The organism is Gilliamella sp. B2969 (genome assembly GCF_026536195.1).
Lineage (GTDB): Bacteria > Pseudomonadota > Gammaproteobacteria > Enterobacterales > Orbaceae > Gilliamella.
Map to the genome: position 1 here is coordinate 115,343 of NZ_JAFNOP010000003.1, position 57,671 is coordinate 173,013.

The following is a 57,671-nucleotide window of genomic DNA, read 5'->3' on the forward strand; positions in this document are numbered from 1 at the left end:
CTAAGATGCCTCCACCCCATACCATATGGGCCATTGGAATATAAGAGAAGGTAAACCATAACACCATAAAAATTAATACCGCTGAAAAACGCGTACGTTCGGCAAATGCACCTGGAATTAAACAACAAGTAATACAGGCAAAAGATCCCTGAAACGCAACCCAAATCAATTCATAAATCGATCCTGATACATCTGTAATATTAATACCAATTAATAAAAAGTGTTCAAAGTTACCAAAAAACCAGTTTCCTTCACCAAATGCCAGTGTATAACCATAAATTATCCATAATACCGCAATAAGTGAAAAGGTGACTAATATCTGCGATAACATTGATAAGACATTTTTAGCACGTAATAATCCACCATAGAACAAAGCAATGCCAGGCACCGACATAAAAAGAACTAGGGCTGTACAAATCATCATAAAACCGTTATCAGCATTATCGGCGACGGTTGCTTCTTGAGCAATTGCTGAGCTTGAAAGCGCTAAGCCCAAAGGTAAAATAAATTTTTTCAACATAATGATATCCTTTTATGATTATAATGCTGACTCATCCGTTTCACCGGTACGAATCCGAACCACATGTTCAAGTGGCGTCACAAAGATTTTGCCATCGCCTATTTTGCCGGTATAAGCCGCTTTAGTAATAGTATTAATCACTTCATCAAGCTGTTCGTCACTGATTGCTAAATCAATTTTTACTTTAGGTAAGAAGTTAACATTATATTCAGCACCACGATAAAGTTCCGCATGCCCTTTTTGACGCCCGAATCCTTTAACTTCAGTTACGGTTAATCCCGTAATGCCAATATTGGATAATGATTCTCTCACTTCTTCTAATTTGAAAGGTTTAATAACAACAGTCACTAATTTCATCAATTGCTCCTCATTAATAGGGTGGATAACCGAACTTATGCAAAACTTATGCAAAGCTTATGCCAGAAATTTCAATTTGTAGTTTTTGACTATATTTATTAATAAGAATAACGATGTAATTCATAGTGTTAATGTCAATTGATAGGAATAAAAATGTTGAAATCAAACCGAAAACAAGTTAACTCAATGAGCAAAATCAAATAATAAAGTGTCATCAATACTCACTCTCTGGCCAAAACATTAACGACACCAACTCTCATTTCAACCATTTTGTTTATTAAAGAGGGTGAGCAATATAATTAGAGGTGTTTGGATATGTTGATACTAATACTGTGATTATCGATAGCGTTTGAAAATTAATGCACTATTGTAGTGCTTATGCTTTTTTTTGGTGCTAAAACTTTGATCAATTAACTAAATTAGAATGTGACCATCAATTTACGATATTCATCGTAAGCAAAATGATCTGTCATGCCACTAATGTAATCTTGAATTAAACGACAACGGTAATAAAATTCCCAACAATCAAAAGTTGGCTGATTTTTATCAAGTTTGCTAATAACTTGTTGGTAAGCATCACAATGTTTATGGGATAGTTTATGATATAGTCGGGTTTCTATTGGGTATTTTTTGTGATTGCCTGTCGTCGATAATTTAATAAAATCCTCAACCGGCATCGCAAGTAATGGGCTATAAATATCGAGCAAACCGGTAATAATTCGATGACCTTGTAGTTCAAGATTTTCAACTGATTCATGATTGAAGACATGTTCAAAACCAACAGTTTTAAAAATATTGAGGAGTTTGTATTCAGCGTCGTGATCTTCAAGCAATGCATGATTAAATGAGCCATGATAAATGGCTTCAATATTTTCAATAAAACGTTCTGCGGCATGGGGAACAAGTTTATTGATAGTATTGACTCGCAAATACATAAAAAACTCATCGATACCAATAGCGGTAGACTCAATTTGCTTAAAATTATCAAAAGGCCGATTGATCACTTCATCAAATAAATCACCTGTTTTAACTGGTCCCCACGCTTGTTTTAAATATTGATAAAGTTGTTGTACAGTAAAGATTTTCTTTTCAACGGCATCTTCAAGATCGGCTATGCAATATGAGATATCATCAGCCGCTTCCATAATGTAGGTTAGCGGGTAACGATGAAAAGGTTTTATATCAAGTTGTTGATATAATTCATTGATAAAGGGCTCTTCCGATAAGTAAAAACCGGGTTTTTTCATTAAATAAGCAAATTCAGTCGGTACAGCATGATTCCAATAAGCGGGTTTTGAATATTTAACAATTGAGGCGATTTGAGAATAAGTTAAATTAAGACGTAAAATCGTATGAACTAAACGAATAGCTTGCGCATTCCCTTCAAAATTGGACAAATCTTGGCGGATTTTTTGTTTTAATTCAGCAAGTAACTCATCATCTTGTTTGTTTATTTCAAGAATACTGTAGCTGCAAGGTTTATCAAGACCTAGTCGTAAAGTAAACCACTGATTAATTGCCGATTCACCAAAATGACCAAAAGGGGGATTACCTATATCATGCATTAAGCACGCCATTTCAACTAAACTTTCAATCGACATAATCGATTTATCCAGACCAAACGCCTTTAATTGTCCTGCTTTTATTAAACGATTAACAATTTCTTTAACAATATAGCGCCCAACTTGTTGAACTTCCATTGAATGCGTCAAACGGCTTCTGACAACTGAATTACGTTCAAGGGGGAACACTTGAGTCTTTTGCTGTAAGCGCCTTATAGCTGCAGAATTGATAATTCGTCCACGATCACTTTCAAAACAGCGTAAAACTGAATATTCATCTGTTAAACTGTCATATTGTTTATGAGCATAACGTTGGTAATTGATTTTTTTGCTAAAGTTGACCATGGCGCTACCCTTTTCGTTCAACGAAGCTATCACGACTCAAATTGCTGTTTTGCCCAAAAAATAGCTGGATGATATTCAACAGGCAACATAGGTAACAATTTATCTAATGAATCGATCAATGTTGATATTTGAGGGTGAGTTAAATTTAAGTGACCCACTTTACGACCAGTTCTCACTTCTTTTTCGTACCAATGTAAATGGACTAAATCAATTGATAACCAATCATAATTTAACTCAGTTCCAATCAGATTAACCATGACAGAAGGCGCAAAAACATTCGGATTTGGTATTGGTAATCCCAAGATTGCCCGTAAATGAAGCTCAAATTGGCTTATTGAAGCGCCATTTTGGGTCCAGTGACCACTGTTATGGACTCTTGGTGCTAATTCATTGATTAATAGATTTTCACCGACAACAAAACACTCCATTGCCATTACACCGACATAATTGAGCTTTTGCATGATAGCAGATAACATTTTTTCAGCTTTGGCTTGTAATACAGGCATTTTATCGGGTAAAGCAATACTCATTCTTAAAATACCATCTTGATGTAAATTATGCGTCAATGGGTAAAAAACGGTTTCACCTTTCGCATTGCGAGCACCAATCAATGATAATTCGTTATCGAATGCAATTGCCTGTTCTACAATCGCTTGTTCATAGATATCTTCAGGTACGTCAATATCGTCATCAATCGCTATACGCCATTGACCTCGACCATCATAACCACCAGTACGACGTTTAACAATTAACAATTGACCTAACTGTTGAAAGAGCGTTGGCCAATCTTGTCTATTTTTCAATAAAAACCATTTAGCTGTGGGTAAATTAAGTTCATCTAATAGTTGTTTTTGACTCAAACGATCGGCAATAATCGGAAACACATCCCGATTAATAAAATGCCCATGCTGAGCTAAAATCTGAGTAAAAGGCGTATCGGGCCAACGTTCAATTTCAGCAGTAATGACTGAATTTTGATAAGGAATCGTTGCTGGATCGACATCTAAACCAACAGGAAAAACATGGATACCTAATGGCTCGCCAGCTTGCTTTAACATTCGGCCTAATTGGCCATTACCTAAAACACAAACTGATTTAGTTATCATATTATGCATCGACTCTTGGATCGGGGTTATTTAAAACTTCATCAGTTTGACTTAAACGCCAAGTTGATAATCGTTGATAGATGTCTTTATCATGTAAAGCCAGAATTTGCACAGCTAATAATGCAGCATTAGCAGCCCCAGCCTTACCAATCGCTAAGGTACCAACCGGAATACCTTTAGGCATTTGTACAATGGAATATAAGCTGTCAATACCATTTAGTGTGGCACTTTGTACGGGTACGCCTAATACGGGTACCAGTGTTTTCGCCGCTAGCATACCGGGTAAATGAGCAGCACCACCAGCACCAGCAATGATGACATCAAAACCTCGACGTTTAGCATCTTGAGCAAATTGAAACAATTTATCAGGCGTTCGATGGGCTGAAACTATTTCAACATGATAACTAACTGTAAGTGTATCGAGTATATCGGCAGCATGTTGCATTGTGCTCCAATCACTTTTCGATCCCATTACAATGGCAATTTTAGCTTGAGTATGCATAGCAAATTATATCAATAGATGAAATTTAAAGTTTTCAAAGTATACACTAAAATTTAGCAAATGGGATAATAATCAATATGTAAGATGACAAGAAAAACTCACTAGTAGTGATAATATTATTACTAAAATAAGCTAATAATATTACCATTTTAGTCTATCTAGAATAATCAAGTAATTATTCACCAACTATTATTGAGTTGTTTATTTTACAACATTAAACCTTCACTGCTGCAACGATTTTTATTTCGACTAAATACTCACTTTTCATTAATCCGGTATGGACTGTGCAGCGCACGGGAGCATCGCCGTGAGCAACCCATTCGTCCCACGCTTTATTCATAGCAGCAAAATCGCTTTTGTTTACCAAAAATAGAGTTGCATCTAAAATACGGGCTTTATCACTGTTTGCTCTAGCTAAAATTTTGTCTATTTCAGCCAAAGCACTTTTGGTTTGTTCATAGGCATTATTAACTAAATTGCTTGGCACACTCGTGTAATAAATTACATTATTGTGAATAACCGCTTCAGACCAACGGTCTTGTGGATCGAGTCGAATAATTGTCATCATGTTTTCCTTTTTTGATGAGTTTTTTAAGAGACTTTAATAAAATCAGCACGTAATTTTTTTATTTCATCACGTAATACACCAGCTTTTTCAAACTCGAGATTTTGAGCAGCTTCGTACATCATGGCTTCAAGTTCTTTCACCCTTGCTTGAACTTCTTTTATAGAAACATAATGATAAGGTTTACCCGGTTCAAATGCTTGTACTTTAGCCGTTGATTTTTTAGTACTTAATCCTGCATCTAAAATATCTTTAATCTCTTTGCGTACTGATTTTGGTGTTATACCATGAGCTTGATTGAAATCTTCCTGTTTTTTACGACGACGGGCTGTTTCATCAATGGTTTTTTGCATAGCTGGCGTGATTTTATCAGCATACAATATGGCCTTACCATTTACATTTCGGGCTGCACGTCCAACTGTCTGAATGAGTGAACTTTCTGAACGCAAAAAGCCTTCTCGGTCCGCATCCAAAATAGCAATTAACGACACCTCAGGAATATCTAATCCTTCACGTAATAAGTTTATACCAACCAATACATCAACTTTACCTAAGCGTAAATCACGAATAATTTCCATCCGTTCAACCGTATTGATATCGGAATGTAAATATTTCACATTCACATTATGCTCGGATAAATAATCTGTTAAGTTTTCAGCCATACGTTTGGTTAGTGTTGTTACTAATACCCGCTCTTCGTTTTCCATTCGAATTTTAATTTCGGATAAAAGATCATCAACTTGAGTCGCGACAGGGCGAACTTCAATAATCGGATCTAATAAACCAGTCGGTCTCACTACTTGTTCAATAATTTCACCACCTGATTTTTCAATCTCGTATTTAGCTGGCGTTGCCGAAACATAAATAGTTTGTGGCATAATGTTTTCAAATTCCGTGAATTTCAATGGACGGTTATCCAGTGCTGACGGTAAACGAAATCCATACTCAACTAAATTTAATTTACGTGAACGGTCGCCATTATACATTGCACCAATTTGGGGTATTGCAACGTGTGATTCATCAATAAACAGTAAACCATCAGCAGGTAAGTAATCAAATAAGGTTGCAGGCGGATCACCGGGTTTACGCTGAGATAAAAAGCGGGAATAGTTTTCGATACCTGAACAGTACCCAAGTTCAGTCATCATTTCAATATCAAATAGTGTTCGCTGAGTTAAGCGCTGCTCTTCTAACAGGCGATTATTCTCTAACAATACTTTTTGCCGTTCTTTAAGTTCTTGCTTAATTTCAGCAATAGCGTTTTCCATAATGTTTCTTGGTGTAACATAATGGGTTTTTGGATAAATAGTAATCCGCGAGACATCATTAACACTACTGCCTGTTAAAGGATCAAACATAGTAATGCGTTCTACTTCATCATCAAACAGTTCAACTCGTACAGCTAACTCGTCTGAATCGGCAGGAAAAATATCAATCACATCACCTCTTACTCTAAATGTACCACGACTAAAACCCATTTCATTGCGAGTATATTGTAGTTCAGCCAATCTGGTTAAGATTGAGCGTTGATCGGTAATGGTGCCTTTAGTCAGGTGCAAAATCATCGCCATATAGGTCTCGGGCGCTCCCAAACCATAAATTGCTGATACCGATGCAACAATCACAACATCGCGTCGCTCCAATAGTGATTTAGTGGCCGAAAGGCGCATCTGTTCAATATGTTCATTGATCGACGCATCCTTCTCGATAAAAGTATCGGTTGATGGCACATAAGATTCAGGCTGATAATAATCATAATAAGAGACAAAATACTCAACCGCGTTTTCAGGAAAAAACGCTTTCATTTCACCATATAATTGGGCGGCTAACGTTTTATTTGGCGCCAAAATAATTGTTGGACGATTATGCTGAGCAATAACATTTGCCATAGTAAAGGTTTTACCCGACCCCGTTACACCTAATAATGTTTGATGGGCAATACCGTCATCAAGATTTTGACTTATTCGTCTAATGGCTTCAGGTTGATCGCCAGCAGGTTTAAATTCAGAACATAATTTAAATTTTTTCATTACTTGTGACCTAATATTTTACCTATTAATAAAAATTATCCCCAAAAAGACTTGACCTTTTAAAATCTTATATTTTTTGTTCAGTTAACTTAAAAACTCACCAAACACACCTTAAAAAGATAACTTGATTTAAGATAACTAATTGATTAATAATAAAATACAAATTCATGCTTAACTTGTAACCAAACCAAGCTAAAACCTGATGGTTATTGAAGTTTGAGCGTTTTTCAATAAACTATTCACAGAGTTATCCACAGGCATCGGGGATAACTCTCTAAGTATAACCGTTATAAACTTTTTTCAATAATCAAGTAAAAATTTCATGATTAAAATACGTTTTTTTTATTGATTATTTCTATTTTTAATACTGATTTTAATAGCTATTAACTAATGATTACTTAAGTGTCTCAATTTGGTATTGATAGCTGAGATCGAAATTAGGAACAAAAGTTAAACGATGAGTGATACATTTTGGCGCATCTTCGGCATGATGCGACACAAACAATAATTGCGTGTTTCCTTCCTTGATTAATCGATCCATCCAACCTTTGACTAATTCTCGGTTAAGATGATCTAATCCTTGCAATGGTTCATCTAAAATCAGCAAGGTTGGATGTTTAACTAAAGCACGAGCTATTAGCACTAATCGTTGCTGCCCCCACGATAGAGATTGAAAAGGCTTATCAGCTTGTGTGTATAATCCTAACAATTTAAGCCATTCATCGGCTAGCTTTGCTTGTTTATCGCTTGTGGCTTGATAGACACCAATTGAGTCAAAAAAACCCGAAACGAGTACTGTTTTAACGCTGGAACTGACACGATAATCAAGGTGTAAACTACTACTAACATAGCCAATATGCTTTTTAATGTCCCAAATAGTTTCACCTGAACCTCGTTTACGACCAAATAATGTTAGATCATTACTGTATCCTTGAGGATGATCACCGGTAATTAAACTTAATAGCGTTGATTTACCTGCACCATTAGGTCCAACTATTTGCCAGTTTTCACCCGCTTTTACCCGCCAAGTTAACCCATCGATAATAGCTTTATCATCGTAATGGACATAGCCATTATTTAAAACTACACGATCGATTTTGTTGGATAATGCAGCGGGAGGCACATCTGCATCAGGTAAAGGTACATTGGGTAAGCTTTCTAGATCAGCTAGCTGTTTAACTGTTTCGTCATTTAATATTGTTGCTCTGCTACCAAATTTCAAGAGCTGACATTCAACAAGCAGACCAATATCTTCAATAAAAATGGGAATTTCATTAAAACGATTTAATACTAATACGATTGTTACCCCCTGTTTAGACAATTCACCAAGCTTTTCGGCTAAATTTTCACGCGATAAAACATCTAAACCATCAAAAGGTTCATCTAAAATTAATAAATCGGGATTTGACATTAACGCTTTGCAAATTAGCGTTTTTCGTGTTTCACCTGTTGACAAGTATTTAAATTTTCTAGTCAGCAGCTGACTAATACCAAACTGTTTAGCCAACTGTAAACATCGCTCTTCATCTGTTTTAAATTCCTGTATGATTTGCGATGTCGTTAATCCTGTATCATTTTCGCCTTCACTAAGCATATCAGTATTATTGCGCTTCCATTCTTCATCGACCAACTTTTGTAATTGTTCAAAAGAAATATACGCTATTGATTCAAACTCATTAATCACATTACCCGATAGCAACGGTTGTTCACCGGCTAATGCTTTAGCTAGAACTGATTTACCGCTGCCATTACGTCCAACAAAAGCAACACTATGCCCCTGATTGATGGTTAATGATTCGATAACAAAAACTTTATGATCATTAATTTTATAGTGTGCGTGTTCAATATGTAACATAAATACCTCAAATTAAACTAATGTAGCAACAATAATATGCTGAGGATCAATTGATATTGTCAGCTTTTTGCCTGCAACTAATGCATAATCTTTAACTGTATTCGTTAATTTACTTGCATAAAGCATCATACCTGATGCTAAACAAAAGGCAATTTCAGTCCACTCACCATCTGTTGTGACTTTCTCAACTGTTACTGATAAACAATTTTCAAGCGAATCATTTAATTCAATCAAGGGAGCTTTAATTAACAGTAGCACAGTCTTGTCCATAGTTAACTTTAACCTTTCGAGACTTTTGTGAGTTATATAAGCTTTTAATTCCGTTTGATTATCGCCAAGCAAAACCGTAATAAAACCGGCAATGTTATTGGTCTCAATCCGTTTAACACTGCCATATAATTGATTACGTGCACTGGTTTGTAATGATAATTTTGCCGTAGCTTTTAAAATATCATCCAGGGGAACGTTATCATCACTTAAAATATTAAACGCGTTATGCTGTATGTGAGTCAAAAGATCATAAAGTTGAATAAATCTGACGGCATAAGCACTGAGTTTGGTTCCCCCACCATTTTTACCTCCAGTTATCGTTATCAAAAATGGCGTAGGCGCTAAACGATTAATTTCGCTTATTGCATCCCAAGCTGTTTTGTAGCTTATGCCAATTGATTTGGCGGCTTGGCTTAAAGAACCGGTTTGGTCAATGGCTTTAAGTAATGCTATACGCCTTGGATCAGTAAATAATTGCTGATTTGAATTTATAGTTAATAAAATTTCTGGAGAAAAGCTCATGACACCACCTTGATAAACTGAAAAACATCTTATTCAGATAATTTCAATTATTGTAGACGTTTTTTCAACGACCTTCAAAAAACTTACGTCAAGTGAATTATGTTCTTTTCAACGATCTCTTAGATCAATTATATAATTAAGTTATTTTGAACAATCCAATTTACAATCATTAACTTATGATTAAATCTGGAAAAGGTTTATCAATTTATCGATATATTTTATTTTATATAACGGAAAGTTTATTATAATATGATGCATCTGATGAGTGAGCGATATGTTAGCGGTTTTAATTATCGATTTTTATGTTAAATCTCAGTTACCGCTTTACGCATCATCATCAATTTACAAAATTACATAAGTTATTTTTAGCGTGAGGGATATGATGAAAACACGTATTAACATTTTTTTAATGATAACAACCTTATTAACCACATTTTCCACTTTAGCTATTGAAAAAGTAACCCTATTTGCAGCGGCATCATTAACCAATGCGATGCAAGATATTGCAGCTGAATATAAAACAAATCACAAAAATCAGGAAATTATATTTTCGTTCGCTTCGTCATCGGTATTAGCCAAACAGATCGAACAAGGTGCGCCCGCTGATATTTTTATGTCAGCAGATCAAAAATGGATGACTTATTTAATAGAACATAATTTAGTTAAAAACAAAGAAGATTTACTTAAAAATTCTTTAGTATTAATCGCACCACAACAGTCAAAATTAGAAAAAATCGATATTAATAGTAGCACTGACTGGAATGCAATTTTACCTAAAACAGAAAGATTAGCGATTGGCGATCCTGATCATGTTCCGGCTGGATTGTATGCCAAAGAATCCTTAACTTATTTAGGTGTATTTGATAAATTAGCTCCACAATTTGCACCAGCAAGTAATGTACGTGATGCGTTAATGCTGGTTGAACGTAACGAAGCTGCATTAGGCATTGTATATAGCACAGATGCAAAAGTTAGTGATAAAGTCAAAATCATTGGTGTTTTTCCAGCTAACTCATTTGATCCTATTGAGTACCCAATAGCATTGTTAAAACCCGAAGCGAAAGAGTTTTATCAATATTTAAAATCACCTGAAGCTAAACGCATATTTGAAAAATATGGTTTTGTAACAAAATAATAAAAATCATGATATTGACCGAATATGAATGGCAAACACTGCTACTGAGCTTAAAAATCGCGGGGGCTGCAATTTTATTCAGTTTACCAATTGGTATTTTGACTGCATGGATTTTAGCTAGATGCCAATTTTTAGGTAAATCACTTTTTGATAGTATTGTGCATTTGCCTCTAGTTTTACCCCCTGTCGTTTTAGGTTATTTGCTGCTAATAACCATGGGACGACATGGCTTTATAGGGGAGTGGTTAAGTTATTATTTACAGATAAGCTTTAGTTTTAATTGGCAAGGTGCTGCATTAGCATCGGCAGTTGTGGCATTTCCATTGATGGTTCGCTCCATTCGTCTAGCAATTGAATCCATCGATTTACGTTTAGAATGTGTTGCTCGAACATTAGGCGCAAATCCATTAAAAGTATTTATAACAATTACGCTACCATTAGCATTTCCTGGCATTTTAATGGGGATTGTATTAGGTTTTGCAAGATGTTTAGGTGAATTTGGTGCAACTATTACTTTTGTTTCTAATATCCAAGGTGAAACGCGAACACTACCGCTTGCTATGTATACGCTGTTACAAATGCCTAATGGCGAACATGCTGCATTGAGGTTATGTATAATATCCATTGTGTTGTCTTTGGCGGCACTATTTTTATCCGAAATGCTCAATCGTTGGCACAAGAAGAAATTATTTGGATAATGAGTTATGTTAGAAATAGATGTAAAAAAACAACTATCTTCCTTTGCATTTGAATTTAAACACTCAATACCTTGCCAAGGAGTGACAGCAATTTTAGGCGTATCAGGCTCGGGAAAATCAACTTTAATAAATCTTATTAATGGATTGATTAAACCTGATCATGGCAATATCTCGCTTAACCAAGTGACGTTGGTTGCCACCACTCAAAATATTTTTATTCCGCCTGAAAAACGAAACATTGCGACCGTCTTTCAAGATGCTTTGTTGTTTCCTCACTATAAGGTGTTGAAAAACTTAACTTATGGTATAAAAAAACTTAGTTCGCAAAAATTAGATGAAATGATTGAAGTACTTAATATTGGTCATTTATTAAATCGTTATCCTGCCATGCTATCTGGCGGAGAAAAACAACGTGTTGCTATTGGACGAGCGTTATTAACTAACCCACAATTATTATTAATGGATGAACCATTATCAGCCCTGGATATGCCGAGAAAAAAAGAGCTGTTAAGTTATATCGACCAGTTAATTAATGAAATAAAAATACCCGTCATTTACGTCACCCATAACATAAATGAAGTTAAGCGTATCGCCAACTATGTATTAATCTTAGAACAAGGTAAATTAAGAGATTTTGGCGAAAAAGATAGCATTTTACAAACTGATTATTTAAAAGAGTGGTTATAAAGTTTTAAAATATTACTGTTCGCTTCTTGCTTAATAAAAGATATACCGTCATGCCAAGCCCCAAGGACCAGACGAGTTACTGGCTGATTGTTAATAAAAAAATGATGAGTTGCCGGTTTATGCGTATGACCATGTACCATTATGTTAGCATTATAATTGCTCATCATGTTTTCAACGGCATCTTGATTAACATCCATAATATTTTCTGACTTGATTTGATTATGTGCACTGCTTTCTTGACGCAGTTTACCTGCTATTTTTAAACGAATACGAAGTGGCAATAATAAAAAAAGGGTTTGTAACCATTTTTTATGCATTACTTTACGGAATTTTTGATATTGTGGATCATCAAGACATAACACATCACCATGCAAAAATATAATATTGCTATCTTGATTAGGTAAACAATTAATCTCTGGCAATATTGTCATATCACAGGCATTAGCATATTTTTTACCTAATAAAAAATCACGATTACCATGTACAAAATACTTTTTTATATGTCGGTTAGAAAGTTCATTTAGCGCATCGGCAATTTTACTATGTAAGATTGAATTGACATCGTCTCCAATCCAATAGTCAAAAAGATCACCTAAAATATAAAGTTCACAGTGATCGGGTAAACTGTCTAAGAAAGATAAAAAACCTGCTGTTATATCAAAATGATCGTGAGCAGGTTCATTATCAGTAAGATGAATATCTGCAATAAAATAACGAGTAGGATTATTCAACCGTTACACTCTTGATAATCACATCTTCAACAGGCACATCGGAATGCATGCCACTTCGACCTGTTTTGACTGCTTTAATTTTATCTACCACATCCATACCATCAACAACCTGCGCAAATACACAATAACCATAACCATTTACATCAGGTGATCGATAATTCAAATAATCATTATCCACTACATTAATAAAAAACTGTGCAGTCGCTGAATGAGGATCAGAGGTGCGAGCCATCGCTAAAGTACCCCGATCATTTTTCAGACCATTATCAGCTTCATTTTTAATAGGTGCTTTGGTTTTTTTCTGTTTCATACCAGGTTCAAAACCACCACCTTGAATCATAAAATTATTAATCACACGATGAAATACAGTGTTGTTGTAAAAACCCTCTTTGCAATATTCAACAAAATTTTTAACCGTTTCTGGCGCTTCATTATCGAAGGTTTTAATTTTAATATCACCTAAAGAAGTGTGAAATATAATCATAAAATGTTCCTTATTTCCATTTTTTTAATGTACATCTACCAATCCAAAATTCATCGAATCTATCAAATCAATGACTAAATTTTTCACATGCTTCAAGGGTGTTACTCATAAGCATAGCGACAGTCATAGGGCCAACACCGCCTGGAACTGGCGTTATCCATCCAGCTCGCTCAACGGCAGTTTCAAACTCTACATCACCAGCAAGCTTACCATTTGGTAATCGATTAATACCAACATCAATCACTATTGCACCTGGTTTTATCCACTCACCTTTTACATAATTAGCTATTCCAACACCGGCAACAACAATATCAGCATTGCTTACATGTTTAGCTAAATCTATAGTACGGCTATGGGTAATAGTCGTTGTACAACCTAATAATAACAGTTCTAATGCCATTGGTCGCCCAACAATACTCGACGCGCCTACAACCGTAGCATTCAGTCCAGATAAATTGACGCCTGTTGATTGTAACATTTTCACGACGCCATAAGGCGTACAAGGACGTAAAATTGGGTCTCTTTGTAGTAAATGTCCGATATTATATGGGTGAAAACCGTCAACATCTTTACTTGGATGGATCCGTTCAAGGACTTTAGTTTTATCGATATTATCAGGTAACGGAAGTTGCACTAAGATACCATGAACATCTTTACGCTCATTGAGCTCGTCAATCAGTGTTAACAAAGCTTCGGTCGTTGATTGAGGAAAATCATAAGCAAATGATGCAAAACCAACTTCATCACATGCTTTTTGTTTATTTTGCACATAAATTTTTGAAGCCGGATCCGAACCAACTTGGATAACAGCAAGTCCAGGAATAGATAATCCTTTAGCGACGCGTTCTTTTACTTTATTTGCAATGTCATTTCTAATTTGCTGAGCTAACTGTTTGCCATCAATTATACGTGCTGTCATAAATCTCTATGTCTTTCATTCTATCGTTTAAGATAGGCTATTTTCGCAAAAGTTTGTATCAATGTCTATTGACTTATTTATCAATGCTCGAGTTCGCTTAATATTTGCTGATATTGATTATTTATATCAGTAATAACTGAACAAATATGGGCATCAAAAGCCTTAAGTTTTGGCTTTTGTGCTTTCCATTCATTTTTTGAAATTTCATTGATTGTGGCATAATTTTGAAAGAAGTTAAAATTGACTAGACTCCCCCCCACAACATTATAAAAAATTCGTTGGCCTATCTCTTCGCCATCTTTTTTCAAATTATTAAAATTTTGATAGTGAAATTCTGTTCTACCATTTTCCGTAATAATCGACTGGTGTAACAATTTTACTAATCTTTTGTATAATTTATTTAATTCACTTTGTAACTTACTATCATTGCCAAGCTTATTTTTAATCGCATTTTCAAAACTAAATTTAACGCTAGACAACATAGTTAAAGCCTGCTGTTCAAGTTGTGGTAGCTGTTGCCTAATATTCTTTTGAAACATTAACGTCTGTTTTTGTTGTTGTGCATTTAGCAAAACGGGGCTTTGATTGAGCTCGACATTCCCATTAGATAAAATAGTTAGATCACTATTTTTATTGAAAATTCGCACATTTTTTTCAGTTATAGTAATATCATAGCTGGGTTTAACAGCGCATTGTTTTTGTTTAGCTACGGCGATAACTGGGAATATTAATAGAATTAACAATAATTTTTTTAACATATATACCCACTATTTAATAAGTTTACTGAATAAAAACTTTACGTTTGATACAGATTGAACACAAACGCATAAACCAGATGCCATTTTATATTAAGCTACTTGAAATATCATTTTTAATAGATAGTTTTCGCAAAATGAAACCGATCAAAACAGACAAATATTAATCTATTTTTATGTTAAAAAATCTCGCCTAAAATCAAAATGACTGTCGACTACATGAATAATTTTTAATTTTGTGGCGTTGATGTTTTATTTAAGTGCAACTTATTTCATCTAAAGTATAAAATTCACGTTAAACGCAATAACGCTCAAATTGACATATAAATAATCAATCTGATGTTAATTATTAAATTTGAGGTTCTATTTACTTTCAAAATTTATTATCAATAGATATAATCTATTTAATTAACTATGTTTAAGTGCTTTTTTTTCTATCAAAATTCAGTATAGTGAAATAAACTTAAATAAATAATTAGAGGTGAAAAATGTATACTGTAATTTTTGGCCGTCAGGGCTGTCCATATTGTTCAAGAGCTAAAGAATTAGCTGAAAAGTTATCACAAGAACGTGATGATTTTTCTTATCGTTATGTTGATATAAACGAAGAAGGCATTACTAAAGAAGATCTGTCTAAAAGCGTGGGTAAACCTGTCGAAACCGTTCCACAAATTTTCATTGATGAAAAACCAATTGGTGGTTGTACAGATTTTGAAGCTTATGCAAAAGAACATTTGGGACTTTTTAAAGAATAAAAAGTAATCTACTAAAATAAAAGCCACAGTTTGTGGCTTTTATTTTATCGACCGGGAAGCTTTTTCCAAGTGACTTCATTGCGCAAATAGGTCGGTTCAACATCCTCTACCGAGACCCATTCATTGTTTTGCCATTTTTGTTGAGCTAAAACAACCAAATCTTGAGCATGGGGTAATAGTATATCACTTTGCTTGATAGTGTTTATCATATCAGGATAGGTTTGCCAGCCGGTTCCCGCACTATAGGTATCGCTACTAAGATTTTCTACTTTGTCAAAAACACATTTAGGTGCAATTACGCATTCTGGAATCATAGCTTGCCATTGATTATGCTCATAACGGTATTGCCCTAAATACACCTCACTCATTCTAGCATCAATGGCGGCTAAAACGTGCGTTGCATGATTGGTTCGATAAGCACCTTGAGCTAAAGTCATTAACGTTGATACCCCTATCATGGGTTTATTAATGCCTAATGCTAACCCTTGAGCAACACCAATACCAATACGTACACCCGTAAAACTACCCGGTCCTTGTCCAAATGCGATTGCATCAATTTGTGACAGGGAACAGTTAGATTGTTTAAGAATATTATCAATCATCGGTAAAATTTGTTTGGTATGATCGCGGGCCGATATTTTAAAATCGTGCGTAATTTCATTACAATAGAGTAAAGCTACTGAACAAGCTTCTGTTGAGGTATCAATGGCTAAAATAGTACTCATGTTTTTTCCAATTTTTTATCCGTTAACTTTTTTTAATAAAAATTCTTTAACCTTGTTTATATCACGTGTTCTTGGTGATGGTGGTAAACTGTTAATAAATGTTGCACCATAAGGTCGCATAACTAAACGATTATCACAGATTATAATTGCACCGCGATCATTATGATGACGAATTAATCGCCCTACGCCCTGTTTTAAAGTAATCACCGCTTCAGGTAACTGCACTTCGTTGAAGGCATCACCACCTTGCATTTGACAATCTTCCATACGCGCTTTAATTAACGGATCATCAGGTGATGTAAAAGGGAGTTTGTCAATAATAACACAAGACAAAGTATCTCCCCTAACATCAATTCCTTCCCAAAAACTACTTGTTGCAATTAATAGTGCATTACCACTGTGGATAAACTGATCTAACAATTTGATTTTACTGGTTTCACCTTGTACTAAAACAGGTAGTTTTGTCAATTCTCGAAACTGTTTAGCTAAAGCATGCATCATTGCATATGAAGTGCATAAAAAGAAGCAACGCCCTTTGTTTGCTTCTATGACTGGCAATAAGATATCAACTAATTTTTCAGCATTCCCTTGTTCATTTGGCGATGGAATATAACGAGGTACACATAAAACCGTTTGATGTATATAATCAAAAGGACTTTCTAAAATAAGTGAATCGGCATCGGTTAAACCTAAACGTTTAGTAAAATAATCTAATTGATTATTGACAGAAAGCGTTGCTGAAGTAAAAATCCAACTGCCTTTACGTTCTGCTAATAGTTCTGTAAATTTATCCGCCACCGATAATGGCGTTAAAGCAAAAACAAAATAGTTATAACTACTTTCATACCAATAACTGAATCCTGTTACATCGGTTTGCTGTAATCGCTTTAATAACATGCTGTATTGACCGACTCTTTCAAAACAGTTATCTAATGTTGAAGAACGTCCAACAGCTAGTTGCAATACTTCATGACAAAAAGTTAACGCATCAATGAGATAAGATAATTCTTTTTTAACGTCTTCTTGATGAAATAAATAACGCAAATTACCTTTTGGCGATTGCTGATTAATTGCTAGACGTAAATCTTGAGTACATTTTTGTAATTTATCTGCACATTGTTGTAGTTGCGACATATCTTTTACTTCAGTGCGATAAGTGAGGTTAATTTCTTTAGCAAGATCAAAAAGTTGACGACTAGTCAATTGTTGGCCAAAATAGTGACAAGCCAGATCCGGCAATTGATGAGCTTCATCAAAAATCATAACATCGGCTTTAGGAATCAATTCGCCAAATCCCGTGTCTTTTACAACAACATCAGCCAAAAAGAGATGATGATTAACTACAACTACATCAGCATTTAACGCTCGTTTACGGGCTTTAACAACATAACAATCATTATAATGTTCACAATCACTTCCTAAGCAATTATCATTAGTGCTGGTTAATAATGGCCAAATCAGATTGTCTTCAGTTACAGTTGTACATTTGCTAATATCACCATCTTTAGTTTTAATCGACCAATTTTTAACACGGGCTAAGTCAACCCTTAACGTTTTATCAAGGTCCCCCGCGGCAGCATATTGATGATATAAACGTTCCAAACAAAGATAATTAGCTCGACCTTTAAGCAATGCTATTTTACCAGTAAAATTTAACGCCTTTTTGATAATTGGCAAATCTTTACTATATAACTGTTCTTGAAGATTTTTTGATCCAGTAGATAGAATAACTTTTTTATCACTACGAAGAGCGGGAACAAGATAAGCAAAAGTTTTACCGGTTCCTGTGCCAGCTTCAACCACAAGAGAGCGTTGTTTTTTTATTGATTCCGAGACTTTATTGGCCATATTGCGCTGCGGCTCTCTTGCCACAAAACCATCTATTGCTTTCGCCAGTAAACCATTCTCGGCAAAATCATCAACCACTTAACATGCACCTACTAATGAATAAGATAAGTTCAACACATCAATAAAATTAAGAAAAATATTTCAGGAATAACGTCAGAATAAAATGATTTCATCATCAAAATTATGATGGATTTATTGTAACTGAATTGAACAACTAACGACTAAAATAAGTTGTATACTATACCAGTAACCACCGAAAAAAGATATATCTAACCATGGTCGGTAATAGATACGCTATTTTAATATAATAAAATATATAACTATTACTCACTCATCGAATAACCATAAAAAAATCAACTTTTAAAACTGTAATCCTGATTTACCGTTAAAACCAATAAAAAAATAGCATATTATTTTTTTAATTTTGTTTTTAAATAAATAAGATAATGTTTAATTCCCGCCAAATATTTTTTTTGCTTGAACATCAACCGAGAGTATGCCCGAATTGATGAGGTCTTTTTATTGTTATAGGGGATTAAAGAGGCATTTTTCCATGGTGATTTTTCTAAATAATAATCAAATAATTTAGATCGATAAGGTTCATGCCAAGGTTTATTTTTAGTAATGTAATGAATTATTACCGTATTGTCTGGCACCATAGCATCTTCATTTCCATTAATTGATAATGCTAATAGATTATTAAATCTATTTTCTAATATCACTCTTCGTTCACCTATAGCAATATTTAATACATCTTGGTCTGGAAATTGGTATTTTTTACCACTATTTAATAATTGTAATGTTTTAGAGGTAATATTTTCCTGACACCATAACGGAATATTAATTAACATAACACCTGAATTAAAATAAGAACCAAAGGCAATATTATATTTAACGCATTGAGACTCTTGCATATAAGCGACATCGGCAACAGCAGCAATAATTGCCGAATCTAAATTAGTTTCATTGATAAATTCCAAAGACTTAAGACAAAGTGTATCACTATCAATATAAAGTAATCTGTCAGTGACATGTTTCAAAATCATAGGGGCAATTAATCGAACACATGCAGAAATTGGAAATTGCTCTGTATTTTTATGATCAACTTGAAAATGATCATTGATAACATATTCAGTTATATTAACGTTATTAGAGTTTATTGAAGCAAATTTTTTTCTATTTTCATCTGAAATACTGTGTGTAAACAAATGAAAATGAAGCTGATATTTTTTATTATTTTCGATAACTGAAATAATATTTACACCAGCAGGTAAGGCATAATTATCATCAAAACATAAAAGAATATGTAATACATCTTCATTGTTAATAAAGTTAGATAATAATTCATTTTTTGTAGTAATAAATTTATCAACATCAATCACAAAATAAACCTTTAGTGTTTTTTAAAAGCTTTATGTTTTAAATACAATAAATAATATTTGAAAGCTGAAAAATATTTATGCTCCTTAGCAAGCATTTTGGCATAACGCCTTGTTGTCGACGGTGCATTCTCATTGGCTAGTAATAGTTTATCATTTGCCCAAGGTGATAATAACAGATACTGTTGATAAAGTGGCGTTAGATACAATCGATACCAAGGTTTATTGCCGGTAACATAATGAATAATAACAGAACGTTGTCCAACTAAATCATCCTCTTTTCCACCAACAGTGAGTGCAGTGATATTATTAAATCGTCGAGGTAAAAATACTGTTTTACCTTTCATTAAAATGTTCAATACATCCTGATCAGCAAACTTATAGACTTTACCGCTATTTATCATAGTAAATGCTTTATCGGTTAAGTTGTTTTCTACCCACATATCTGTATTGATATAAATCATACCCGCATTAAAATATTCGCCATAAGTAATATTACATGCAGTGCTCTGTTTTTCTTGAGTCTTATCTACATCAGGCACCACAGCTGCATATTTATTATTTAAATCTGTATTGATTAATTCATTAAGATTATCAGTGCAAAGCACATCACAATCTAAATATAACACTCGAGAAGTCACTTTGTTCAAAATTTGAGGAACAACAAAGCGCAAACAAGTCGATGCTGACACATGTAAAACCAATGTGTCGGGATTAATTGAAAAATCATCACTAATTTCGTAATAAATGATAGAAACATTTGTTTTTTTTAATTCATTAAATTTTAGAATTTTTTCATTTGAAACATGATTACCAAATAAGTGGAAAACTAGATTTTTATCGGGGTTATTTACTATCACTGATGACATTGCAATGCCAGCCGGCATAGCATAGTTATCATCAAAACAAAAAGCGATGTGCAAAGTGGGTAAAGATTCGAGGGTATTGTTGAATAATGTTGTCATTTTACTGACAAAAAGATTTTCTTTCATCTTATACTGTTTTTTAGGTTATGGAGAAATAACTAAAAATATTGTAACATACCTTAATCTAAACTATGAATATATAATTAATTTTATAATTTAATAACTGAATGAAGTGAACTATATAAAGTAAAATCCAATATGGACAAAGAAATTATCAACATTGCTTATTGTACAGACTCCAACTATATTGAACATGTAGGTGTATCGATTACCTCTATTATTCTTAATAATCTGAATAATAACATTCAGTTTCATGTTTTTTTATATGATGTTTCTCTAGAAGAACAAACAAAGCTACAACAAATTTGCCCATCAATAACACTTTATCAGATCCCAAAAAATGAATTAAATAAATATTCAGAAAATCAAAATAAGAAAATAAAACATATCAATCAATCAATGTATATACGCTTATCTGTACCAAGATTGTTACAAGGTATAGTTGATAAGTTTATTTATTTAGATGCTGATACGTTATGTTTTACCGACATATCTAAAATATTAGATACTAATTTAAACTCTGTAGTTTGTGCCGTCACCCATGACTCCTTAAACAAACAAAACATGTTAAATCAAAATAAAAGGCTTGGGTTAACCACTGAAAACTATTTTAATTCCGGTTTTCTATATATTAATATTGATAACTGGATGAAGTTTGATACTGAAAATAAAAGCAACAAAATATTATTATCGTTTGAACAAGATAATTTAATTTATCCGGATCAAGATGCACTAAACATTGTGTTACAAAATCAAGTTACTTATATAGATCCTAAATGGAATTATTTATTTACTTGGATGAAAGATAATCAAAAAGAGACATTTTTCTACAATAAAGAATCTTTACCATACATCATTCATTTCACTGGAGCAAGGAAGATCTGGTATCAAGAACACACCGGTCTTGCGCAAAACGTTTATAATTTTTATAAACACTTTACCCCTTGGGCAAATACTCCTCTTAAAAGTTATAAGCATAAAATGCGGATTAATGATTACCGTATTTATGCTAAAAAATCTATAAAAAATAAAAAAATATTTAATGGATTAAAATATTTTTTTATTTATATATCCTTGAAAATAAAAAAACAATCTTAAGTTAATTAAATATATTTGTTTATAGTAGTTATTAATTTGTCAGACTAAATTTTATCGATACTGTTAATATAGAAAACTATTTGTTTACTGTTTTTATTATTTGAAGACCATATATCTTTATTTATTTGAAACTCAAGATTTAGACAATGCCTTTTTATATAATATTTATCTAAAAATAAATCTTGCTGCAAATATTTATAATTACTGAATTGTCTGCTATAAAAAGACTTTAAATTTTTTGAATCTACAGGCAAAGGTTCCATATAAATTGAAATACATTTAGTCGAAAAAGCCGAAGCTAAATGTACAATAGGCGTATCAACGCTGATGACTAAATCCGCTTTTTTTACTAAAGGGATAACATCCGTGATAGAATGTGATTAAAATTTAACCGACTATTTAATGGATAATTTTTTAAAATTATTACCTTGACCAATAATTATAATTTTATATTCAGGATATTTATTATCAAAAAAATAACATCATTGCTTAATTTGATTCTCTGATAAACAGCGATAAAATGATCCACCATAAGGATTGATTACGAGAAATTTACTTTTAGGTTTAACTTACTGATTGATAAAACTATTACCTTTTTTTTGTTTTTGAGAATCAATAAATACATTATAATCAAATGAATCAAAATTTATGTTAAGGTAACTAAGATAATACTTTAATTGATTAGTTACATGAGCTTTTGATTCATAGTAAGGTAAAGAAATATTAAATGATTTCATGTTACTTTTATTGTAACTGAGTAAATTAGATGTTCTTATAAAACAACAGTATAATAAATGCTTTAAATCTAACTTCCTATGAAATCTTACATCAATAGCAAAATCAAATTAATGTTTTCTAACAAGTTTAGTTGTTCTTATCAATTCAAAAAAGTTCCTATCATTATATAATAAAGTTTGAGATATATAGGGATTATTATTTATAATCTCTAAACTTGTTTTTCTTGAGGAGACAAAAACTTTGTAACCTGCTTTTGATAATGATCGAATAAATGGTGTTGTGACAATCATATCGCCAATACAATCATTTCTCATCACAAATACATTTCTGACTACCTTAAGATTTAGTTTAGATTTTCTTTCGAAAAATAAAAACATTAAAAAAGAAATAAATTTTAACTTAATAAAATACTTTAATTTTTTAAAGGAAAAATTACGTTTCCAATTAATCTGCCGAAATTTTTGTTTCGAATTTCTCAAAATCAGTCCTACTATTTAAAGCTTTATTTAACTCTAATTTTTCTAATTCTTCTTTTAATTTCTCAATAACAACGCTTGGATCAAGATTTGCAATAGGATCACCCAGCCCTGTACCAAGATTATCTGCTGTGAATATCTGCAAAGCATTGGAGTAATTAGGTCCCCATACAAAGTTATTAACAAATTTATTATCAATTATTCGATTGTTATATATACAAAGCATTTTTTTATCATATATCGATGAAACATGTACAATCGAAGTATCAACCGTAATGACCAATGTTGCAAACTTAATCAAAGCTACAGTTTCAAAAAAGGAAGTTAATGGGTTGATGATGATATTTTTTTGGGGCTCAATATGTTTTATTTTATTAGGCTCTCCAACTATTATTGTTACACAATTATTATATTGAGATAGAAAAGATAAAATAGTTTCAATTTGTTTATCTGAAAAACTTCTTGCTACATTTGAACCATAAGGATTGAAAATAATAATATTCTTACCTAATGATAAATAGGAGCTAATAAAAGCTTCTACAGAATTATGAGCCTCAATAGGTATGTTTACATAATATTTGATTAAATCAGTTTCAATATTTAAGAGTTGTAAGATCTTTTGACTTCTTATTGAAATGTGCGAAGTGTATTGATTATAAAAAATAGATGTATCATACAATTTATTTTTTTCTTGATTAAAACCAATAGAATGTACAGGATTAATGGCTAAAATTATTTGAGAACGTCTTAAACTATTATGCCCTTTATCGACAAGGTCAATAGCAACATCAATATTTAAACCATTAAGCTGTTTTCGAAATTGTTTTATACCTTTCTTTTTATCATACAATAGGACACCATCAACAGTAATAAATTTTTCAAATAGAAATGCAATTCTTTTTTCGACCACAACATATACTTTCAATCCATTTCCTCGTAAAGATTTAATCAAATAAGAGGTAACGATGGCATCACCAATACCTTGATCATTCATTAAAATTACAGCAAAATGGTATTGTTCTGGATTTAGTGCAGTCCTTTCTTTTTTTTTTCGATTCAACAATGCTAACTTAATGTATGATTTTATTCTTTTAATTAATAAGTTGCGCTGTCTATTTAGAAATTTTGCACATACTAGTAATTTTTTTATCATTCCTACTATAACCTATAATACAAAATTTAAGTTTATAAATTCATCTTAACAGAGTTTGGCACATAAGCATTTTGAATATAAAAACAAGAAAACTCAGATTAAAAAATATTTCAAAGGAAATAAAATATCAATAAATTATTTTTAATTGAACTGAATAATATCAGTTCAATTGAATATAACAAATCTAAATTTATTTTCTTGATTGTTTCCACAAATAATTAATATCTAAACCAGAAATAAAATCAGAAATTGCTCTTGGATTGTTCATTAATAAAGGATCTAATTTTAATACCCAACTAATATCTTTAGTTCGTTCTGTTTGTGCTCCAATATCAAAAATTATTGTCGGTATTTTTAATGATAAAGCTATTGATAAAGTGTAAGAAAAAGTCTCTTCCCATATACTTGGTAACAAAATTAAATCTGGAGAAATTTCCCTTAACTTATTTATACACTCATTATCATTTTCATATTTACCTGTAACCGTTACACCATTAGTTTTCATTACATGTTGATCACCAGAATTTGAAAATCCAACTAAATAATAAGATAAATTTAAATTTCTATTTTTAGCATCAATTGCTAACGTTGACAATATTTGAGACCCTTTTTCAACACTAAGAGCTCCAATAGAAGCTATTTTTATCATACCTGTATCTTTTTTCCTTTCTGCAGGTAAAATATCCCCAATAGTATTTAAATGAGGAACAACATCAATATCTAAATTAGGAAAATCTGTTAAAATTATATCCCTCGTACGATATGAAGGTGCTTCAATCTTACAACAGCTATTAAAAAATTGAGTGTAAACTTTTTTTCGCTCACAAGCATCTGTAAGATTCATAGCATAATCATCTGATATTTTGTTCACGTTAGCCCAGAGATTTCTTTTATCTAAAGAAGGAATTCCTTCATACAAATATTCAGGACTAAGTAACTTATAATCATGTGACATACAAGCATAATCGTGAATAATAAATTTATATTTTAAGCCCGATTGTGAAAAAAACGACAATAATTTCTGATGATGATACCAATCAAGCCCAGCAAAACTATTTATATGAACTAAATCAGGCTGGAGAGTGTTAAAAAACAACTTTAAAAAACTCAAATCACAAGCCAATGACAAATTTTTAATATTTGGAAGAATAAACTGACCATATTCGTTAGCATAAATAGAATAACGGTTTTTATCATGAACTTTTAATAAAATACAACAAATATCTTCACTAGAATAGTGTTTTATTACTTGCTCTAGATAAGTATTAATACCGCCATCCCATGCATGAGATAAAATAACGATACATTTTCGATTTCCTATTTTATTTTTTATCCTAGCAATATCTAAATTACGTCTCAAAATAGACATTGGATCAACATTTAAAAAGTGATGAATCAGATTAAGATAATTAGGATGTTTTAATTTTAATGCATTTTCTCCTTTCTTCATATTTTCGGCTTTGATTGCTGAAAAAGATACAGAACCAACATGAAAAACAAAGACATCTCCAATAACAATATTTTTGAATCCCGCATGTATAGCTCTCATACAAAAATCATTTTCTTCTCCATATCCAACTTTAAATTGAATATCATCTAGCGCACCAATCTTTTCAATTGCAGTACGTCTCATATAAAAACAAAAACCGACACCAGTTGGTACCTCTATATATACTCCCTTATTTATGTTAGATGCTAACTTATCTAACTCATTAGGTAAGATTTCAAGATTTTCTTTATTATCTTGACATGTAAAAGGATAACTGCATATAGTTGCATTATTAGACATTGGAGTAATTGTTGCAATTGACTCATCCTGATCTGCGTATTGAATCATACGATCAAACCATCCGTCAAAAACAAAAGCATCTGAATTGAGAAGTATTACATCTAAATTATGGGACAAATTGGCAATTGCAAAATTTATTGTTTTAACAAAACCTAAGTTTTCTTTATTAAAATGATAATCAAATAAACCTTTTTCAGATAACTCTTCAAGCTTTTTATTTAATTTTTCATCTGGTCCCGAATCATTAATAACTAACAAGCTATATTGATCACATCCTCTACTTTTTAATGCTTGATAAATAGAACATAGAGTTTCATCAAATCCTTTATAGACAGGAAGTATCACTACACAACGAGTTGTTGATGTAAAAATCGCAGAATCAACTTGATCCCAATCTTGTTCTAGTGGTGCTACGGGTGTAAACCAAAGAGAATGAAATGATTCGACAACATCCTGCTCACTTGGTATCTTATTTTCATTAACTAATGAAATAATATTTTTTTTAATAGGTAATCTTTTAGAGGAAATTCTAATACCAAATAAAGAAATAGTTTTATGTGTCTCATTTCTTTTTATAACTAGTACTTTTTTCAAAAAAGTCTGTTTGTTGGGATAGAACACCCTTTTATATATTGTAATACCTAAGAACTTCACTCTGATCGCTTTTGGAGATTGTATTCGTTTAATCATTTCCTTTAATACCATTTTTGCTTTTTTACTTATATAGTATAACCTAATATAACCTAAAATTTACATTGTTAAAATAAAAATAAATCTATGTTAAGATATGGTAATATGCAATAATTGAAATTTAAATTTTCTTACTAATGTATATTACTCAGTCTATTGATTTTATATAAAATACATCTTGGAATAAACATGAAAATACTAATCACAGGTGGTGCTGGTTTTATTGGTTCTGCAGTTGTACGCCATATAATAAAAGAAACCCAAAATGAAATACTCGTCATTGATAAATTAACTTATGCTGGTAATTTAGAATCATTAAATATGGTTTTTGATAATCCTCGTTTTCATTTTCAACAAATAGATATATGTGACAGGAATCACGTTGAAAAAACTATAAATAATTTTGAACCTAACATAATTATGCATTTAGCAGCAGAAAGCCATGTTGATCGTTCAATTGATAACCCAGATTCATTCATTAAAACGAATATAATTGGTACTTATACTATTCTAGAAGCATCTTTAAACTATTGGAAAAATCTAGATAGAATTAAAAAACAACACTTTCGTTTTCATCATATTTCAACCGATGAAGTATATGGAGATTTACAGGGAACGGAAGGTTTATTTACTGAAAATACGCCCTATTCACCAAGTAGCCCCTATTCTGCGTCCAAAGCCTCTAGCGATCATTTAGTGCGAGCATGGTACAGAACCTTTGGTCTTCCCGTTGTTATAACAAATTGTTCTAATAATTATGGTCCTTATCATTTCCCTGAAAAATTAATTCCACTCATGATACTAAATGCTCTTGAAGGAAAACTTTTGCCTGTTTATGGAAATGGTACACAAATAAGAGACTGGCTTTATGTAGAGGATCATGCTAGAGCTCTATACCTTGTAGCGACTCAAGCAAAAATTGGCGAAACATATAATATTGGCGGGCATAATGAGAAAAAAAATATTGACGTAATAAATATTATTTGTAAATTGCTTGAGGAATTAGCCCCCAATAAACCTAAAGGTGTTAAATCTTATAAAGATCTTATTTCTTACGTTCCTGATAGACCAGGACATGATCAACGTTATGCTATTGATGCATCAAAAATATATAAAGATTTAGGATGGAAACCTATTGAAACTTTTGAAAGCGGTATGAGAAAAACTGTAAACTGGTATCTTGATAATTCTCAGTGGTGCCAAAATATTAAAAATGGTTCTTATATAAGAACTCGCCAAGGTTTAATAGCTTAAAGGAATTAATTATGAAAGGTATAATACTTGCTGGTGGTTCTGGAACTCGTTTGTATCCAATAACACGAGGGATATCAAAACAATTATTACCCATATATGACAAACCAATGATTTATTATCCGCTATCTACACTTATGTTAGCAGGTATCAAAGATATATTAATTATTACAACCCCCGAAGATTTACCAAGTTTTCAAAGATTGTTAGGAAATGGTTCACGATTTGGGATTAAACTAAGTTACGCGGAACAACCAAAACCAGAAGGTTTAGCTCAAGCTTTTTTAATAGGTGAATCTTTTATTAAGCGAAAGCGCTGCGCATTGATTTTAGGTGATAACTTGTTTTTTGGTGAAAGTTTTGGTAAAAAATTAGAAAAAGCAATATGTAAGAAACAAGGAGCAACAGTTTTTGGTTATCAAGTAGTAGATCCTGAGCGATTTGGTGTTGTAGATTTTGATGAAAACTTCAAAGTATTATCTATTGAAGAAAAACCGTTAAAACCAAAATCAAATTGGGCTGTTACTGGACTTTATTTTTATGATGAAAATGTTGTTGATATGGCAAGAAAAGTTAAGCCATCAGAAAGAGGTGAATTAGAAATAACGACACTCAACCAAATGTATTTAAACGAAGGACTTTTAAATGTTGAGATCTTGGGAAGAGGTTTTGCTTGGTTAGATACAGGCACCTACGACAGTTTACTTGAAGCATCATCATTTGTGCAAATCATAGAGAAAAGGCAAGGACTAAAAGTAGCTTGTTTAGAAGAGATTGCTTATCGTAAGGGTTGGTTAAGTACGGATGAGTTAAAGAATGAAGCAGCTAATTTAAATAAAACATCTTATGGAAAATATTTAGATAAACTAATATAGTAGGTAAAAAAATGGAAGTGATTGACACAAGTATTTCTGATGTAAAAATTATTAAACCGAAAATATTTGGTGATGAAAGAGGTTTTTTCTTAGAGACATTCGAGCAAAAGCGTTACCAAGAAAGATTAGGTGAAGAATTAGTATTTGTACAAGATAATCACTCACGATCTCAAAAAGGAGTACTACGAGGACTTCATTTTCAAAATAAAAATCCTCAAGGAAAATTAGTCAGAGTAGTTAGAGGTGAAGTTTATGATGTCGCTGTAGATATTCGAAAAGAATCAATAACATATGGTAAGTGGTTTGGAACAATATTATCTGAAGAAAATAAAAAACAATTATGGATTCCACCAGGTCTAGCTCATGGTTTTGTTGTTTTATCTGATATCGCAGATTTCGAATATAAATGTACAAACTATTATGACCCGAAATCCGAAGAATGCTTATTGTGGAATGACCCAACAATTAATATTGAATGGCCAATATCAAACCCAATATTATCAAATAAAGACAAGTTAGGTAAAATGTTGACGGAGTTATAATAAAAATTTATGAAAGTATTGTTAACTGGCGCTAATGGTCAATTAGGTCATTGTTTTAGAGACATTTTTCCAGTTGATTGGCAATTAATTTCAACTGACAAAGAACAATTAAATATTACAGATAGTTTAGCTGTAGATGCTTTTATTTTTAAAAATAATCCTGATGCAATAGTGAATGCAGCAGCATATACTGCAGTGGATAACGCAGAAGATGATTATGAATTAGCTAATAAAATCAATGTGTTAGGGCCAAAAAATCTAGCCATATCAGCCAAAAAATATAATGCTAAACTTATCCATATTTCAACTGATTATGTTTTTGATGGCACAAAAAAATCACCTTATTTAGAAACAGATTCTACAAACCCTATTAATGTATATGGTAGAACAAAACGCGATGGAGAGTCTATAGTATTGCAATATGATAGTTCCTCTATAGTAATCAGAACATCATGGGTCTTTAGTGAATATGGAAAAAACTTTGTTAAGACAATGTTACAACTTTCTGGTAAAAAAGAAGAATTATCAATTGTTGAGGATCAAATTGGTAATCCTACCTATGCAGGTGATATTGCTAAAATGATAATTGCTGTACTGACCGAAAATATTAATGGTGGAATTTATCATTATTGTGGAAACAATTCTACTTCGTGGTATTTATTTGCGAACCAAATTTTTAAATCTGCCTTTAAGTTAGGAAAAATAAATCGTATTCCAAGAATTTACCCTACTAATACTGAATCTTTTCCTACTAAAGCAAAAAGACCTCTATATTCGGTATTAGATATGAAAAAATTAAAAGAATACAATTTAACAGCTTCTAATTGGAAGAAACAATTAGATTTTTGCATTTCAAAAATTGACCTTAATTAAAAGTTTGAGCTAATTTATGACTATTTTTTTTGCTGAATGGAATGCTGAATATGAAAAATATATGATCAATACATGGCAACAAAACACTGATGTTGTTCTCAACAATAAATTAATGAAACATTTTAGAGACATAAATTTAACATTATATAAAAGGCATATCCCTCGAAAATGGTTTATTAAACTGAGCAAATATATAAAATTAAGGAAATTAAAAAATGAAGATATTTTAGTTTGTAATGGTTTTAGTATTTGTGGTTTTATTGATTTAGTAAAAACGGTCCAATGTCATCGAGTGCTAATAATTCGTGATACTATAGATGTGCTGAACAATGCAATGAAAGTTAAAAAAAAATGGATGCTTCGAAATGAAGATTACATAGAAAAGATAATTCCTTATTTTGATAGAATTTATAGCTTTGATTTTGATGATTGTAAAAAATATAATTTTGTATATTTAAATCAATTTTTGCCTTTTTCATTTGCGGAGATGAAGAGATTAAGAGATTCGATAAGTGCTAATAAACATAATAAAAAGATTTGTTATTTTATTGGTGAATATTGGGATGATAGAGCTAAAATTATTGATTCAATAGCTCCCCTGCTCAACAAAAATAATTGCTTTACTGATTTTAATTTAATTAACTATAATTGTGAAGAAAAGCCTAATCTCAGTCAAAATTTACAATACTATAACATCTGTCATAAAATTAGCTATTTTGAGAATATTGAAAAAGCAAAACATTCAGATATCATTTTGGAAATTACTCAAAAAGGACAAACGGGAATAACTTTACGTGCTATTGAAGCTATTTTACTTAATAAAAAACTAATAACAAATAATAAATCTATAAAAAATTATGATTTTTATTCAAAGGATCAAGTTTTTATCTTAGATGATAATGAAAATCTCAATAATTTCCTAAAGTCTGATTTTAAGCCAGTACCAATAAACAATTTATATAAATATAGTTCTGATGCGATGTTAGAAACAATTAAAAATACTTTCATAAGTAATATATAATTTGCATCTACTCAATGTATTTTCAATTTTTTAAAATAATACTTCAAATAACAGATTATCCCTGCAATTATCTTTTTTTGGTGGAACTCATGCTTAGCACAATACCTCATTTGTGTAGAAGAACTAGCTGATAATAATGGTTCCTTATCCCATGGAGAGTGGGCTTTTACATTTAGAAAGTAGGATGAACAATTGTAATTTTTAGCCCATTTATGCCATGGTTTCGTTGGTCCAATATAGTGAATGAATATAGTATCCTCAGTGATAGGGTTATATTGTGCCGCATTTAAATGATATTTTAGTTCATAATTAATATTTACTTGTTGATTATATTTTCTATCTAAATAACTAACTTTTTCTAGCAATAAAAGATTTAACACATCTTGGTCTAAGTGAGTTAGTTTTTTTGATATTTCAGTATCATTTAATAATAATAATGCTTTATCATTAATATTGTATTCTTGCCAATTATTTAAGTTTATAAATAAAAATCCTGCATTGAAATAACCCGATACTAGCTTATTTTGATTGAGTCTTTGAGCGCATTTAGTCCACCAAATAGAATCCTTTTCAGCAACAACATAAGCAATAATTGATTCTAAATTCAAATGAAACAAATCATGTAAAGAACCTTTGCATATAATATCAGCATCAAGATACAAAATCTTGTCAATTTTAGCATAGAAAAAATCTGCTATAATAAATCTGAAATAAGTTGCTATTGTCCAATTTTTGGTTGTTGGAAGGTTGATTAAGGTACTATCATCTACTAAATAAATAGTTACATTAGTATTGTATGTGGTTACAAGTTCCTTCAATTTTTTTTGAAACTTATCATCCAAGTGATTAGTAAAAATATGAAATGAAAATGAAGATGCTGAATTCGCTAGCAAAATAGAAGTAATAGAAACAACACACCCTAAGGTAAAATTATTGTCAATACCATATGCAATATTCAAATTATCTTCTTTGATGTGATTTAAACTACCTATAATAATTTTTTCTTTTATGATGGTATTTTCATTAAAATACATTGTCAATTTTCCATAGTTTTATCAATGGTAAAAACAAATTAATATTGATTTTTTTTATAAAAAATTCAATTAATAGATAATTAATCAATCAAAATTAACTAATATTTATTTATTATATAAAAATATTCTTTCTATAAAAACAAAAATACAATATTTTTTCATATCTGTTACTAATATAGTATAATGCTCTGTACAACTAATTAAGTAATTTTATCATGTCAACTAAATATAATTCATTAAATACCATTAAGCAATTATGGCCATTTATAAGCCCATATAAAAAAGCATTGATTTTTGCAGTTATTGCTCTTTTATTAAATGCTGCAACTGATGCAACAATGATATCGTTAACAAAACCTCTTTTAGATAATGGTTTAATGGATAAAAATTATGAATTATTAATTGTTATTGCTGTTGCTATTATTGGTCTAATTGCACTGCGTGGAATATCCAATTACACTTCAACATATTGTCTTTCATGGCTTTCAGGGAAAGTAGTAGCTAAATTTAGACAATTAATTTTTGATCATTTAATTAAAACTCCTATAAGTTTTCATTCTAAAAATGCTATTGGTGAACTAGTTACCGTAATTACGTTTAATACACAATTATTATCAAAAGCTTCATCTGACGCCCTAATTATCTTAGTACGAGAAATAACTTATGCTATTGGATTATGTGTAGTGATGTTTTATGGTAACTGGAAACTTGCTTTAGTATTAATTGTCATAGTACCTTTTGTGATTTTTGTAGCACAATATATAGCAAAAAAATTTCGATATGCACTTGTTTCAATGCAAAAAGGTGTTGGTAGCATTACAACAGCTACAGATGAAATGTTAAAAGGTCATAAAGAAATCTTAATTTTAAATGCTCAAAATTATGAAAAAAATAATTTTTATGCAATTAATACCTTGTTCAGAAAAGGTATTTTAAAAATAGTATTAGTCTCTGGATTATCTACTCCTATTATACAACTTATTGCCACACTAGCATTAGGCTTCATTTTGTATCTTGTAGCTACACAAACGTTAGATATTACGCCAGGTTCATTTACAGTTGTTTTTTCAGCAATGGTTGCAGTAATGAGGCCATTAAGAGAATTAACTAGTGTTCATCTTGAATTGCAAAAAGGTGCCGTTGCATGTGAATCATTATTTAAATTATTAAGTACTCCAATAGAGGAAGATCAAGGAAAAATTGAAGCCAAGCAAATTGAAGGTTATATCGAATTTCGCCATGTAACTTTTAGTTATCCAACAATAACTACACCATCATTAATTGATATTTGTTTTAAAATAAAAAAAGGAGAAAAAATTGCTTTAGTGGGGCGTTCAGGTGCTGGAAAATCAACAATTGCGAATTTATTACCTCGATTTTATGATATTAACACAGGTGAAATATTGATTGACTCTATAAACATAAAAAATTACACACTAGATTCATTACGTAGACAAATTGGGTATGTCTCTCAACAGGTTCATTTATTTAATACGACTATTGCTGACAATATAGCTTATGGAGCAAAAAATCAATATAGCAGAGAAGATATTATTAATGCGGCAAAATTATCAAATGCAATGGAGTTTATTGAGAAACTAGAAAAAGGTTTAGATACAGAAGTAGGAGATAATGGTATTCTATTGTCTGGAGGACAGCGGCAACGCATTGCAATAGCTAGGGTTTTGCTTCGCAATAATCCAATTTTAATTTTTGATGAGGCAACATCAGCTTTAGATAATGAATCCGAACGTCTTGTACAAGAAGCAATTGAACATTTGCAGAAAAATCGTACATCAATCATTATTGCACATCGCTTATCAACAATTGAACATGCAGATCGTATTTTAGTAATTGATAATGGTAAAATAGTGGAACAAGGAACGCACCAAATCTTATTAGCCCAAAAAGGGATATACGCCCATATGTATCAACTTCAATTTAACTCTCAATAACCATATAATTATGAAGAAAAAAAACATTCAATCAGATAGCAATAACATTGATCAAGATTCATCAACTTGGAGTACTTTCTCCCAGTTATTACCATATATAGCTAAACATAAATTTATTCTTTTTTTATCTATCATACTACTTATAATTAGTGCTTTTGCGGATACATCACTTATTGCATTATTACAACCATTACTAGATAGAGGATTTGTTGAAAATGATCAACATTTTTTATTAATGGCTCCATTTTATATTTTTGGTTTAGTTTTATTACGCGGCGCTACAAATTATAGCTACTCTTTCTTTCTGTCTATAGTTTCAACTAAAATTGTTTTAAACATTAGACAACAACTTTTCAACCATTTTGTTGATGCACCCGTTAGTTATTATGATCAAAATTCTACAGGAAGATTGTTATCTCGAATTACTTATGACACAGAGCAAATTGCGTCATCATCGTCAGATGCTTTAATAACAATTGTGCGCGAATCAGCATTAATATGCGGCTTATTTTATACAATGTTCTATAACAGCTGGCAGTTATCACTATCACTTATTATTGTTACTCCAATAGTTATTGGTTTAATTACATTTGTATCAATAAAATTTCGCAAACTATCAAAAAACATACAGAATTCTATGGGTAATGTTACAATGTCCGTGGAACAAATGTTGAAAGGATATCGTGAAATTATTCTTTTTAGCGCACAAGATGAAGAATCAAAAAATTTTGATAAAGTTAATAATAAATTTAGAAGAGATACTATGAGACTTGTATCCGTATCTGCTTTATCTACCCCTATTATTCAACTAGTTATCTCATTTGCTATTGCATTCGTTTTATTGATGGCAAGTAATCCCGGTTTGAATATAACTCCCGGACAATTTACTGTGGTTTTCTCATCACTTGTAGCTCTAATGCAGCCTATAAAAAGTTTGACTAGTGTCAATGCTGATTTTCAAAAAGGTATGGCTGCTTGCCAAACTCTATTCGCTATTTTTAAACAACCAATTGAAGTAAATAATGGCAATATTAATATTGATAGAGTAAAAGGTGACATCGAATTCAAGCACGTTAGTTTTACATATGAGACTAAACAAAAAGCCGCTTTATGTGATATTTGTTTTTCGGTAAAAGCAGGAGAAACAATAGCATTAGTGGGGCGCTCCGGTTCAGGGAAAACAACTATAAGTAATTTAATTCCACGATTTTATGATATAACACAAGGTGAAATATTAATTGACAATCATAATATTAAAGATTTTACTTTACACTGCTTACGTAATCAAATAGGCTTAGTATCTCAAAACGTACATTTGTTCAACGATACTATAGCTAGCAATATAGCTTATGGGAATATTGAAAACTACTCTCAGAAACAAATAGAAGAAGCAGCCAAAAAAGCTAATGCATATGATTTCATAATTAATCTTGAAAAAGGATTCGAAACAATAGTCGGTGAAAATGGAATACTATTATCTGGTGGACAACGACAACGAATAGCAATAGCTAGAGCCTTATTAAGAGATACACCAATTCTTATACTAGATGAAGCGACGTCTGCATTGGACACAGAATCAGAAAAATTAATCCAAAAAGCTTTGGAAGATATTCAAAAAGGGAGGACTTCCCTCGTTATTGCTCACCGTTTAACTACTATCGAAAAAGCAGATAAAATTTTAGTTATTGAAGACGGAAAAATTATTGAACAAGGTAATCATAAAACATTACTCAAAGAAAACAAAGTATATGCATCATTATATTATGGAAAAATATCTCATTAAAAAAAATGATTTTTTGATAACAAACTGAGTGAGCTAAAAAAACATGGTAATTATTTTCACATCCCCCCCTAACCGGCAAAACCATAAACAATCTACTGGTAAAATACAGTATTTTTTGGCAAATATATTGAAAGACATGTTTACTTAACGATTGGAGCTAAAAATCCACTTTTTTGTTATATAAACTTTTTATCTTTCTTGCCAATCTCTTAACAAAAGTATTTTTATACTTTAAATATTTGTTTTGTAACTTATCATATGAAAAAGATAATTGATTAAAATCATTAAGAAGTTGGTCTTTATTTAATAATAAAAGATTATAGTTTTCTAAAAGTTTTATTTTTTCTGAAACTAAATCAGCATTCAGTTCTGTCAAAGTGTTATTGTTAAATAATAATTCATTGTATTTTGATGAAGTTATATTATTTTCAGATATGAGATAATTATTATGTTCAATTAGATTATTAATTTTAATAGATAAATCATTAAATCTGGCTTGAAAGTCTTTATGTTCGCTTAATAAATTATTATATCCATTATAATACTGTTTAATTGATTTAACTATTTGTGACTCACACATTATCTTTTGTTTATCTTCTGAACTAAGAGGCTTGAATATACGCTCTTGCTTTGATGCTTTTATAATATTATTTATATAAAAATCTAAACAATACTTTTTTGAAGTTTGGTTCTTAATGTTATGCACATCTTTTTCTGCCTTAGAAAAACCAGAAATAATTTCATTAACAATTTCTTGTGCTGAAATTACCCTTCTACAGCACCGTCCAGAATAATTAAACGTTTCGGCTTTACTATAATTATCTATAGAAAGCCACCCGATTCCACCAAAATGATCATAACAATAGACAGGTGTTGCTCCAGCAATTGCATATTGTACTGTTTTTCCAATTGTAACAACAGCATCAACATTTTGAATTAGCTCTGGTGTTACACGTTTAATATCACCTCTAGCACCAATATGAATTACATCTATTTCATATTCATTTTTTAATATTTCCATTGCATCTAAAATTTCTTGAGGTGGATGATTACTGACAAGTAATATTTTTTGTAGAGTAAATTGAGCTTTGAATTTATCTTTAAAAAATTCAGATGGGGCTGCATTAAATAAGATCTCACTAATATCTCTAGGTAAACCTAAATGACATAATTGATTGAACGTTTCTATGCTATTAGCAAATATCTTATCTGCAAATAGTCTTTCTGCATATAGACCAAGGCTTTCCATGTATTCATAAGGAGATAAATGAGTAAAAATAAAAAAAGTATTAGTATTAAAATTATTTATATACTCATTGACAAGAATTGGAAGAACCTGATGTTGAGACCAAACAATATCATAATTAAAAGGATCAGGTAATTCATCAGTAGTTAATAAATTAATACCGGCTTCTTTTACTGTTTCGAGAACCGGATTACCTATATAGTTTGAAACAATATCAACGATATAGTTATTTTTTTTAAAACACTCAGCAACTTCTAACGCAACGATTTCTGAACCGCCAAAATTTGCCATATGGTTAGTACATATTAATACGCTTGACATATAGAAAACATACTCCAAATGTGATAATACAATACAAATTGTATCATGTTAGAAACACAAAATAAAAAGCCGATCACAGAGAATGCAATTATTAATAGTATTTTATTCATTATATATAATAATACATAAAAAAAACTTAATTAGGTAATTTCAAAAATTATTTCATCAATGATTATATTTCAATATGTTGGTATAGTTGAGACCTTACTATAAAAAACAAATCTATAATTTCTAGAATAACTACCGCCCTATACCATAATCCCTAAGCTTATTGGCAATCGCAGTATGTGATACGCCTAATCGTTTGGCCAATTTTCTTGAGCTTGGATATTGATCATACAATTTTAATAAGATCTCTTTTTCAAATTGTTTGGTTATTTCATCGAGTGTCTTATTCTCGATATTATCGAAATTAGACAATTTTGATGAAGTTTGCATTGGTAGTTCAATATCTTTTATTGTTAATTTAGAGCACGCTAATTGAGACAATGCAGAATATAAGATATTTTTGAGTTGCCGAACATTTCCAGGCCATGAGTAACTTGATAAATAATCAAAAACTTCATTATCAATCTCAGGAGGATTGATTCCTTGCTTGTCTGCAAATTCATTGACAAAAATCTTGGTTAAAGGAGCGATATCTTCTTTACGCTCTTGCAATGAAGGTAGGTGCAATGAAAGGACATTGAGCCGGTAATACAAATCTTTTCTAAATTTACCTTGCTCAACTAAATCGGCTAAATCTACTTTTGTTGCACAAATAATACGGACATCAACATAAACTTCATTATCATCACCTACACGACGAAAATAGCCATCATTGATAAAACGTAGTAATTTAGTTTGCATTTGAAATGACATTTCATCTATGCCATCAAGCAAAACTGAGCCACCATTCGCTTGCTCAAAAAAACCTTTTTTACTTTCAATTGCGCCTGGATAAGCACCGGCTGCATGACCATACAATTCACTTTCAACCACTTCATCGGGCATCGCTGCACAGTTTAATGCAAGGAAAGTTTGATCACCTCGTGCACTATACTGGTGACAAGCGTTGGCAAGCAGGTCCTTTCCGGTACCCGTTTCACCAGAAATGAGAAGCGGTTCTCTTTGCATTGAAAAAGCTTTTGCTTGTTTAATAAGTTTTTGCATTACAACACTTTGAGTGGCAAAAATAGCAAACGCATGATGATTAACTACTTTAATTTTTGACAAGTGTTTTTTTAAGTATTCAATAGACTGAACAATAAAGACGATTTTTGATGATTCCACGACTTTTTGTAATAAAAAGTACTGAGAATTTAAAACAATAATTAAGTCGTCTTGTTGTTCTAATTCATCGAGATGTTTAAGATTAAAAATAATCTGATAATCAAATGGTTGATTTAATATTAACGACGTTGAACCAAATAGCTCTATTGCCTTGTCATTATATGCAATGAGTTGCTGGTTATGATTAATTTCAATGATGGCGGCTTGCATAATCTGCCCACTTCTCGTTTAGTCTCATTAAATTTACATGACGACGTTGCCAATCATGGCTTGTCTTCAAATCTTTATTAGTAATTTTGCTGTCAGCCAGTAACAGTTTGGCTTTACTTGTAGTTAAAGGCTGTGTTTTATTTAAAACGTCTAATTGCTCTAAAATAGACAATGTTCCTTGACGATTATTACAGGCTAAAAGTAAATCACAACCGGCCAATAATGCTGCTTGAGCACGCTGCGCATGGTTACCCAAGATGGACGCTCCTTCCATCGATAAATCATCAGAAAAAATCACACCATTAAAATGCAGTTGCTGGCGAAGGACTGTTTTGAGCCAATAAGGAGAACCACTGGCAGGTTTATCATCAAAAGCTGGATAAATTACATGTGCTGGCATAATTGCATCAAGTTTGTTATCGGCAATAAGTTTGGCAAAAATCTGCATATCTTGCTCTATTGATGATTTGTCACGGTGATCAATTGGTGTTTCTTTGTGTGAATCAGCAATCACATGACCATGCCCCGGAAAGTGCTTGCCAGTTGTTTTCATACCAGCACTGTGCATTCCATCAATCATTGCAGAAGCAATTTGATAAGCGATATTGACATCTTCATGAAATGAGCGTGTTCCAATTGCTAAGCAATCATGACCTAAATCTAATACTGGTGCATAGCTAAGGTCGATATCAAAAGCCATAAGCTCTGTAGCAAGCATCCAACCGGCATCAAATGCCAAGGATTTAGCTTGAGGTAACGCATTTAGAGCGGCAAAAGATTGCGCAGGAGGAATAATAGTAAAGCCCTGTTTAAAACGTTGAACTCGCCCACCTTCATGATCAACAGATATTAATAAACGCTCTGATGAGACAGCTCGAATCTGATTAATTAAATCACTCAATTGTGCTGGATCTTGATAATTACGGCCAAATAAGATCACTCCAGCAACTAATGGATTTTGCAGAAGTTTTTTATCATCTTCACTTAATGATATACCTTCAACATCAATTAACAACGGCCCCATTATTTAGTTTCCCCTTGGGTTGAAGAAACCGATGATGACGAATTTTGTTGTTGAGGGAAATCTTTTGATGTTACGCGAGTTAAGATTTCACCAGTTTGCGTTGACAGTAACTCCATAGAAAGATTAGCATCATTGTTGTCTGTCGGCATTTTATTAATCGTAGTAAATAACACATAACCCGCATTGATAGATTTCGCTAAGCCTATCATTTTACTACGTGAAACCAGTTTATCATCAGCAGAAATACCCAACGCTTGTTTTGCTTGGATGATAGATTGCTTATCAGCAATAACAAAAAGATTTTGTTTATTCATTAAGCTGTGCAATGTTTCATCAATCTGATTTTTTGCTAAATAATCACCACTACGATTCTGAATATCACTAATCAGCAAAACTTTATTACCATCAATTGAAGATGAGGATTGCAATATTTTATGCACAAACGGTGACAATATACTATTCCAATCAGTTGATTTCACAATTGATGGCGGCGTCTCAATCACATCAGTATTATTTACTTGCGAGTCTTCAACCGGTGGTTTTATTTCAATAGGTTTAGTTTGACTAAAAATCTGACAACCAGCTAAGATAAAACTTAATGCACCAATAATGACAACATGCTTGATCTGTTTCATATAATAATTAACCTATTAAATGACCTAAATTCTTACCACCAAGTAAATGCATATGAATATGAAACACTTCTTGACCGCCGTCTTTATTACAATTCATAATTAAGCGGTAACCACTTTCATCTATGCCTTCTTGTTTTGCTATTTTAGCAGCGACAGTCATCATATGACCTAATACTAATTCGTCTTGTTCGGTAATATCGTTAATCGTTGGGATCAATTTATTAGGTATAATTAAAATATGGGTGGGTGCTTGAGGAGAAATGTCTCGAAATGCAGTGACTTTTTCATCTTGAAAAACAATATCTGCTGGAATTTCATGCCGAATAATTTTACTAAAAATGGTTTCCTCAGCCATCGTATTTCTCCTTTTCATTTATCAATATTTATGATTTCATAACTTCATTATTGCAAGCATAGCATATTTTGAAGAGAAAAATGTATACAAATCGTTACATTTTACAGGTGTAATATCAAATTTGCCATGACACTTAAAATTATCCGTACTTTGCAAGTAAAAAATCTAATGCAACCATTTGTCAATTATATTGTGTTGATATATAATGCCCCGTCGATTTCAACCGCCTATTTTTCATGTTCCTTGCTTTCAATGGGTTGCGGTTGCCCCGACAGAAAGCTGATTAATCCGTAGGGAGCGATAATGCGTCATTACGAAATTGTATTTATGGTTCACCCAGATCAAAGTGAACAAGTACCTGGTATGATTGAACGTTATACTGGTACATTAACCACTGATGGTGGAAAAATCCATCGTTTAGAAGATTGGGGTCGTCGCCAATTAGCCTATCCTATCGAAAAACTGCATAAAGCACACTATGTGTTAATGAATGTAGAAGCTACTCAAGAAGCAGTAAATGAACTTGAAGATAACTTCCGTTTTAATGATGCAGTAATTCGCAGTTTAATTATGCGTACAAAACACGCTGTAACTGAAACTTCACCTATGTTAAAAGCTAAAGACGAGCGTCGTAACGCTGAAGAAGATTTTAGCGATGTAAACATGGATGATGATTCCGAAGAATAATCGTTTAGAGTTATCGGGTATTGTTACTAAAACACCGATACGAAGAATGAGTCCGAGTGGGATTTCGCACTGTCAGTTTTATTTAGAACACGTTTCTGAACAAATCGAAGCAGAACTCCCAAGACAAGCATGGTGTACAATACCAGTTATCGTCAGCGGGCAACAAGAGTTAAGTTACAGTATTAAAAAAGGCAGCAAAGTATTAGTAAGTGGCTTTATCAGCACACATACTAAACGAGATAAAACCAGTCAAATAGTTTTACATGCTGACCAAATTAAACTATTAGGAGAATAGCCAAATGGCACGTTATTTCCGTCGTCGCAAATTCTGCCGTTTTACTGCAGAAGGCGTTAAAGAAATTGATTATAAAGATGTTTCTTTATTAAAAAGCTATATCACAGAAAGTGGTAAAATTGTACCAAGCCGTATTACTGGTACTAGCGCAAAATATCAACGTCAATTAGCTCGCGCTATTAAACGCGCTCGTTACTTGGCATTATTACCATATACTGACAACCATCAGTAATTAGCAACAGAGGAACATATAATGCAAATTATTCTACTCGATAAAGTTGCTAATTTAGGCAGCTTAGGTGATCAAGTTAATGTTAAAGCAGGTTATGCACGTAACTTTTTGATTCCACAAGGTAAAGCCGTACCTGCAACTAAAAAGAATATTGAATTCTTTGAAGCACGTCGTGCTGAATTAGAAGCTAAACTTGCTGAAACATTAAAAGCCGCAGAACAACGCGTTGCTGAAATCAATGCTCTAGGTAAAGTTACTATCAAATCTAAAGCAGGTGATGAAGGTAGATTGTTCGGTTCAATTGGTACTCGTGATATCGCTGATGCAGTTAAAGCTCGTGGTATTAATGTATCAAAAAGCGAAGTTCGCTTACCAAATGGTGTATTGCGTACCACTGGTGAACACGAAGTATTCTTCCAAGTTCATAGTGAAGCTTTTGCTAAACTTATTGTTGATATTATTCCTGAATAATCATTCTACAATGATAAAAACCCGTCAATTATGTACGGGTTTTTTTATTTTCTTGATTACCATTACAAAGCAAATTTAACTAAATAGCAATTTATTACATTAAATCAACTATTTTAGTTAATTACGAGGGATGTTCCTCTTCCACGACTATCTGAAACAGCCTCTGGTTGTTTATCAGTTACCTTAATCGCTTGAATATCACCATTAAAATCCTGTTGCTCAAAACGATAGCCCATTTGTTCTAGTTTGTGTTTAAAATCCTCAGGGACTTTCTTTTGATAAGGTTCGGTAAAAATCACATTTTTAGGTAATAATTGATGATGATAACGTGGTGCATCCATAGCGGCTTTCAATGACATGTGATTATCAAATACATTTGTTATCACTTGGAAGATTGAAGTAAAAATCCTTGAACCACCAGGCGTACCAATGACCATAACCACATCATTATTTTTAATCAATATACTTGGCGTCATCGACGATAAGGGTCGTTTGTTAGGTTCAATAGCGTTAGCATCTTTACCCACTACACCAAATTGGTTGGCAACACCTGGCTTACTGCTAAAATCATCCATTTCATTATTTAAAATAATGCCTGTGCCTTCAATCACAACCGCTGATCCAAACCAGCCATTAAGCGTATAAGTATTAGAAGCCGCATTACCCCATTTATCTACCACTGAAAAATGGGTTGTTTGCAGTTTTTCAGGTTCACTAGTTAAACCAGGTTTAACTTGTTCGGTGATAGAAATTGCTGTTGGATTCACTTGTTTAGCTCTTTCTGCCACATATTTAGCATCAATCAATTTCGCAACGGGCACAGTGACAAAATCGGGATCACCCATATATTCAGCGCGATCGGCAAATACTCGCTTTTCTATTTCAGCTAATAAATGGATATATTGTGGAGAATTAACGGAAACATTTTCAAAATCATTTGCTAAATCTTGTTTCATTAAAAGTAATTGAATTAAGCCCACACCACCTGAACTTGGTGGAGGCGCTGTCACAATCTGCATATCATGCCAATTTGCAACAAGTGGATCTCGCCATTTAGCTTGATAATTAGCTAAATCACTTTCACTAATTAAGCCATCGTTTTGTATCATTTGCTGTGCAATTAATTTCGCTGTTTTCCCTTTATAAAAGCCATCACTTCCCTGCTCAGCAATACTTTTAAGTACTTTGCCAAGTTTAGGTTGTTTGAACACTTGACCTTCTTGCATTGAACCAAAGTATTGTTTAAAGTGACCATTAGTAGGGGCTGATGCTTCAACTTCTTGATAACGTTCAACCAACTGTTTATTGACAGTAAACCCATCATTGGCAAAACGAATTGCAGGTGCTAATACCTCTTTCCAGGTTAATTTACCAAATCGCTGATGGATTGCCCACATGCCTGCAACCGTTCCAGGTACGCCCGAAGCTTTATGAGAATACAAACTTAAGTCAGTAATAACATTCTTATTTTCATCAAGGAACATATCTTTATCGGCTTTTTGTGGGGCAGTTTCTCGATAATCAATGAAATAGGGCTTTCCTTCCATCCAAAGCGTCATAAAACCACCGCCACCAATATTACCTGCTTCAGGATAAGTCACAGCCAATGCAAAGGCGGTAGCAACAGCAGCATCAGCAGCATTACCACCTTTTGTTAACATTTCTTGCCCAGCAATCGCACCATAATAATCAGGCGACGCTATTGCGCCTGATTCAAATTTTTGTTTACCATTTTCAACCGCATATATGGGCTGACAAAACATAAAAAACAGGATAAGGTAGCAATACTTTATCAACTGGCCTTTGCAATTTAACATTTTGTACCTCCTCATCAATATTGTATTTTCGTCCTTCCCTTTTACTCAAAGTACCAACAAAACATGATTAAATCATAATACTGTTGAATAAAAGGGAATTATCAATATAGCATATAATTTTAAAAAATTGAGTAAATATTAAACAATATCAAATTAAGGTGAACCAAAATATTTGAGGCATATGTCAAATATGAGAATTTGAGAGAGAAATAAAAAGAGCGTCATCATTTTAATAAAAATTTAAACGCTCTAATAAGAATCAAAGGCAGAGTATAGGTTCTGTATTTAACTATTTGCCTTTTGTTGTTCTCCTTTAAAAAGTTTGTTGTCGTATAACTTTACAAAAGGTAAATAGATCAATAATGCCAAAATGGCCGAAAATATAGCAACAATCGCGGCTTTATAATCTCCACCTGTTCCAATAAAAGCACCTAATCCTGCTGGGGATGGCCAAGGCACTAACGCAATAATAGGATTCATAAAACCACTACTTATAGCAAAATAACCCAACGTACCGCAAGCCATTGGCGCTAATAAGAATGGTATGGCAAGATATGGGTTATAAACGATTGGCATACCAAAGATAACAGGTTCATTAATATTGAAAATGGCAGGCACAACCGAAGCCCGACCTAATATTTTTAATTGACTAGATTTAGCAAAAAAAGCAATAAAAAAGGTCATTAATAGCGTTGAGCCAGATCCGCCTAAAATGACTAATGAATTATTAAATTCACCAGCAAAAGGAATATGTGAACCAGAAGCATTTTCAGCCATATTGGCTAACATTATTGGCGTTATAAACGCACCGATAATACTAGCACCATGAATACCAACAACCCAAAGTGCATGAATTAAAAATAGAATTACCATGATACCAAGCCAACTTTTGGTTAGATTGGTCACAAAAGTAAATGGCACACCAATAATATCAAAAATATCGGTACCAAAGTAAATTAAAATGCCATTAAGAATGATGATAGTAAATGCGATGATAAATGTTGGAATTAAAGCAGTGAACGATCGTGAAACACCTAACGGAACAGTTTCGGGCATTTTGACAACCCAATTGCGTCTAACACAAACAAAATAAAGTTGAGTTGCAACTATCGCCATGACAATAGCAATAAAAATACCCGAAGTACCTAACCGAAAAATAAAAGGTTTTAAGCGTAAACCATTAAAAACCAATTCTGTTGTATCATTAAGTAAAACGACAGAGCCATTTTTCAAAACAAGCTCAGGTAAAGTCATCATAAAAGCAAATATGGAAAGCATGGCTCCATTGAGTGGACTAACTTTTAAACCCGTCTCTTCTTGTTCAATTTTAGTTAGTTCATAACCAACAACAATATTAAAATAGATCGCTAAAATCCCCATGGTTGCTGTATTAGCAATCATATAAAGATCACTTATTCGAAAAATCGTATTCTCAAATAGACTTTCTAAACCAGTAAAAGTCATCGGTAATGTATTAAAGACTAAAAACATCGATCCTACGATACAAAAAGGAATTGATGCCATACCTGCCGCCATCACTGCTCGTACAATTTTAAATTGTGATATTTTTGCCATAGGCGACATCAAGTACTTTTGTAAAAACATAAATCCAGTATTCATCTTGTTTTCCTCTTCTAATTAATGATCGCTTGGTAAGCTAGAATTCTTTGATAGTGTTTATCTTTGTTACGCTCAATCTTTTTCAATTTATAGAGCATTAACAGCGAAATAGTTAGACACCCCAACAAGAGCACAAAAATAGTAGTTAATGTTGTTGGTGCTACTTTTAAAAATGGAAAAAATAAATGAAACACAGAGCTATAAACAGTAATAGTTACCATGCAATAACTGATAAAAATGGTTTGATAAAATAACTTGGCAAACGGTAATCTATTTTGATGTTGTCGATATAATTTAATTTGTTCAAAGCTGGCTAATGTGCCCAGAATAAAAATCATAGCTGGTAAAATAGCCATAAATGACAGTGAACCAAGTAAAAATACCAACCAATAGAGATTTAAAAATAGGAATAACGCGGTGCTGTAACGAACGGCTAAAAAGCGATTGAAATAAAGGTTAGTTAAACTTGCTTTCTGATGTATTTTTAACTGTTTGTCCATGATTAGATTTAACCTCGTAATTTTTCGGTAAGCTGATGATTGAGTTCGTACAGATGGACCATTTCAATGGCAATTTCTCGCATAGTCATGGTTGTCATTAAATGATCTTGTGCGTGCACCATAATAATTTCCATGTTGATTTTGATGCCATTAGCATAACTTTGCAGTAAACCAGTTTGCGATTTGTGTGCTTGAAGAATCTGTTCATTGGCTTGTTCAAGGAGTTGTTTTGCTAAGTTAAAATCAGTTTGCCGCATAGCGTTAAATGCATCATGAATTTTGGTTTTGGCATTACCACTATGTAAAATAATGTTAAAAGCAATCAATTGAAGATCATCGGAACTCATTTCATCATTCATGGCTATACTCCTTTTCAATAAGTTGAATAAAAAGTTGTCTAAATTGATTAAAATTTTGCGTTTTGAGTAATTTTGCTTGTATATCAAAGCTATCTATTAAATTGACAATCGCTTTAGTCATCATCGCTAAGTTGGGATTTTGATAAATAGACGGTGAAATCAAAAAAACAAAATGTATTTTCGGGTGATTTTGCTGCCAAAATAGCCCTTCAGGAATAAGAGCAATGCCTATTTTTGACAGCTTGCCTACAGGTTCAGCTGGATGAGGGACGGCAATGGTATCACTAAAAAAAATATCGCCTAATAACGAACGCTTATCTATCTGTTTTAGCATTTTATTTGTATAACAGCAGGATTCATTTATCGATAATCGATCCAGTAATCGAACTAACAATTCATCTTTTGATATAGGATGTTGACAGATATAAAAATAGTCGGCACTTAAATCATCAATAACTTGCTCAATATGCGTTAATTCACCTGAAACACTGGGCATTACTTTGTTGAATGCGGTACGATTCACAGAATTAAAATGTTTTTTTGAAGCAAGATAACAACGAATTTTTTGCACATCGTCTTCAGTAAAAAATACAGAAACCTGAAAAACGGGAATTTTAAACACTTTTGATGAAAGATCGACGGAAGAGATGATAAAATCCACCTCATCTAACATCTCGGGATCAATTTCATAATATCCTCGTGTGTCGACAATTTTAATTCGTTCTTGAAATTCACGTTCAACCCGATTTTTTAATAGTTGAGCACTGCCTAAGCCTGTAGCACAGATAATTAAAACTTTCGCTTTTTGTTCATTTTTTAGTTTTTCGATTGATGCTAAAAAGTGGAGGGCTAAATAACCCCACTCATCATCTTGAATAGAATAGTTTTTTAAGTTTGGAAGTTGGCTAAAATAATGTTTAACCAATTCAAACAGTTCAGTCGAACAGGTTTTGATTTCTTTAAGTAATGGATTTTCTAAAGTTATATTTTGTTCTAAGCGTACTAACATCGGTTTTAAATGCTGTACTAATCCATTTTTTAACTGCTCATCGTTCAAAAATTGGTAACCTGTTTCATGTTGAATTTTGACTAGCAAATTGTTCAACATTAAGCTTAATTGGCTATCTAAATTCTGCTCAATAACATTGGATTTACTCATCAAATGTAAAGTTAAGTACATCTGCTCTTCTTTAGGGAAAGAAAATCCAATTACGACTTCAATTCGATTAATAATTTTTTGAGCAACTTGGTACTCCAAAGCGTGATTAGCTGAGCTTGGCAAATCAAGATTTTGAATTAATAATCCTGATTGTAAACGTTTTATACTTAACGCCAAATGCAACACAATATTTTGCATCATTACATCAGATAGTTTAATTTTTGCTTCACGACATTCATCTAAAATAATAATGGTTAAAGTATCAAAACTTATTACATCACTAAATTTATTGAGATAACTTAAACGGTGTAAAAAATTGAGTGTTTCTTCATGAAAAAAATAGCTCATAATGAAATGTCGCTTTGCTTTTTCTGCACCATCAACATAAAACAAGCTGCGATTTTTTTTTAAAGTGAGTTCAAAAGGTTGCAGTTGAAGCTTGATATCTTGCATGTCTTTGCATAATTGCGATGTACTAATAAATAACTGTTCTGATAATGTTTCAATATCTATTGTTTGGCTTTCAAGTAATAAAAGATTTAGGATATGATGTTTTCTTTGGCAAAGTTCTCGACAATTAACTTGTTCTTGATTGGGATCCAATAAGTGATGTTTAATTAAAAATTGATTAAATACTGTTCTATCTTTTACTTGTAGTTGGTACCCATAACCTTGCTTACTCACAATAATGGCACCATTTTCTTCAATGAGTGATTTGAGATCATGAAGATAAGTACGTACCGTTCTATCGGATAACGACAATGCTTTTGCGAGCATGGCACTACTTTTGAATATATTTTTAGAACAGACCATTAAAGCAATAAGGTCACGTTGTTTGTTTTTTATCATTATCATTCTTACCTGTGGCAACTAAAACCGCTATACAAAATATCGTGGTTAAATTTATCTACGCGAAAAACTCACCGACCAAGGTAATAAGGCGCTGTTATTTAAGGCATAGCAAAGACAGCGCCAACCTGTATATACAAATTCAACTTAGTTAATATTATCCTCAATCAACTTTGCTAATTGTTCAATCCCTGATTGGATAGGAATATAGGCTTGAAAAGGGATACTAACCACGGGTTTACCTACTTCATCACCTAATTTTTTGAATTTATCGAACATCATCATGGTTTGTGGACTAATTAAAAAAAGTCCGAAGTCACTGTTTTTGATCATGTTAGTGCCTTCAGTGGCTGAAACTGCATCAACGGTAATAGCTTTATCTTCTTTTGCAAAAAATTCCGTGACTTTTTTTGCCATTAACGATGATGACATACCAGCAGCACAAATAATTAATGCTTTTTTCATAGTGTCTCCTATAAACTTATCCGTTATAAATTTTCACCATTTGACTCAATGACTTTTTTATACCAAGCAAATGACTCTTTTCGACTTCGTTTTAAAGTGCCTTTACCTTTATTGTCTTTATCAACATAGATAAAGCCGTAACGTTTTTCCATTTCACCTGTTCCCGCTGATACCAAATCAATACAGCCCCAAGGGGTATATCCCATCAAATTAACGCCATCTTCTTCAACCGCTAACTTCATTTGTTTAATATGTTCTCGAAGATATTCAATACGATAGCTGTCATGAATACTACCATCAGCTTCAACTTTATCATATGCACCAAATCCATTTTCTACGATGAAAAGCGGTAAGTGATACATATCAGTTAACCAATTTAATGTGTAGCGCAAACCTTCCGGATCGATCTGCCAACCCCAATCAGATTTTTTAACGTATTGATTACCAATTAAATCGGTTTTTTCGTTATATTCATAGTTATCTGATTTTTTTCTAATCGCATTAGACATGTAATAACTAAAACCAATGTAATCAACAGTGCCGTTTACTAACACTTCGAGATCTTGACTTGTCACGTCTAATTTAAAGCCTTTGCGTTGCCAGTATTTGATAATATGGTTAGGATATTGACCATGAACATGAACATCGGTAAAGAAATACTTACGTTCCATGACTTTTTGCGCCATTAAGATATCACCAGGTTTACAGGTTTCCGGATAGATTGGTACGAATGCAATCATACAACCGATTTGGAAATCAGGATTGATAGCATGACCAATTTGAACCGCTTTTGCACTAGCAACCAACTCATAGTGTGCCGCTTGATACATAATTTGTTCGCGATTATCGCCAGCTTTATAGTAGATACCTGAATTTGTAAAAGGCGCAAAATCTTCATTAAAATTAGCTTGGTTATTGATCTCATTAAAGGTCATCCAATATTTGACTTTATTTTTGTAACGATCAAAGCAGACCTCTGCAAAGCGCACAAAGAAATCAATTAATTTACGATTACGAAAACCACCATATTCAGTAACTAAATAATAAGGTAATTCAAAATGTGAGAGGGTAACAACTGGTTCAATATTGTATTTTAAACATTCATCAAATAGGTCATCATAAAATTTTAGGCCTTCTTCATTGGGTGCCAGTTCATCACCTTTAGGAAAAATGCGAGTCCATGCAATCGAAGTTCGAAAACATTTAAACCCCATTTCAGCGAAGAGTTTAATATCATCTTTATAATGATGATAAAAGTCGATAGCTTCATGATTAGGATAATACTCACCGGGAATTATACCTTCGGTGATTTTACGATAACTTTTAGTCGATCCAACTGTCATCACATCCGCAACACTAGGCCCCTTACCACCAGCTTGCCATGCGCCTTCTAATTGATGTGCAGCAACAGCACCACCCCATAAAAAACCTTTTGGTAAACCTTTGTTATTCATGATCAAATACCTGTATTAAATGAGAGATTGAATTCAGTATAAAAGGAAAAAAGTTGAATTACTAACCAACTTTTTCCGTATTGATCAGGAAAAATAAAAAATGAGAACATGATAAGGAAAATTTATCTAACCTTTAGATAAAGCGAAGACATTGAGCCACTACGATAAAAATTTACCTAATAAAAAAATGTGTTTGTACAAATTTGTGAGATAATCTTTTACTAAATAACTCGCATTTTTTTAAAAAGATTAAGCTAATGATAAGTTAATGATTAGGTTGTATAACGACTAATTTAATACCCGTTCGACAGATCGATCCTAATTTATTAAGTGATTATTGATCACCCTGACATACTGATTTGATTAGTTATTCTCTATTTTTTCATTAATAATTAATCAATCCATAATAAATAGACTTAAATGAATTTAAAATAATTTTATTTAACAAATAACAGACTTATATAGGACTTGAAAAAAACAAAAAAGCTCAACGTTTTTATCACTTTTTTGGAATAGTGATATTAAAAGATGAATGGATTGATAATCGGTTCATTTTATAATGAGACTTAGACTAACTATTTTTTTAATAAAATTTTATTAATATTCATTAAAATTTTTTGACTATAATGAGATAAACACTTCAAACTCCTTCGCAAACTTTGTAGGTATAAATTCTATGAGTTCATATTGTGCAATTTGATAAATATAAAATGGATCTTTTTGCATTATAGTTAGCGCTTGTTCTTTATTCTCAGCACGACAAAGTATCACACCCCCAATACGTGGCACTTTTCGGCCTGAAGCAATAAAATGTCCTGATTGATAATGACGTTCTAAATAATCGATATGTTGTGGTAAGTATTTTTCTACTTCACTAATCGGCTTGAGGTAGGTAATTGAAAAAATGAACATTTTAATCTCTTAATTTGAATATAAATAAGCCAACCATACATGTTGGCTTGGATTATACTATTTTTAATTGAGCATCAATCATATAGCATTATGGTTTGTTAAAACAAGTATACAGCATTAACGTTACGATTTAGCGACCCATTTGCCGTTTTCATCTTTATGGTAAAGCTTTTCAACCGCCGACCAGGCAACACGGAAAGCAACTTGCTCAGGTGAACTATTATCTCGTCTTTTTTTAGGATCTTGATACTCTTTTATGGCACTATTAAATGCTTCTTTAAAAATATCTTGAGCATGTGCTGGTAAAACATGTCGAACAGACTCAGGTAGGTCGTCTCGTGTTTGATAAGGCATATCACATTCCCCTATAAATTAATCATACAATATGGATAATTCTAAACGGTTGTTGCGAACTCTACTTTCAAAACAGTTAAGATTAAATTTAGTCTGATTTTATAGGAAATACAAGAATTATTAATCAATGAATTGGGTTAATTTTTATCTAAATCAATTTCAGGATTAATAAAGCAGTGTAAAATTACACCACTTTATTAAATATCGATTTAGTTATTTACATCAACTACAAAGCGACCTTTAATTTTACTTGCGATCATCTTATTTGCCACTTCAAAGCATTCATTTAATGTAATAGTCTGAGCTATATGAGAATACAGCTTTTCATCCATATTTTCTGCTATTAATTGCCAAGCAGCAATTCGTTTATCATAGCTTGCCATCACACTATCTACACCTGCTAGTGTGACGCCTCGTAAAATAAACGGAGCAACCGTTGCGGGTAAATCCATGCCTTGAGCGAGACCACAACAGGCTACAATGCCACCATACTGAGTTTGGGCGCATACATTAGCTAAGGTATAAGAACCAACCACATCGACAACGGCTGACCACTGTTCTTTTTGTAGAGGTTTACCAGCCTCTTTCAACTGTTTACTATCAATAATATTGCTTGCACCAAGTTTGTTTAAATATTCTGTGTCAGTTAATTTACCTGTTGATGCAGTAACTTGATAACCCAATTTGCTTAATAAAGCTACCGCAACCGAGCCAACTCCGCCACTCGCCCCTGTCACAAGTATAGTTCCGCTTTGCGGTTTTATCCCAAAATCAACAATACGTTTTACACACAATGCAGCGGTATATCCAGCGGTACCAATAATCATCGATTGATAGGGAGTGATATTTTGGGGTAATGGAATTAACCAATCTGATTTTAAGTAAGCATATTGCGCCAGACACCCCCAATGGGTTTCACCACATCCCCAACCATTTAAAATAACAGTATCACCAGCATGATATCGATCACTGTTAGATTCAATAACTGTACCCACACCATCAATACCCGGCACCATAGGCCATTGCCTAACAACAGGACTTTTATGAGTTAACGCTAATGCATCTTTATAATTGATACTTGAATAGTGAATTTGAACTAGAGTATCACCCTGTTGTTGCAACAACTGTTGTTTAGTGATGGTTTTTAATGAATGTGAAAACCCATTAATCTCATCTTTTTCTAAAATAATGGCGTTAAATGACATACATATTCCTTATCAAATTTTTGTAAATCGGATTGGGTAATTCACTACAAAAAAGCTTAGTAATAAAGTTAACTTATTGAATTACTGTTTATAGACAAATAGTCTAAAGATTATAGACCGATCGTCTAGTTAATTGCAACAGATTACAATCAGATATTTTGGTCCTAGATAGGGCTCTTGTTTTAACGGATTAATTATGTTCGATAATTCAAAAAATGCGTAATATTTGTCTTACTATCAATAATCTTGTAGGTATTAGTGGACAATTTTATCGAGAAACAGTTGAATAAAACAATCTAACGGATCAGATCGTTTAATTAACTTACTACGTGTAACCGCCCCTTCCCAACCAATCCAAAAAAATTCAGCTAATGCCTTGCAGTCACTATTTGATTTTAGTTCACCACATTGCTGAGCAAGAAGTAGACATTCTTCAAGTTTAGCTTGCCAATTTAGCAAAATTTGTTCAAGAACTTTTGCGTATCCCTTTGGCAGTAAGGATTCTTCTTGAATTAACTCCCCAATTAAACAGCCTCGATTGTAATCATATTTTGCCATACCTTGCTTCGCATCTTCATAAAACGCTTGGATTCTAGCTAAAGGTGATGAAATTGCATTATTAGTTAGATGTTTATCTAATTTATGCATAAAAAAATTGTTGTATGAGGTAATAATGGCATGACCAAAATCCGCTTTACTTTTAAAGTAGTAATAGAAAGAACCTTTTGGTACCCCAACCTGTTTTAATATACTTTCAATATTTGATGATAAATAACCATATGTTGTCATTAACTCCATACCACTACGAATTAATGCTGTTTTAGTATCATTTCCTTTTTTCAAGAGTGTTTGAGATGACATATAAATAACGATTATTGAATTTTTACAAAATTATAGTTCTTTAATAATAAGCAGTCAGTGAAACAAAAGCAACTCGATTATATAGTTGGTAAACTATACGACTATAATAGTTTAATAATGCTTGGAATAGTTAATGACAACTAAAAGTAGAAAAAATCACAATATTGATGCCTTATTTATTAACAATAAGATAAATAAATTCTATTTATTAAAACTAAGTTTGATAAATACTTAATGTTTCAATCATTTTAATATCATTAGTGTTAATTACATTTTTTGAATAATCTCAATAAAAAACCGATACCCTACTTAAATAAGATATCGGTTTGTATAAAATAAAATTAGGATCTAACTTAAACTACCAATTAGCTCTAAGACCTAAAGATCCCGTAATAGGTGCTTTGACATTGGCATCACCGCTGTTAGACCAAGTATGACCAATTTCAGTATATGCACTTATTTGACTATTGATCTCGTAACTTCCACCAATAGCAAGCTCTGTGCTTGTATAGCCTGCACCACTTTTAATTTTTGTTGAAGCACTTGGACTTGCAAAAATAGTGTGATCATCACCATCTGGCGAATAGAACAAATTGACACGGGTATAAGGTCGTAATGTACCTAAGTCAGTCTGAAAATTATTCTCTAATCGTGCACCAACTCGGAATAACCAAGAATCATTATCGTCCTGTTTAACCGTTGTTTGTCCACTTATATGGCTGTTATTGATATTTAACCATTGATGAATAATTTGTGCTTGAGGTTCTAATTTCCAATCATAATAATTTAAATTAAATGGTTTTCCCGCTTCGATTGAAGCGCTAATACCATAACCTTTTTGACTACTATTTTTACTTTCGTCAGGTTTAATATCCACTTCATGACGCCCACCTTGTAAAATCAAATCTAAATAAGTGCCATCATTTTGCATGTAATTACCATAAGCGCCAATAAAGTAAGAGTTGATATTATTTTTACCAACTTGGCTATAGTCACCACTAGCAAAGCCATTCATATGTAACCGTCCATATAAATAACCAAAGTAGCCCCCTGCTCGCCAATTAGTATCTTCACTCAACCAAACATCACTTCCAACTTGAAAACCTGTATAATTCCCTTTACTACGTGCATCAACGTCGCCATCTTGTTTAATATCTGAACGTGCCGCAATTAATCTTCCCCAACTAATGTAATCATCAGGTAATAATGTATTACCTATACGTTGGTGCATATTACCTTGCATTATAAGGTCTGCTTGGCGTAATTGAGCGGCAACTGCGGCAAACATTGGTACTTCTTTACGATAAGTTAGTTTATGATTAACCGGTTTATCCGGATTAGTCGGATTAACGGGCTTATCGGGATTTGTTGGGTTAACCGGTTTATCCGGGTTAGTCGGATTAACGGGTTTATCGGGATTCGTTGGATTAACCGGTTTATCCGGGTTAGTCGGATTAACGGGTTTATCCGGGTTAGTCGGATTAACGGGTTTATCTGGGTTTGTTGGGTTAACCGGTTTATCCGGGTTAGTCGGATTAACCGGCTTATCTGGGTTAGTTGGATTAACCGGTTTATCTGGGTTTGTTGGGTTAACCGGTTTATCCGGGTTAGTCGGATTAACGGGTTTATCTGGGTTTGTTGGGTTAACCGGCTTATCTGGGTCTGTTGGGTTCGTTGGTTTATAAGAGCGCAAATACCAGTTTTCGTTTTCTTGATTAAGGCCGCCTTTATATAAATAATATTCAAAAGCACCAACATCTATATGATTACCTTCTAAGTTAAACGCATCATTTGAACTTATACCCTTGACATTAACAATCTCAATACCATTAGTCATACCGGTGTTAGCGCCTAATCCACCAACATTATTTATGTTTACTGATGTATGGCCTGAAGCATTGCCACCAATGAGCAATTTATCGGTCGGACTATTACTATCTTGAACGACTGTATCAAGTAACAATCTGCCATTTACACCATTATAATCCCCTGTAATAGTTAAATTATCTCCAGCATAACCATTATTAAGTGTAATAGTACCAGCATTATACACACTTCCTCGCACTGTAGCTTGATGCAAGGATGGCACTAAATCTAACACCGATCCCGAGCTAAGGGTTAATTTATCAGTATTAAGATCACCTGTTAGTGATAAAATGCCTGTTTGACCAACATTAATATTTTCCCAATCTAAAATAGCCACATTATTGATACTGCCTGTTGAGTCAGAAGAACCAGTAAGATGCGTACTAAAATTAAGCACGTCTTTCTCTGACAAGTCTCCATCTCGGGTAGCTTTATGCCCACCATCAAGTACAGTTATATCAGAAATATCAGCACCTTGGTTAATATTCAACGTGTCATTACCTGTTCCAAGCAAAATTTTACCACTAACCTTAGAACCATCATTAAGATTGATAGTTGAATTGGTTACTTCGTTTCTGATAGCCGTACCAAGTGTAGAATAAACATTAGCACCATTATTAAGGTTAATATACGTTGCCGTACCTGATTGACCTGTAGTGTAAATACCGGCATCTTTGTTATTATTTTGATCGTTACCATCAGCGTAAACTTTATTAGCTATATCAATAACTGTATTATCGGTGCCGTTATTATTTACATAAATACCATTATCTCGTCCATGAATGGCTCCTTGGTTTTGTTTGATACTTACACCTGAGCTTGTTGTCCCATTATCAACCTCAATACCCGCTTTTGCTTCACCTACTACAATCCCCGATGTAACGATGACAACATTGCCTTTACCTGAATTATTTAACTTAATACCATTATTAGCACCTTGGATAATACTATCTGTTGATTGTGTCAGATCTATGCCTGTCGTATTATTTTGGTTAGAGACATCTATCGCATCATCTAACGTCGAGTTAATTTTACCATTTAAAACTAAAGTAGATGATCCCTCGCCATTATTTATCAAATTCACGCCTTTACTATGACCTTTTATATCACCAGATTGTGTTACTGTAAATTTTAACTCTCTGGTTTTAAGACCATTATTAATCAAAATCGCTTCAGCATTATAGCCATTTACTTCACCAGCAATTTCGATATCTGTTAACCCTTGACCATTATTGAGTGCATTAATACCATTATAAAAACCCGTAATACTGCCATCAGACTGTTTAATGTTTAAATCATTAGTTGTATCGTTATTAACGACCAATAGAGCATGTTGAGAATCACCCACAATGACACTAGATGTCTCAATATAGGTCGAAGCCAATCCATTATTAATTAAATAAACACCATTTGTCTTGCCATTTATGCTCCCACCAGATTGTATAAAATTTAATTCATCTGTCTGATTACCATTTTCTGCAAATACCG

General features: G+C 32.5%; 54 protein-coding genes (2 of these 54 running past the window's edge). 16 read left to right on the forward strand and 38 right to left on the reverse strand.

Annotated features, from left to right (window positions below):
* The 9 genes from amtB to J3U66_RS03565 form a co-directional block, all read right to left on the reverse strand.
* Positions 1 to 520, reverse strand: the 5' end (the start) of a protein-coding gene (amtB, locus tag J3U66_RS03525; RefSeq protein WP_065798592.1) for an ammonium transporter AmtB. It extends 761 nt beyond the left edge of the window; 520 of the gene's 1,281 nt are visible here — the first part of the coding sequence; its start codon is at positions 518 to 520; its stop codon lies beyond the left edge, outside the window.
* A gap of 18 nt (positions 521 to 538) precedes the next feature.
* A complete protein-coding gene (glnK, locus tag J3U66_RS03530) occupies positions 539 to 877 on the reverse strand; it encodes a P-II family nitrogen regulator (protein ID WP_065634965.1) in 339 nt (112 codons plus the stop codon).
* Positions 878 to 1,296: 419 nt separating this feature from the next.
* Positions 1,297 to 2,784, reverse strand: coding sequence for a dGTPase (gene dgt / locus J3U66_RS03535; protein ID WP_267347997.1), 1,488 nt, complete (start codon positions 2,782 to 2,784; stop codon positions 1,297 to 1,299).
* A gap of 29 nt (positions 2,785 to 2,813) precedes the next feature.
* Complete coding sequence (gene purK, locus J3U66_RS03540; RefSeq protein WP_267347998.1) at positions 2,814 to 3,890, reverse strand: 5-(carboxyamino)imidazole ribonucleotide synthase; 1,077 nt, start codon at positions 3,888 to 3,890, stop codon at positions 2,814 to 2,816.
* Between the two features lies 1 nt (position 3,891).
* Positions 3,892 to 4,392, reverse strand: a complete 501-nt coding sequence (gene purE / locus J3U66_RS03545) for a 5-(carboxyamino)imidazole ribonucleotide mutase (protein WP_267333148.1) — start codon at positions 4,390 to 4,392, stop codon at positions 3,892 to 3,894.
* 214 nt (positions 4,393 to 4,606) lie between these two features.
* Positions 4,607 to 4,957, reverse strand: coding sequence for a RidA family protein (locus J3U66_RS03550; protein ID WP_267347999.1), 351 nt, complete (start codon positions 4,955 to 4,957; stop codon positions 4,607 to 4,609).
* 26 nt (positions 4,958 to 4,983) lie between these two features.
* The gene (uvrB, locus tag J3U66_RS03555; RefSeq protein WP_267333150.1) at positions 4,984 to 6,987 is read right to left on the reverse strand and encodes an excinuclease ABC subunit UvrB; all 2,004 of its coding nucleotides are present in this window, start codon (positions 6,985 to 6,987) and stop codon (positions 4,984 to 4,986) included.
* A gap of 394 nt (positions 6,988 to 7,381) precedes the next feature.
* Complete coding sequence (modF, locus tag J3U66_RS03560) at positions 7,382 to 8,842, reverse strand: molybdate ABC transporter ATP-binding protein ModF (RefSeq protein WP_267348000.1); 1,461 nt, start codon at positions 8,840 to 8,842, stop codon at positions 7,382 to 7,384.
* A 12-nt stretch (positions 8,843 to 8,854) separates the two neighbouring features.
* On the reverse strand, positions 8,855 to 9,634 hold the full coding sequence (locus tag J3U66_RS03565) for a TOBE domain-containing protein (protein WP_267343799.1): 780 nt from the start codon (positions 9,632 to 9,634) through the stop codon (positions 8,855 to 8,857).
* A 379-nt stretch (positions 9,635 to 10,013) separates the two neighbouring features.
* Here J3U66_RS03565 and modA point away from each other — a divergent pair, with 379 nt between their 5' ends.
* From modA to modC, 3 genes are read left to right on the forward strand one after another with little or no spacing between them, the layout of a single operon-like run.
* On the forward strand, positions 10,014 to 10,769 hold the full coding sequence (gene modA / locus J3U66_RS03570; protein WP_416379714.1) for a molybdate ABC transporter substrate-binding protein: 756 nt from the start codon (positions 10,014 to 10,016) through the stop codon (positions 10,767 to 10,769).
* Positions 10,770 to 10,777: 8 nt separating this feature from the next.
* Positions 10,778 to 11,467 (forward strand): molybdate ABC transporter permease subunit, encoded by a 690-nt coding sequence (modB, locus tag J3U66_RS03575; protein WP_267343798.1) that lies wholly within the window; start codon positions 10,778 to 10,780, stop codon positions 11,465 to 11,467.
* A 6-nt stretch (positions 11,468 to 11,473) separates the two neighbouring features.
* Positions 11,474 to 12,154: a molybdenum ABC transporter ATP-binding protein gene (gene modC / locus J3U66_RS03580; protein ID WP_267343797.1), complete on the forward strand. Its 681-nt coding sequence runs from the start codon at positions 11,474 to 11,476 to the stop codon at positions 12,152 to 12,154.
* Here modC and J3U66_RS03585 read toward each other — a convergent pair.
* The 4 genes from J3U66_RS03585 to J3U66_RS03600 all read right to left on the reverse strand — a co-directional run bounded on the left by J3U66_RS03585 (position 12,133) and on the right by J3U66_RS03600 (position 15,046).
* A complete protein-coding gene (locus tag J3U66_RS03585) occupies positions 12,133 to 12,885 on the reverse strand; it encodes a UDP-2,3-diacylglucosamine diphosphatase (RefSeq protein WP_267343796.1) in 753 nt (250 codons plus the stop codon). The two genes, modC and J3U66_RS03585, sit on opposite strands and share 22 nt — an antisense overlap.
* On the reverse strand, positions 12,878 to 13,369 hold the full coding sequence (ppiB, locus tag J3U66_RS03590) for a peptidylprolyl isomerase B (protein WP_065634976.1): 492 nt from the start codon (positions 13,367 to 13,369) through the stop codon (positions 12,878 to 12,880). Before ppiB ends, J3U66_RS03585 begins: the two co-directional genes overlap by 8 nt.
* Before the next feature lie 67 nt (positions 13,370 to 13,436).
* On the reverse strand, positions 13,437 to 14,288 hold the full coding sequence (gene folD / locus J3U66_RS03595) for a bifunctional methylenetetrahydrofolate dehydrogenase/methenyltetrahydrofolate cyclohydrolase FolD (protein ID WP_267333157.1): 852 nt from the start codon (positions 14,286 to 14,288) through the stop codon (positions 13,437 to 13,439).
* 80 nt (positions 14,289 to 14,368) lie between these two features.
* Complete coding sequence (locus tag J3U66_RS03600; protein WP_267333158.1) at positions 14,369 to 15,046, reverse strand: DUF2884 family protein; 678 nt, start codon at positions 15,044 to 15,046, stop codon at positions 14,369 to 14,371.
* A 485-nt stretch (positions 15,047 to 15,531) separates the two neighbouring features.
* On the opposite strand from J3U66_RS03600, the gene J3U66_RS03605 reads away from it, so the two are divergent.
* The gene (locus J3U66_RS03605; RefSeq protein WP_065634979.1) at positions 15,532 to 15,798 is read left to right on the forward strand and encodes a GrxA family glutaredoxin; all 267 of its coding nucleotides are present in this window, start codon (positions 15,532 to 15,534) and stop codon (positions 15,796 to 15,798) included.
* Positions 15,799 to 15,842: 44 nt separating this feature from the next.
* Here the strand turns inward: J3U66_RS03605 and tsaB are convergent, their stop codons facing one another.
* From tsaB to J3U66_RS03625, 4 genes are all read right to left on the reverse strand, one after another.
* Entirely contained in the window at positions 15,843 to 16,523 is a 681-nt protein-coding gene (tsaB, locus tag J3U66_RS03610; RefSeq protein ID WP_267343793.1) for a tRNA (adenosine(37)-N6)-threonylcarbamoyltransferase complex dimerization subunit type 1 TsaB, read from the reverse strand.
* Between the two features lie 15 nt (positions 16,524 to 16,538).
* Positions 16,539 to 18,449, reverse strand: coding sequence for an ATP-dependent DNA helicase (locus tag J3U66_RS03615; protein WP_267343792.1), 1,911 nt, complete (start codon positions 18,447 to 18,449; stop codon positions 16,539 to 16,541).
* Positions 18,450 to 18,781: 332 nt separating this feature from the next.
* Positions 18,782 to 19,753 carry a glycosyltransferase family 8 protein gene (locus J3U66_RS03620; RefSeq protein WP_267333161.1) on the reverse strand — a complete coding sequence of 324 codons (972 nt, stop codon included), beginning with the start codon at positions 19,751 to 19,753 and terminating at the stop codon, positions 18,782 to 18,784.
* Positions 19,754 to 19,764: 11 nt separating this feature from the next.
* Positions 19,765 to 20,742 (reverse strand): glycosyltransferase family 8 protein, encoded by a 978-nt coding sequence (locus tag J3U66_RS03625; protein WP_267348002.1) that lies wholly within the window; start codon positions 20,740 to 20,742, stop codon positions 19,765 to 19,767.
* A gap of 132 nt (positions 20,743 to 20,874) precedes the next feature.
* On the opposite strand from J3U66_RS03625, the gene J3U66_RS03630 reads away from it, so the two are divergent.
* On the forward strand, positions 20,875 to 21,834 hold the full coding sequence (locus J3U66_RS03630; protein WP_267348003.1) for a glycosyltransferase family 8 protein: 960 nt from the start codon (positions 20,875 to 20,877) through the stop codon (positions 21,832 to 21,834).
* A 44-nt stretch (positions 21,835 to 21,878) separates the two neighbouring features.
* Here J3U66_RS03630 and J3U66_RS12885 read toward each other — a convergent pair whose 3' ends face one another.
* From J3U66_RS12885 to J3U66_RS03640, 3 genes are all read right to left on the reverse strand, one after another.
* Entirely contained in the window at positions 21,879 to 22,205 is a 327-nt protein-coding gene (locus tag J3U66_RS12885) for a glycosyltransferase family 9 protein (protein ID WP_416379716.1), read from the reverse strand.
* A gap of 811 nt (positions 22,206 to 23,016) precedes the next feature.
* Complete coding sequence (locus J3U66_RS03635; RefSeq protein WP_267348004.1) at positions 23,017 to 24,201, reverse strand: glycosyltransferase family 9 protein; 1,185 nt, start codon at positions 24,199 to 24,201, stop codon at positions 23,017 to 23,019.
* 190 nt (positions 24,202 to 24,391) lie between these two features.
* The gene (locus J3U66_RS03640; RefSeq protein ID WP_267348005.1) at positions 24,392 to 26,680 is read right to left on the reverse strand and encodes a glycosyltransferase; all 2,289 of its coding nucleotides are present in this window, start codon (positions 26,678 to 26,680) and stop codon (positions 24,392 to 24,394) included.
* A gap of 189 nt (positions 26,681 to 26,869) precedes the next feature.
* On the opposite strand from J3U66_RS03640, the gene rfbB reads away from it, so the two are divergent.
* Genes rfbB through J3U66_RS03665 form a run of 5 tightly spaced genes read left to right on the forward strand, consistent with a single transcriptional unit; the run spans position 26,870 to position 31,242 of the window.
* Entirely contained in the window at positions 26,870 to 27,934 is a 1,065-nt protein-coding gene (gene rfbB / locus J3U66_RS03645) for a dTDP-glucose 4,6-dehydratase (RefSeq protein ID WP_267348006.1), read from the forward strand.
* Between the two features lie 11 nt (positions 27,935 to 27,945).
* Entirely contained in the window at positions 27,946 to 28,806 is an 861-nt protein-coding gene (gene rfbA, locus J3U66_RS03650) for a glucose-1-phosphate thymidylyltransferase RfbA (RefSeq protein WP_267333168.1), read from the forward strand.
* Positions 28,807 to 28,817: 11 nt separating this feature from the next.
* Positions 28,818 to 29,348, forward strand: coding sequence for a dTDP-4-dehydrorhamnose 3,5-epimerase (gene rfbC / locus J3U66_RS03655; RefSeq protein WP_267333169.1), 531 nt, complete (start codon positions 28,818 to 28,820; stop codon positions 29,346 to 29,348).
* A gap of 9 nt (positions 29,349 to 29,357) precedes the next feature.
* Positions 29,358 to 30,221 (forward strand): dTDP-4-dehydrorhamnose reductase, encoded by an 864-nt coding sequence (gene rfbD, locus J3U66_RS03660; RefSeq protein ID WP_267348008.1) that lies wholly within the window; start codon positions 29,358 to 29,360, stop codon positions 30,219 to 30,221.
* Between the two features lie 16 nt (positions 30,222 to 30,237).
* A complete protein-coding gene (locus J3U66_RS03665) occupies positions 30,238 to 31,242 on the forward strand; it encodes a hypothetical protein (protein WP_267348009.1) in 1,005 nt (334 codons plus the stop codon).
* Between the two features lie 11 nt (positions 31,243 to 31,253).
* Here the strand turns inward: J3U66_RS03665 and J3U66_RS03670 are convergent, their stop codons facing one another.
* A complete protein-coding gene (locus J3U66_RS03670) occupies positions 31,254 to 32,276 on the reverse strand; it encodes a glycosyltransferase (RefSeq protein WP_267348011.1) in 1,023 nt (340 codons plus the stop codon).
* A 215-nt stretch (positions 32,277 to 32,491) separates the two neighbouring features.
* On the opposite strand from J3U66_RS03670, the gene msbA (J3U66_RS03675) reads away from it, so the two are divergent.
* Entirely contained in the window at positions 32,492 to 34,231 is a 1,740-nt protein-coding gene (msbA, locus tag J3U66_RS03675) for a lipid A export permease/ATP-binding protein MsbA (protein ID WP_267348013.1), read from the forward strand.
* Between the two features lie 10 nt (positions 34,232 to 34,241).
* A complete protein-coding gene (gene msbA / locus J3U66_RS03680) occupies positions 34,242 to 36,014 on the forward strand; it encodes a lipid A export permease/ATP-binding protein MsbA (RefSeq protein ID WP_267348015.1) in 1,773 nt (590 codons plus the stop codon).
* Positions 36,015 to 36,171: 157 nt separating this feature from the next.
* Here msbA (J3U66_RS03680) and J3U66_RS03685 read toward each other — a convergent pair whose 3' ends face one another.
* The 5 genes from J3U66_RS03685 to hinT all read right to left on the reverse strand — a co-directional run bounded on the left by J3U66_RS03685 (position 36,172) and on the right by hinT (position 41,077).
* The gene (locus tag J3U66_RS03685; protein ID WP_267348016.1) at positions 36,172 to 37,551 is read right to left on the reverse strand and encodes a hypothetical protein; all 1,380 of its coding nucleotides are present in this window, start codon (positions 37,549 to 37,551) and stop codon (positions 36,172 to 36,174) included.
* Positions 37,552 to 37,821: 270 nt separating this feature from the next.
* Positions 37,822 to 39,063 (reverse strand): sigma 54-interacting transcriptional regulator, encoded by a 1,242-nt coding sequence (locus J3U66_RS03690; protein ID WP_267333176.1) that lies wholly within the window; start codon positions 39,061 to 39,063, stop codon positions 37,822 to 37,824.
* The gene (gene nagZ, locus J3U66_RS03695; protein ID WP_267343775.1) at positions 39,044 to 40,087 is read right to left on the reverse strand and encodes a beta-N-acetylhexosaminidase; all 1,044 of its coding nucleotides are present in this window, start codon (positions 40,085 to 40,087) and stop codon (positions 39,044 to 39,046) included. The genes J3U66_RS03690 and nagZ overlap by 20 nt, the downstream gene beginning before the upstream one ends.
* On the reverse strand, positions 40,087 to 40,722 hold the full coding sequence (locus J3U66_RS03700; protein WP_267348017.1) for a penicillin-binding protein activator LpoB: 636 nt from the start codon (positions 40,720 to 40,722) through the stop codon (positions 40,087 to 40,089). The genes nagZ and J3U66_RS03700 overlap by 1 nt, the downstream gene beginning before the upstream one ends.
* Positions 40,723 to 40,729: 7 nt before the next feature.
* Positions 40,730 to 41,077 carry a purine nucleoside phosphoramidase gene (gene hinT, locus J3U66_RS03705; RefSeq protein ID WP_065634402.1) on the reverse strand — a complete coding sequence of 116 codons (348 nt, stop codon included), beginning with the start codon at positions 41,075 to 41,077 and terminating at the stop codon, positions 40,730 to 40,732.
* A gap of 303 nt (positions 41,078 to 41,380) precedes the next feature.
* On the opposite strand from hinT, the gene rpsF reads away from it, so the two are divergent.
* From rpsF to rplI, 4 genes are read left to right on the forward strand one after another with little or no spacing between them, the layout of a single operon-like run.
* Positions 41,381 to 41,764, forward strand: coding sequence for a 30S ribosomal protein S6 (gene rpsF / locus J3U66_RS03710; protein ID WP_065634401.1), 384 nt, complete (start codon positions 41,381 to 41,383; stop codon positions 41,762 to 41,764).
* On the forward strand, positions 41,751 to 42,059 hold the full coding sequence (priB, locus tag J3U66_RS03715) for a primosomal replication protein N (protein WP_416379561.1): 309 nt from the start codon (positions 41,751 to 41,753) through the stop codon (positions 42,057 to 42,059). The genes rpsF and priB overlap by 14 nt, the downstream gene beginning before the upstream one ends.
* A gap of 4 nt (positions 42,060 to 42,063) precedes the next feature.
* The gene (gene rpsR, locus J3U66_RS03720; protein WP_025314965.1) at positions 42,064 to 42,291 is read left to right on the forward strand and encodes a 30S ribosomal protein S18; all 228 of its coding nucleotides are present in this window, start codon (positions 42,064 to 42,066) and stop codon (positions 42,289 to 42,291) included.
* Positions 42,292 to 42,312: 21 nt separating this feature from the next.
* Positions 42,313 to 42,762 (forward strand): 50S ribosomal protein L9, encoded by a 450-nt coding sequence (gene rplI, locus J3U66_RS03725; protein ID WP_267348019.1) that lies wholly within the window; start codon positions 42,313 to 42,315, stop codon positions 42,760 to 42,762.
* Between the two features lie 113 nt (positions 42,763 to 42,875).
* Here rplI and ggt read toward each other — a convergent pair whose 3' ends face one another.
* The 12 genes from ggt to J3U66_RS03785 form a co-directional block, all read right to left on the reverse strand.
* Positions 42,876 to 44,525: a gamma-glutamyltransferase gene (gene ggt / locus J3U66_RS03730; RefSeq protein WP_416379717.1), complete on the reverse strand. Its 1,650-nt coding sequence runs from the start codon at positions 44,523 to 44,525 to the stop codon at positions 42,876 to 42,878.
* A gap of 339 nt (positions 44,526 to 44,864) precedes the next feature.
* Positions 44,865 to 46,199, reverse strand: coding sequence for a PTS cellobiose transporter subunit IIC (celB, locus tag J3U66_RS03735; RefSeq protein WP_267348022.1), 1,335 nt, complete (start codon positions 46,197 to 46,199; stop codon positions 44,865 to 44,867).
* Between the two features lie 14 nt (positions 46,200 to 46,213).
* Positions 46,214 to 46,699 (reverse strand): hypothetical protein, encoded by a 486-nt coding sequence (locus tag J3U66_RS03740; RefSeq protein ID WP_267333181.1) that lies wholly within the window; start codon positions 46,697 to 46,699, stop codon positions 46,214 to 46,216.
* Between the two features lie 8 nt (positions 46,700 to 46,707).
* A complete protein-coding gene (locus J3U66_RS03745; protein ID WP_416379563.1) occupies positions 46,708 to 47,046 on the reverse strand; it encodes a PTS cellobiose transporter subunit IIA in 339 nt (112 codons plus the stop codon).
* Positions 47,047 to 47,050: 4 nt separating this feature from the next.
* Entirely contained in the window at positions 47,051 to 49,066 is a 2,016-nt protein-coding gene (locus J3U66_RS03750; RefSeq protein ID WP_267348024.1) for a BglG family transcription antiterminator, read from the reverse strand.
* A 147-nt stretch (positions 49,067 to 49,213) separates the two neighbouring features.
* Positions 49,214 to 49,531, reverse strand: coding sequence for a PTS cellobiose transporter subunit IIB (locus tag J3U66_RS03755; RefSeq protein ID WP_267333184.1), 318 nt, complete (start codon positions 49,529 to 49,531; stop codon positions 49,214 to 49,216).
* 23 nt (positions 49,532 to 49,554) lie between these two features.
* Positions 49,555 to 50,985 carry a 6-phospho-beta-glucosidase gene (locus J3U66_RS03760; RefSeq protein WP_267348026.1) on the reverse strand — a complete coding sequence of 477 codons (1,431 nt, stop codon included), beginning with the start codon at positions 50,983 to 50,985 and terminating at the stop codon, positions 49,555 to 49,557.
* A 621-nt stretch (positions 50,986 to 51,606) separates the two neighbouring features.
* Positions 51,607 to 51,897 carry a YciI family protein gene (locus J3U66_RS03765; RefSeq protein WP_267348028.1) on the reverse strand — a complete coding sequence of 97 codons (291 nt, stop codon included), beginning with the start codon at positions 51,895 to 51,897 and terminating at the stop codon, positions 51,607 to 51,609.
* Positions 51,898 to 52,020: 123 nt separating this feature from the next.
* Positions 52,021 to 52,251, reverse strand: a complete 231-nt coding sequence (locus J3U66_RS03770) for a ChaB family protein (RefSeq protein ID WP_267343769.1) — start codon at positions 52,249 to 52,251, stop codon at positions 52,021 to 52,023.
* Positions 52,252 to 52,460: 209 nt separating this feature from the next.
* Positions 52,461 to 53,456 (reverse strand): MDR family oxidoreductase, encoded by a 996-nt coding sequence (locus tag J3U66_RS03775; RefSeq protein ID WP_267348030.1) that lies wholly within the window; start codon positions 53,454 to 53,456, stop codon positions 52,461 to 52,463.
* A 255-nt stretch (positions 53,457 to 53,711) separates the two neighbouring features.
* Positions 53,712 to 54,317 carry a TetR/AcrR family transcriptional regulator gene (locus J3U66_RS03780; protein ID WP_065634388.1) on the reverse strand — a complete coding sequence of 202 codons (606 nt, stop codon included), beginning with the start codon at positions 54,315 to 54,317 and terminating at the stop codon, positions 53,712 to 53,714.
* A gap of 358 nt (positions 54,318 to 54,675) precedes the next feature.
* Positions 54,676 to 57,671: the 3' portion of an autotransporter outer membrane beta-barrel domain-containing protein gene (locus tag J3U66_RS03785; RefSeq protein ID WP_267348033.1), read on the reverse strand. It continues 1,771 nt past the right edge of the window; 2,996 of the gene's 4,767 nt are visible here — the last part of the coding sequence; its start codon lies off the right edge, out of view — the gene reads right to left on this strand; its stop codon occupies positions 54,676 to 54,678.

Coding starts and splice junctions, on each gene's coding strand:
- glnK (WP_065634965.1), bottom strand. CDS start 877: ATGAAATTAGTGACTGTTGTTATTAAACCTTTCAAATTAGAAGAAGTG.
- dgt (WP_267347997.1), bottom strand. CDS start 2,784: ATGGTCAACTTTAGCAAAAAAATCAATTACCAACGTTATGCTCATAAA.
- purK (WP_267347998.1), bottom strand. CDS start 3,890: ATGATAACTAAATCAGTTTGTGTTTTAGGTAATGGCCAATTAGGCCGA.
- purE (WP_267333148.1), bottom strand. CDS start 4,392: ATGCATACTCAAGCTAAAATTGCCATTGTAATGGGATCGAAAAGTGAT.
- J3U66_RS03550 (WP_267347999.1), bottom strand. CDS start 4,957: ATGACAATTATTCGACTCGATCCACAAGACCGTTGGTCTGAAGCGGTT.
- uvrB (WP_267333150.1), bottom strand. CDS start 6,987: ATGAAAAAATTTAAATTATGTTCTGAATTTAAACCTGCTGGCGATCAA.
- modF (WP_267348000.1), bottom strand. CDS start 8,842: ATGTTACATATTGAACACGCACACTATAAAATTAATGATCATAAAGTT.
- J3U66_RS03565 (WP_267343799.1), bottom strand. CDS start 9,634: ATGAGCTTTTCTCCAGAAATTTTATTAACTATAAATTCAAATCAGCAA.
- modA (WP_416379714.1), top strand. CDS start 10,014: ATGATGAAAACACGTATTAACATTTTTTTAATGATAACAACCTTATTA.
- modB (WP_267343798.1), top strand. CDS start 10,778: ATGATATTGACCGAATATGAATGGCAAACACTGCTACTGAGCTTAAAA.
- modC (WP_267343797.1), top strand. CDS start 11,474: ATGTTAGAAATAGATGTAAAAAAACAACTATCTTCCTTTGCATTTGAA.
- ppiB (WP_065634976.1), bottom strand. CDS start 13,369: ATGATTATATTTCACACTTCTTTAGGTGATATTAAAATTAAAACCTTC.
- folD (WP_267333157.1), bottom strand. CDS start 14,288: ATGACAGCACGTATAATTGATGGCAAACAGTTAGCTCAGCAAATTAGA.
- J3U66_RS03600 (WP_267333158.1), bottom strand. CDS start 15,046: ATGTTAAAAAAATTATTGTTAATTCTATTAATATTCCCAGTTATCGCC.
- J3U66_RS03605 (WP_065634979.1), top strand. CDS start 15,532: ATGTATACTGTAATTTTTGGCCGTCAGGGCTGTCCATATTGTTCAAGA.
- tsaB (WP_267343793.1), bottom strand. CDS start 16,523: ATGAGTACTATTTTAGCCATTGATACCTCAACAGAAGCTTGTTCAGTA.
- J3U66_RS03625 (WP_267348002.1), bottom strand. CDS start 20,742: ATGAAAGAAAATCTTTTTGTCAGTAAAATGACAACATTATTCAACAAT.
- J3U66_RS03630 (WP_267348003.1), top strand. CDS start 20,875: ATGGACAAAGAAATTATCAACATTGCTTATTGTACAGACTCCAACTAT.
- J3U66_RS03635 (WP_267348004.1), bottom strand. CDS start 24,201: ATGATAAAAAAATTACTAGTATGTGCAAAATTTCTAAATAGACAGCGC.
- J3U66_RS03640 (WP_267348005.1), bottom strand. CDS start 26,680: ATGATTAAACGAATACAATCTCCAAAAGCGATCAGAGTGAAGTTCTTA.
- rfbB (WP_267348006.1), top strand. CDS start 26,870: ATGAAAATACTAATCACAGGTGGTGCTGGTTTTATTGGTTCTGCAGTT.
- rfbA (WP_267333168.1), top strand. CDS start 27,946: ATGAAAGGTATAATACTTGCTGGTGGTTCTGGAACTCGTTTGTATCCA.
- rfbC (WP_267333169.1), top strand. CDS start 28,818: ATGGAAGTGATTGACACAAGTATTTCTGATGTAAAAATTATTAAACCG.
- rfbD (WP_267348008.1), top strand. CDS start 29,358: ATGAAAGTATTGTTAACTGGCGCTAATGGTCAATTAGGTCATTGTTTT.
- J3U66_RS03665 (WP_267348009.1), top strand. CDS start 30,238: ATGACTATTTTTTTTGCTGAATGGAATGCTGAATATGAAAAATATATG.
- J3U66_RS03670 (WP_267348011.1), bottom strand. CDS start 32,276: ATGTATTTTAATGAAAATACCATCATAAAAGAAAAAATTATTATAGGT.
- msbA (WP_267348013.1), top strand. CDS start 32,492: ATGTCAACTAAATATAATTCATTAAATACCATTAAGCAATTATGGCCA.
- msbA (WP_267348015.1), top strand. CDS start 34,242: ATGAAGAAAAAAAACATTCAATCAGATAGCAATAACATTGATCAAGAT.
- J3U66_RS03685 (WP_267348016.1), bottom strand. CDS start 37,551: ATGGCAAATTTTGGCGGTTCAGAAATCGTTGCGTTAGAAGTTGCTGAG.
- J3U66_RS03690 (WP_267333176.1), bottom strand. CDS start 39,063: ATGCAAGCCGCCATCATTGAAATTAATCATAACCAGCAACTCATTGCA.
- nagZ (WP_267343775.1), bottom strand. CDS start 40,087: ATGGGGCCGTTGTTAATTGATGTTGAAGGTATATCATTAAGTGAAGAT.
- J3U66_RS03700 (WP_267348017.1), bottom strand. CDS start 40,722: ATGAAACAGATCAAGCATGTTGTCATTATTGGTGCATTAAGTTTTATC.
- hinT (WP_065634402.1), bottom strand. CDS start 41,077: ATGGCTGAGGAAACCATTTTTAGTAAAATTATTCGGCATGAAATTCCA.
- rpsF (WP_065634401.1), top strand. CDS start 41,381: ATGCGTCATTACGAAATTGTATTTATGGTTCACCCAGATCAAAGTGAA.
- rpsR (WP_025314965.1), top strand. CDS start 42,064: ATGGCACGTTATTTCCGTCGTCGCAAATTCTGCCGTTTTACTGCAGAA.
- rplI (WP_267348019.1), top strand. CDS start 42,313: ATGCAAATTATTCTACTCGATAAAGTTGCTAATTTAGGCAGCTTAGGT.
- ggt (WP_416379717.1), bottom strand. CDS start 44,525: ATGTTTTGTCAGCCCATATATGCGGTTGAAAATGGTAAACAAAAATTT.
- celB (WP_267348022.1), bottom strand. CDS start 46,199: ATGAATACTGGATTTATGTTTTTACAAAAGTACTTGATGTCGCCTATG.
- J3U66_RS03740 (WP_267333181.1), bottom strand. CDS start 46,699: ATGGACAAACAGTTAAAAATACATCAGAAAGCAAGTTTAACTAACCTT.
- J3U66_RS03745 (WP_416379563.1), bottom strand. CDS start 47,046: ATGAGTTCCGATGATCTTCAATTGATTGCTTTTAACATTATTTTACAT.
- J3U66_RS03750 (WP_267348024.1), bottom strand. CDS start 49,066: ATGATAAAAAACAAACAACGTGACCTTATTGCTTTAATGGTCTGTTCT.
- J3U66_RS03755 (WP_267333184.1), bottom strand. CDS start 49,531: ATGAAAAAAGCATTAATTATTTGTGCTGCTGGTATGTCATCATCGTTA.
- J3U66_RS03760 (WP_267348026.1), bottom strand. CDS start 50,985: ATGAATAACAAAGGTTTACCAAAAGGTTTTTTATGGGGTGGTGCTGTT.
- J3U66_RS03765 (WP_267348028.1), bottom strand. CDS start 51,897: ATGTTCATTTTTTCAATTACCTACCTCAAGCCGATTAGTGAAGTAGAA.
- J3U66_RS03770 (WP_267343769.1), bottom strand. CDS start 52,251: ATGCCTTATCAAACACGAGACGACCTACCTGAGTCTGTTCGACATGTT.
- J3U66_RS03775 (WP_267348030.1), bottom strand. CDS start 53,456: ATGTCATTTAACGCCATTATTTTAGAAAAAGATGAGATTAATGGGTTT.
- J3U66_RS03780 (WP_065634388.1), bottom strand. CDS start 54,317: ATGTCATCTCAAACACTCTTGAAAAAAGGAAATGATACTAAAACAGCA.